This window comes from Microtetraspora malaysiensis (genome assembly GCF_001528665.1).
Classification (GTDB): domain Bacteria; phylum Actinomycetota; class Actinomycetes; order Streptosporangiales; family Streptosporangiaceae; genus Microtetraspora_A; species Microtetraspora_A malaysiensis.
This window is the reverse complement of record NZ_BBYJ01000016.1, coordinates 129840-184161: the sequence shown is the minus strand read 5'-3', so window position 1 is coordinate 184161 and position 54322 is coordinate 129840. Positions and strand designations below refer to the sequence as shown.

Below are 54322 nucleotides of genomic sequence, written 5' to 3'. Positions count from 1 at the left end.
CTACTGCTCCAGTGTGGTCACCACGGTGCTTTCCGGAATCCGGGATGGACGCCGGCAGTGAGCCCTTGCTGGGCGGCGATGGCTTCGAGCAGACCGGTGAGCTGCGCCCGCTGGTCGTCGTCGAGCGCGGCGCAGATCTCGTCCTCGTGCGCGGTGGCCAGCTCACGCATCTTGCTCATCACGAGTGCGCCGTCCTCGGTGAGGTGCAGCGCGTAGTTGCGCCGGTCCTGCGGGTTCCGCCGTCGTTCGACCAGCCCTTTGCGCTCCAGGCCGTCGACCAGTGAGACGACCCGGCTCGGCACGACTCCCAGCTCCTCGGCCAGGGACTGCTGGCTGCGCCCCGGCCGACCGGCGATCATGCGCAGGAGTCCGACATCGGAGGGGAGCACCCCCAGACCGCTGATGCGTTCGGCGAACCGTGTCGCGGCCTGCGCACCCACCTGAGAGAGCAGGAACGCCGCCCCCCTCGGCCGGGAGCGCCGCGCCGGTCCGTCGTCGTGGCCGGCCTGCTGTTCCGTGGACATGGAAGCGATGGTAGTGGCAGAGAATCGTTCTGTGCTATGAATAGTTCACCTCGCAGAACGGAGTGGACATGATCAGCGATATGAGCGGCCCGGCGCACCCCGGTCTGGCCGGCAAGGTGGCGCTGGTGACCGGCGGCTCACGGGGCATCGGAGCGGCGACCTGCCATGCCCTGGCGGCGAACGGAGTCAGGGTCGCGGTGAACGGCCGTGACCGGGCGGCGATCGACGCGGTCGTCGAGAAGATCACGGCAGACGGCGGTACGGCGGTGGCGGCGCCCGGTGATGTCACCGATGAGGCCGTGGTGCGGGACATGCGCGACACGATCGAGCGCGCGCTGGGACCGGTGGAGATCCTCGCGGCGTTCGCCGGCGGCCAGGGCGCCCCCGCGCCCACCGCCCAGCTCGGGTCCGACCGGTGGCGTGCGATCGTCGAGTCCGACCTGACGTCGGTGTTCATAACGGTGGCCGCGTTCCTGCCCACCATGATCGATCGGGGTGGCGGAAGCATCATCACCATGGCGTCCACGGCAGGCCGCCAGCCGAGCGGCGCGAACGCCGCGTACGCCGCGGCGAAAGCGGGCGTGGTGATGTTCACCAAGCACCTGGCGAACGAGGTCGGCGAGCACGGCGTCCGGGTCAACTGCCTGGCCCCGTCCGCCGTGCTCAACGAACGCATGCAGCGGTTCATGTCCGCGGAGCAACTCGAGGAGCTGGCCTCGGCCTACCCGCTCGGCCGCATCGGGCAGCCCGGCGACATCGCCCAAGCCGTGCTGTACCTCGCCTCGGACGCCTCGTCCTGGGTCACCGGGGTCACGCTCGACCTGACCGGTGGGCGGGTGATCGTGTGACAACCGTCGAGCGCACCCGGCGGCAGACCGACGGCGGGCCGCCGCTGGGGATCCTCGCCGTGGTGTTCACGGCGCTGTTCCTCGGCGGGGTCGTCGTCAGCACGGCGATGGCGGGCGGTGCCACCTTCCCGTCGCCTTTCGGCTCGGCGGCCGAGATCCTGGCGTACTTCCAGGATCACCAGGACGCCGTACACGTGAGCGCGTTCCTGCAGTTCGGCGCCGCGGTTCCGTTGACGATCTACACTGCCACCGCCTCCGCCCGCCTGCGCAACCTCGGCATCCGGGCACCTGGCGCCACCATCGCCCTGGCCGGCGGCCTGCTGGCCGCGGCCATGCTGGCCCTGTCCGCGATGTTCAGCTGGGTGCTCTCACGCCCGGAGGTGCTCACCGAGCCCGCGGTGGTTCGGGCCCTGCAGGACCTCGCCTTCGCCTCCGGCGGCGCCGGGCACGTCGTCTTCCTGGGACTGCTCGTGGCGGGCATCGCCGTACCGGGGCTGCTGGCCGGTCTGCTGCCGCGCGCGATGGCGTTCGCCGGCCTGGCCATCGCCGTCGTCGCCGAACTGTCCCACCTGGCGCTGCTGGTCCCCGACACGGCGATCCTGCTGCCCGTGGCCCGGTTCACCGCCCTGGCCTGGCTCATCGCCACCGGCTTCCTGCTGCCCCGCACCAGAACCAACCGAGCCGGCGACCGCCGGAACCGAACGACAGCGTCGATGGCCGAAGAAGGAGCCGTATGAACACCGCACTGACCGAACGACTCATCCGGTTCCAGCACCCTGAGAAGGCCCTGGGATATCTCGGCGGGCTCGACGACGACCGCATCGCCGCGCTGTACGGACTGGACGCGGGCTCCTACCGACGGGTGCGCCAGGAGCACGCCGAGCAGGCACGCCGCGCCGCGACGGAGTTGCTCGACGATCCCGAGTTCGCCGAGAAAGTGGACCGGTTGCCGTTCGCACCTGACCAACGCGTCGTGGCCGTCGGTGAGAGCACCACCGACGACCTGCTGTCATGGTTCGAGATCCTGCGCCACGTCATCGACCTCCGGCGCCCCGCCGACGGCATCACCCTGACGAACATGGCGGTCTCCGGACACACGACCACCCAAGCTCTCACCGTGCTGCCCGGGTTGTCCTTCCACCGCCCGGACTGGGTGCTGTGCATGCTCGGCGGCAACGACGCCCAGCGCCTCGGGTCGGTCGACGGACCGACCCTGGTCAGCGTCGCCGAGACCGAACGGAACCTCCGGGCCCTGCGCGATCTCGCCGCCAAGCGCACCGCGGCGCGATGGGTGTGGATCACTCCGTCCCCGGTGGACGAAGCACGCTTCGCGGCCTATCAGCCGTTCCAGCGAGCCGGGCTCACCTGGACCAATCGTGATGTCGACGCCATCAGGCAGATCGTGAACGCGCAACCGGACCTCACCGTCGACAGCCACCCTGCCCTCGCCCGGCAGACGGGAGAGGAGTTCCTCCTTGACGACGGGATCCACCTTTCCCTCGCCGGCCAGCGGGCCCTGACCTCCGCCGTGGTCGATGCTCTGTCGGACAAGTCGTGAAACTCCTCATCTTCGGCCCCACGGGGGGCAGCGGTGCCCAACTCCTGACCCAGGCGCTCGACGCCGGTCATGACGTCACCGCCGTCGCCCGCGATCCGGGCCGGATCCCGGCGGCGGGCCACGCCCGGCTGGCCCTCATCACCGGAGACGTGCTGGAGCCCCGGACGTGGGAAGCCGCGGTCGGTGGTCACGAGGCCGTCCTGTCCTGCCTGGGCAGCAGGGATCGCAAGCACCCCACCACGGTCTACTCCCAGGGCGCGGCCAACATCATCGACGCCATGAGTCAGGCGGGGCTGCGACGCCTTATGTGCGTATCCTCGGCAGGCCTCGAAATCCCTCCCGAGACTCCGTTGCCCCAGAAGCTCGTCACCAGATTTCTCATCCAGCGTCTCTACCGACACGGCTACACCGACATGGCCGCCATGGAGCGCGTCGTGGCGGCGAGCGCCGTCGACTGGACGGTCATCCGCCCGCCGATGCTCACCGACGGGCCACTCACCGGGCGCTACCGGGCCGCGGTGGGCCGCCACCTGGCGAACCCGAGGACGATCTCGCGTGCGGATCTCGCCCACTACATGCTGAGCCACATCGAGGATCACGACACCTGGCAGAGAACGGTCGAAGTCTCGTCGTGAACCGGACGACCGTATGACGGAGGGTCCTCGATCCCTTCCGTTCCGCTGCCTCGACCCCGGTGAACGTGTGCGGAGCGCACCGGCAAGGTCTGGGTTTCCGGCCTGCCGCAATAACCCGAATTGCGGGATTTTGTGGTGGATTTCGGGGTGAATGCCGGTTAAGTACTCACGCCCGCCGAGACGGGGTCGGTGCTGCGGCCGACCTCGCGGCAGGCGACGGCACGGCGCGAGCCATGTGAAGAATGTGGGAAAGATGAGGAATATGGGGAAATTGGGAAAGATCACCGAAGTGAATGTCACTATTCCATGAACATCTTTCGACATTTGGGATAAGATCCTTCTTTCCGGCGCGGCCTGGTAAACCGGGGACTGAGGTAATGCGTCGCCATAGACGGGCGCCTGTTGTGATTGGTCCCATAAATGGGTTCACCAACCGCGTCACAGTGGCCTCTACCTGCCGGGAGACCAGGAGACATGGGTAGAAACCGGAGTATCCCCGTCGTCGTACTCGGGGTGGCGTGCGCCGTCGGCGCGGTGCTCGCGCTCGCCGACATCAGGACGCCGGTCCGGATGCTCCTCACCCCGCTGTTCCTTTTCCTGGTTCCCGGAGCCGCGGTGGCCGGACTGTTGCGCGACCGCGACCCGCTCTCGGCGCTGACGGTGGGCGCGGCCGCGAGCCTGGCCGTCAACGTCGTACTCGCGGAAGCCATGCTGCTCTTCGACGCCTGGTCCCCCCGGGCCGGGGTGGCGACCGTCGGGGTGCTGAGCTTCTTCCTGCTGGTCATCCGGCTGCTGTACCGAGGCCGGGCGCCGGGCGAAGGGGAGGCCGGCACGAAGTGAAGAGGGGTCCCCGCTCTTGACCGACCGCCCGGAAGGACATCCAGTCAGATGAGTCCCGAGCACAGCGCCACTTCCCCGTTCGCCGCCGTGCGTCCGCTGCCGGCCGGTCGCCGCCTGACCTCTCTGGGCCCCCACCTGGCCATCGCGCCCACCGTGAGCGTGGTCGTCCCCGCCATGAACGAGGCCGAGAACCTCCCGCACGTCTTCGCCACACTGCCCTCCTGGATCCACGAGGTCGTGCTGGTCGACGGCCACTCGGCCGACGACACCGTCGCCGTCGCACGCCGGCTGCGGCCGGGGCTGCGCGTCGTCCACCAGCGTGGGCGGGGCAAGGGGGACGCGCTGGCCGAGGGCTTCGCGGCCTGCACGGGCGAGATCATCGTCATGATCGACGCGGACGGATCGACCGACGGCCGCGAGATCGTCCACTTCGTCAGCGCGCTGGTGAGCGGCGCCGACTTCGCCAAAGGCTCGCGGTACATCCCGGGAGGTGGGAGCGACGACCTCACGTTCACCCGCAGGCTGGGCAACACGCTGCTGCGGACGCTGGTCAACCGCGTCTACGGCACCCGCTACACCGACCTGTGCTACGGCTACAACGCGTTCTGGGCCCGCCACCTGCCGGTGCTCGACCTGGACTGCGCGGGGTTCGAGGTCGAGACGCTGATGAACATCCGCGCGGCGCGGGCCGGGCTGCGGGTCCACGAGGTGCCGAGCCACGAGCGGTGCCGCCTGCACGGCGAGAGCAACCTGAACGCGTTCCGGGACGGCCTGCGCGTCCTGCGCACGATCCTGCGGGAACGGCGGCGGCCGGCCGTACGGCGCCCCGCTCCGGCGCACGCCCCGGCGGCCGACCAGGGGGCGGCGTGACACCCCCTCCGGCGCCGGTGCGGACGTCGGTCGTCATCTGCGCCTACACCGAGGACCGCTGGGACGACATCCGGGCGGCGGTCGAGTCGGTCCGCCGCCAGCGCCGCCCCGCGTACGAGCTGATCCTGGTGGTGGACCACAACCCCGACCTGCACCTGCGGCTCAAGCGGGAGTACCCCGACGCGGTCGTGGTGGAGAACGCCCACGAGCGGGGGCTGTCCGGTGGCAGGAACACCGGGACGGAAGTCGCGGGGGGCGACGTCGTGGCGTTCCTCGACGACGACGCGGTGGCCGATCCGGGCTGGCTGGAGGCGTTCGAAACGGGGTTCGCCGATCCGGCGGTAGCCGGGGTCGGGGGGCTGACCCGGCCCCTGTGGACGGCGGGCGGGCGTCCCCGCTGGTTCCCCGAGGAGTTCGACTGGACGGTCGGCTGCACCTATCGCGGGATGCCGGTCGAGCGGGCCCCGATCCGCAACGTGATGGGCGGCAACGCCGCGTTCCGTCGCGACGTCGTCAGCGAGGTCGGCGGCTTCAGCACGGCCATCGGGCGCAGCGTCCAGGGGCGCAGGAGCCGGCCGCTCGGCTGCGAGGAGACCGAGTTCTGCATCCGGCTGTCGCAGCGGCGGCCGGGGGCGGTGCTGCTGTTCGAGCCGGGCGCGGCCATCGGGCACAAGGTGTCCGCCGAGCGGGCGCGGTTCGGCTACTTCCGGGCCCGCTGTTACGCGGAGGGCCTGTCCAAGGCTCTCGTCACGAGCAGCGTGGGCGCGGGCGACGGGCTCTCCAGCGAACGCGGCTACACCTTCAGGACGCTGCCGCTCGGGGTGCTGCGCGGCCTCGGCGACGCGGTGCGCGGCGACCTCGCCGGCCTCGGCCGCTCGGGCGCCATCGTGATCGGGCTGGCCTGGACGACCTGGGGCTACCTGGTCGGCGGCGCGCGCATCCGGAGCCGCTCGTGACGCGGGTCCCGATCCTGATGTACCACTCGGTGACGGACCGGCCCACGCCGGAGACCCGGCCGCTGGCCGTACGGCCGGGCGACTTCGCCGACCAGCTCGGCTACCTGCGGGAGACCGGCTTCACCCCGCTCACCGTGGCCGATCTGGTGGCGTCGCTGCACCGCACCGGCCCGGAGCTGCCCGACCGCCCCGTGGTGATCACGTTCGACGACGGGTACGCCGACTTCCACGAGGAGGCGCTTCCCGTGCTCGACCGGACGGGCTTCCCGGCCACGCTCTTCCTGACCAGCGGCTGGGTGGCCGACGCCGGCGCCGACGCCGCGGGCCGGCCGCTGGACCGTACGCTCTCGTGGGGCCAGGCCCGCGAGGCGGCCGAGCACGGCGTGGAGATCGCCGGGCACAGCCACAGCCACCCCCAGCTCGACCAGATCGGCGACCACGAGCTGCGCCAGGAACTCCGCCGTAACAAAGGGGTGATCGAGGACCGCCTCGGCCGCCCGGTGACCACCATGGCCTATCCGTACGGCTATTCGAGCGCGCGGGTGCGCCGTGAGGTGCGCCGGGCGGGGTACTGGGCGGCCTGCGCGGTGGGCAACGCCGTCGCGGCCGACCGGCACGACGAGCTGGCCATCCCCCGGCTGACCGTGAGCGGGGGCACCACGATGGCGCGGTTCGCGCTCGCCGTGGAGGGCCGCGGCGTTCCTCTCATCTACCTCAAGGAGCGCACCCTGACCAAGGGATACGCGGTTCTCCGGCGTACCCGGTACGGCCTGCGCAAGATTGCCACTCGCCAGTAACAATCACGGCCCACGAGGTGTCAGCTCCGGCGCATAAGGGGAGAAAACAGGGCGATCGAGGATTGAGGGGGCACAGTGGCCCACGCATGGATGCCCGGCGCCAGCCGAATTCCCGCTCCCGAGGACTCCGGACCCATGATCGGCGGAGTTCCGAGGGCCGTCTGGTTCATCTGGCCGACCGACCCTCTCGCGGTGTCGGCCAAGTCCGCCGCCCAACGCATGATCCAGCTCGGGTGTCCCGCCCACCTGATCTGGAATCCCGTGACCGGCGAGATCGCCCAGTCGCTTCCCCCCACGCGCGCGGCCCGCGGACTGCCGGGCGATCGGGGACGTGAGGGACGGGTGTGCGTGCAGATCCGCGTGCTCGGCTCGGTGGAACATCCCTTCACCGACGGGAAGCTGGACGGTCTGGACGACATCCTGACCTGGCTGGACGCCTGGCGGGTGCCCCGCCGCTGGCCGGCCGGGCCTCCGCTGCCCTCGCCGCACTCGCTGGCGGCCGAACGCAGCCGCCGCCTCTGGGCGCGCGGCGGCCACTTCGGCCACTCGCAGGTGCCGGGGACGGTGGAGGGCGACCCGGGCGGGATCGACGTGAACCGCATCACCGGCGAGAGCGTGCCGCCGTTCGCGCTGCCCCGCCCTCGGGAGGAGTTCCGCGTGCTCGAACGGGTCATCTGAGCGGGCCGGGAGCCCGAAGCGACCGACCCTGCCGAGGTTCGTGGTCACCGCGTTAAAGATCTCGGGTCAGCTCCCGGATGACGGCGCAGCCGCGCCGGACACCCGCGAGCGACGCGGAGCCGTACCCCAGGACGAGGCCGTGGACCTGGATCGGCCCATGGTGGTGCCGGGCGGTGGTGTCGAGCAGCACGCCGCGCTGCCGCGCTTCCTCCACCAGCGGGCCGACCGCGTCCTCGGGCAGCTCGACGAGGACGTGCAGGCCGGCGGTGTCGCCCTTCACCAGCGGTCCGAGCGTCTCGACGACCGCCGCCCGCCGGCGCGCGTACTCCAGGCGCATCCGGCGCAGGTGCCGGTCCAGGTCGCCGCGCCGCAGCAGGGTCGTGACCGCGCGCTGCACCGGGCCGGAGGTGCGGTCGCCGAGCAGCGTCCTGTGTTCGGCGACCCGCGCCAGCGACTCCGGCGCGGCCACCAGCCAGCCGAGCCCCACGTCGGGGCTGAGCGACTTCGACAGGGTGCCGAGCAGCACGACCCGCGCGGGGTCGAGCCCGTACAACGCGGGCAGCGGCGCGACGTCATAGCGGAACTCCGCGTCGTAGTCGTCCTCCACGATGACGGCGCCGGTGCGACGGGCCCAGGCGAGGAGCCGTTCGCGCCGGGTCATGGGCAGCCGGCCGCCGAGTGGGAACTGGTGGGCCGGAGTGGTGTACAGCACGTCCAGGCCGTCCGGCAGCTCGTCCACGATCACGCCCTGGTCGTCCACGGGGCACGGCACGATCTCGGCGCCGCGCGCCCGCAGGACGTTCCTGGCCACGCGGTAGCCGGGCTCCTCCACCCCCGCGCGGACGCCGGGCCGGAGGAGGGACGCGGCGAAGAGGTCGAGCCCGTGCCCGGTGCCACGGGTGACCAGCACGTTCTCCGGCCCGGCGGGTACGGCACGCGCCCGGCGGAGGTGATCGGCGAGCAGCGCGCGCAGGTCGGGGTGCCCACGGGGATCCGGGGTGTGGCCGGGCGGCGCGTCCCCGGCGTGGCGCCAGGCCCGGCGCCACGCGGCGACGTCGTACCCGAGCACCCAGGGCCGCCCCGGGCGCAGGTCCACCAAATCCGGCCCGGCGGGTTCGAACGGGTCTGTCGGATCCCACGGGATCCTCGGCTCCAGCGGCCTCACCAGATCCGGAAATGTTGTGACGTCGGCGACGTAGGTGCCGGAGCCGCGCCTGCCGTCGAGCCAGCCCTCGGCGTAGAGCTGCTGGTACGCGTCGGTCACGACCGTACGGCTGACGCCGAGCAGCGCGGCCAGCGCGCGGCTGGACGGCAGCCGCTCGCCTGCCCGCAACGCTCCGTCCCGCATGGCGTCCCGGAGCTGGTCGGTCACCTGCGCGGCGAGCGCGACGGGCGAGCGCCGGTCCACGACCAGCGGGAGGTCGACGTTGGCCCGCAAAGTGGTTCCCCATTCATCATCGGAAGTGGCCATATGCAGCGGTCCACTCGGCTCCTAACGTAACGGACATGCTTTCCACAACACCCCGGACCGTGCTCAAGCGCGGCAAGGACCGGGCCCGCACCGACCACGCCGACCTGTACGCCGTGCTGGACGCCGGGCTCATCTGCCACCTGGGCGTCCTGGTGGACGGGGCGCCGAGAGTGATCCCCACCGGGTACGGCCGGATCGGCGAGACGCTGTACCTCCACGGCTCCACCGGGGCCGCCTCGCTGCGCGCCGCGTCGGACGCACCGGTCTGCGTGACCGTCACCCACCTGGACGGCGTCGTCCTGGCGCGGTCGGCGTTCCACCACTCGGTGAACTATCGCTCGGCGATGGTCTACGGACTGACCCGGGAGGTCGTGGACGACGACGAGCGGCTCGACGGCCTGCGCGCGATCACCGAGCGGCTCGCCCCCGGCCAGTGGGACGCGGTCCGGCCACCGAGCAGGAAGGAGCTCGCCGCCACCGCCGTGCTCGCCCTCTCCCTGGAGGAGGCGTCCGTCAAGGTACGGCAGGGCCCGCCGAAGGACGACGAGGAGGACTACGCCCTGCCGATCTGGGCGGGGGTGCTGCCGCTGCGAAGCGTCTGGGGCGCACCGGAGCCCGACCCGAGGCTGACCTCCGACATCCCGGTCCCGGAGCACGTTCTCCGCAGGTCATGACCGGTTTGTGACTAAGTTTCACGACTTTTCGTCTTAATTAGTGATCCATCACTAAGCTACGGTCTCGTCATGCGCCGATGAGGAGACCTGATGTACGGGCAGACGGGCGCCTGGAGTGCCCCCGGTTATACCGAGATTCGAGAGCTGGGCACGGGGGGCGGCGGCCGGGTCGTGCTCGCCAAGCACGACGCCGACGGCATACAGGTGGCGATCAAGTACCTGTCCGACGCGCTGCGCTCCGATCTCAACTTCGTCGGCCGATTCCGCCAGGAGGCCCACCTCCTCGCGCTCATGGAGCCCAGCCCGCACGCGGCGCGGTTCTACGAGTACATCGAGGCGCCGCACGGCGCCGCCATCGTGATGGAACTGGTCGACGGCGTCTCGTTACGCACGATCCTCCGCTCGGAGGGGCCGACCGGCCCGGAGGCCGCGCTCACCGTGCTGAAGGGCTCGCTGCTCGGGCTCGCCGCGGCGCACGCCGTCGGGGTGGTCCACCGCGACTACAAGCCGGAGAACGTGCTGGTCACGGCCGACGGCATGAGCAAGCTGGTCGACTTCGGCATCGCCGCGCGGGCCGGCGAGGGGGTCAACGCGGCCGGCACCCCGCCGTACATGGCGCCGGAGCAGTGGTCGGGCAGCCCGGCGAGCCGGGCCACCGACGTGTACGCCGCGACCGTGGTCTTCTTCGAGTGCCTCACCGGCACCCGGCCGTTCCGGGCGCAGAGCCTGCCCGCGCTCGCCCGCCAGCACCAGTCCACGCCCCCGCCGGTCGAGGAGGTGCCGGAGGCCCTGCAGGGGCTCATGGGGCGCGGCATGGCCAAGAACCCGGCCGACCGGCCCGCGTCGGTCGAGGCGTTCCTGCGCGAGCTGGAGACCATCGCCGCCGAGGCGTACGGGCCCACCTGGGAGGAGCGCGGACGGCGGCGCCTGGCCGCCCTCGCCGGCCTGCTGCTCCCCTTCTTCCCGCTGGCCGAGGAGAAGCCCGAGGCCGCCACGGCGCTCGCCGAGACGCACCTCGCCAACAACCGGTTCACCAAGGTCAGCATCAGGATCGGCCTGGTCGCGGTCGCGGTGGCGCTGGTCGCGGGCGGCACGGCCGCGCTCGTCGGGTCGTTCGGCGACGCCAAGCTGCAGGCCCACACGACGGTCGACTCCCCGAGCAGCACGCCCCTGGACCTCGGCATCGACGAGGAGGAAGAGGAACCGGTCGAGGTGACGACCGCGCCCGAGCCGTCGCCGTCGCCGTCGAGGACGCCCACCCCCTCCCCCACGCCCAGCGTCCAGCCGACGGTCAGGTCCTCCCCGTCGGCGGCCCCGTCCGCGAAGCCGTCGCCGAGCAGGAGGCCGACGCCCTCGCGTACACCGACCCGCCCGCGGCCCCGGCCGAGCCAGTCAAGCCCGGAGCCGGGCGACACGGTGAACATCCCCGACCTCCCGGACTGGGGGTCCACGCCGACTCGGCCGCAGAACACCCCCACGACCTCCTCGCCCACGTCCGGGCCGACGGACCCGGGCCCCACGGAGACGCCGCAGGAGACGCCCCGGCTCACCTCCGCGCCCATGCCCAGCGCCTCAATGGGGGCGTTCGCCCTGGGCCTGGTGACGACCGGCCTCGTTCCCGGCACACTGGCCGTGAAGAGGATGACGGGGCGGCACCGGAGGGGATAGATGGATGACGGCGGTTCCGTCGCGGGGCATCGGCTGACCGGACGCGCCCGGTCCGGCGAGATCGGCACCTGGCGCGAGGCGGTCTCCCCCGCCGGAACCCCGTCGGGCGTGCTGCGGTTCGACCCCGCCCTGGTGGCCACGCCCCCGGCCCGCGAGCGGCTGGTCGCCGCCGTGACCGCCGACCGCCACCTCGCCCGGAGCGCCGGGCTGCTCCCGGTCGCCGACCTCGTCACCGCGCGCGGCGACATCTGGCTCATCACGGACGGCGCGCCCGTTCCCACCCTCGCCGACCTGCTCGCCGAGGTGCATCGCGGGGGCGTCCCCTCCCCCGGCTCCGGCGCGGTGGCGGCGATCCTGGCCGACACCGCGCGGACCCTGCTCGACCTGCACGCGGCCGGACTCACCCACGGCGCGCCGCATCCCGGCACGATCGTGATCACGGGGGACGGCACGGCCCTGCTCGCGGAGCGCGGCCTCCTGCAGGCGCTGCGCGGGGAGCCCGCGTCGCCGGAGCGGGACGTCACGGCCTGGATCGAGCTCGCCAGAGGGCTCGCCACGAGTTGGGCGGACGACGGCTCGGCCGTCCTGTTCGAGCGCGCGGCGGCGGCCGCCGCGGCCCACGGGCTCGCCGCCGCCCGCGACGTCCTCCTCGCCGCGGGCGACCCGCTCCCCCAGAGCCACACGACCAGGGAGCCGCTGGCCCGCACGCGCCATCTGTGGTCCTCGGCCGCTCCGGAACCCGCCCCTGCGGCGGACGAGGTCGGTGCCGCCGTCACCCTGCTGGGGATCCCCGGTCCGGCCGCCGCGGACGACGTCGTCATGCGCTTCGGTCCCGGCGTGCCCGCGGACACTGCGGCGGCGCAGATCTGGCGTTCCGGGACGACCACGGAGCTCGCCGACGACGTGGGCCGGGACGCCGGGCCGGCCCGGCGTCCCGGCCGACGGCGGGGCCGCCAGGGCGCGTGGGCGGGATCGGCGCTCCTCGCCGCACTCCTCGCGGTGGTCATCCTGTGGCTGCGCTTCCAGCCGGCCGCGGGCGTGGTGGTCGAGAAGGTGGACGTACGCGGCCCCAAGAAGGCGATCGCCTGCGACGGCATGGCCGCGCTCGTCGGCACGGTGACCACCAACGGCGGCGCGGGCACCATCCGGTACGTCTGGGTGCGCAGCGACGGCGTGCGGATGCCGGAGCGCGAGCGGCACGTGCCCTCAGGGAGCACGTCGGTCGCGCTCCCGTTGCGCTGGGAGGTGACAGGGTCCGGCCGTTTCAAGGGCGTGGCCACGTTGCGCGTCCTGTCGCCGACCGCCTCGGGACAGCCGCTCCAGGACAAGGCGTCCTTCTCCTACCGGTGCTGAAACACGGTGCGGAACCATGGTGGTGAAACCGGCCGGGCGCTGAGACGCCGCCGCCGAGGCGGCCGCGATTTGACCGCACTTTCCCACGAACGCACAGCAACATCAGAGAAAGCCGACGTTTTCCGGCAATCTCATGAACAGATGTGGGATTGCTAATGTGGCCCGCATGACGACGACGCCCGCCGGCTGGTACCCGGACCCGTACGGCTCCCCTCTGTTGCGGTGGTGGGACGGGTCCCAGTGGACCGACGCGACGCATCCCAGGGAGCAGCCGGGCGGCGCCCAGCCGGAGGCCGAGCAGATCGTTCCCGGCGGCGCGCAGGGCGGCTCCGACGGCGGGTTCCCGGCCCAGGGCGGTTCCGACGGCGGGTTCCCGGCCCAGGGCGGCGGCCCGCAGTGGGGCTCTGCGTCCCAGACGGCCCAGCTCCCCCTCCCCGGCTTCGGGGCGCCGCCGCCGAAGCAGTCGTCGCCGTGGCCGTGGCTGCTGGGCGGGCTCGCGATCGTCGTCGTGCTCGCCCTGGTGTCCGCCGCCGGGGTGTTCTTCTTCCGGGTCCAGAGCAGCGACGTGGTCGCCCGGCCCGGCACGGAGACGACGGCGCCCCAGCTCGACCGCACCGTCCCTCCCCAGGAGACGGAGCCGCCCCAGCAGCAGCTCACCGAGCTGCCGCGGCCGTCGGGCGGCCGGATCTCCGACCCCGTCACCGGGCTGTCGTACGCGTTCCCGGGCGATCCGTGGGTGGTGCCGAAGGCGGCGGACATCAACAACCCGAGCAACCAGCAGATGCCGCAGTGGTCGAGCGGCTACCAGGCCCTCTCGCAGCAGAACTTCGACGGCAAGAACGGCGACTGGGTCGCCTCGGTCTTCGCCGCTCCGCTGCCCGCGGTCTTCCCGTACAGCGGCCCGCAGGACCTGAGCAACCTCACCAGCGCGGCGCTGGTCGCGTACGAGCCGGCCTTCTACTCGCCCCCGCACGCGCGCAGGATCGTGAGCAACAAGGCGATCAAGGTGGGCGGCCGCGACGCCTGGCTGACCGAGTTCGAGATGGACTTCACCGCGGAGTCCCGGCGCAACGGCTGGAAGTTCAAGACGGAGAAGGGCGCGTTCGTCCTGGTGGACGCGGGTGCGGGGCAGCAGCCGGCCATGCTCTACATCTCGGTGCCCGACAATCTCGACCAGTCGGTGCTCCAGCAGGTGGTGGACTCTCTCCAAGTAAGTTGAACGCCCTACTACTCTGGGTCTCATGACTGACCTGCTGGTCTGGATCGACTGTGAGATGACCGGGCTCGACCTCGGCCGTGACGCGCTCGTCGAGGTGGCCTGTGTCGTCACCGACGGCGAGCTGAACCAGCTTGACGAGGGCGTGGACGTCCTCATCAAACCCCCACCCGAGGCCCTGGCCCAGATGTCCGAGGTGGTGCGCGAGATGCACACCACCTCGGGTCTGCTGAACGCCCTTCCCACCGGGGTGACGCTGGCGGAGGCGGAGACCCTCGTCCTGGAGTACATCCGGTCCCACATACGCGAGCCCAAGAAGGCTCCGCTGTGCGGCAACTCGATCGCCACGGACCGTTCGTTCATCGCCAGGGACATGCCGCTGGTGGACGACTACCTGCACTACCGCATGATCGACGTCTCCTCGATCAAGGAACTGGCCCGCCGGTGGTACCCGCGGACCTACTTCGCCTCCCCCGAGAAGCAGGGCGGCCACCGCGCGCTGGCGGACATCACCGAGAGCATCCGTGAGCTCCGCTACTACCGCGCGGCCGTCTTCGTGCCGCCGCCGGGCCCCGACACGGCCACGGCACGCGAGATCGCCGAGGCGGTCTCCGCCGGCTGACCGGCGCTCAGATCCTGGCCGGGTCCTCGCGCTCCGCATGGGCGAGCGCGAGGATCTCGTCCACCGGCCACTGATCGTAGGCATGGTCGCCGTACTTCACCGCGACCACGCGGCCGTCGGCCGCGATCAGGAAGTCGGCCGGCAGCCCGAGGCGCCCGCCCTCCGGAGCGAATGACGGCGACGGCCGCCGCCCGCGCAGGACGGGACCGAGATCGCGAAGCACTCCGTACACCACCCGGCCCCAGACGCGCGGGTCGAGCAGGGCGCGGGGCGCGGACTCGACGCCGAACTCGCGGTAGAGCCGCTTGCCCGGGTCGGCGACGACCTCGAACGGCAGTTCCGCGGTGTGCGGCCGCAGCGCCTCCGCCGACGAGTGGAAGACCACCACCTCGCGCACGCCCGCGGCCGCGATCTCGTCGTGCCGCGTCGCCACCGACCGCAGGTGCAGGTTGCAGACGGGACAGCCGGCGAACCGCCGGAACTGAAGGTGGATCAGCCGGTCGGCGTCCGGGATCGGGATCGTCTCCCCGGAGACGGCGGTGAACCGCCGCCGGGTGATCGTCGCGCCTGCCCTGATCCGCCCGGAACCCCCGTTTCGCGCCAACGCCTTCTCCTCTCCGTAGGCGTATGTTGTACGCCTACGACGTTATGAGCGTATGTTGTACGCTGTCAAGCCGTGCCGCGACCTCGCTCCTACTCCGAAACCGACATCGCCGCCGCCGCCCTCGCGGTCATCGACCACGACGGGCTCGCCGCGCTCACGATGCGCGCCGTCGCGGTCCGGCTCGGCCTGGGCACGATGTCGCTGTACCGGTACGTCAGCGACCGCGAGCAGCTGGAGGGGCTCGTCGTCGATCTCGTGCTCTCCGCCGTCGACACGACACCGCCGCCCGACCTTCCGTGGGACGAGCAACTCACGGTGCTGGTCGAACGGGTGCGCGCCGCCGCCGCCGCGCACCCGCAGGCCATCCCGCTGGCCTTGACCCACCGCCACACCTCGGCGAACGTGCTGCGCTGGGCGGAGGCCGTCCTCGGCGTGCTGACCGCCGCCGGATTCACCGAAGACCGCCGGGCGATCGCCCTCCGCTGCCTACTCGGCCATCTGATCGGCTCGATCCAGATGGATCACCTCGGGCCACTGTCCGGCGCGGGCACGGAGGCGATGGCGCGACTGTCCCCCGAGGCCTACCCCCTGCTGGCCGAAACCGCCCGCGAGGCGCGGGAGGTCACCGCCGGGGACGAGTTCCGGCGCGGCTTCCGCATCCTCCTGCTCGGCCTGCGCGCCTCGCTCGACCAGGCAGCCGAAACGGGTCCAGAGGTGACGAATCAGTGAACGCCGCGCGGTGGGACATGACGACTCCGAAATACCGCTACACTTTTCTCGTACGCCGCCGAGTGCGGCAGACATGGTGGGTGTAGCTCAGCTGGCAGAGCGCCAGGTTGTGGTCCTGGATGTCGTGGGTTCAAGTCCCATCACTCACCCGGGAAGACGGCCGGTCCGAAAGGACCGGCCGTCTGCTTTTGTGGCGCGACCACAAGAATGATCCACAAAACATGACCTACGCGCGTTATGCTCGCTCTCGACCGCTACGCCGGACGCGCGGGGGCCTCGGCGATCTTGATTCTGCCCAGGAGGCCGGATGAGAGTCGACGACCGCACCCGTTTGAGCCTGAGCAAACGCGAGGCCGAGGTCATGGACCTCATCGCCGTGGGCCACTCCAACGGTGAGATCGCGCAGCGCCTCTTCCTCAGCGAGAAGACGGTGAAGAACCACGTCAACCGCATCTACGCCAAGCTCGGCGTGGAGTCGCGGAGCGCGGCGATCGGCCGCTGGCGGGACTCGACCGGCGACTGAGGCCGGCCCCGCTCAGCCCGGGGTGAGGACCTCGCGGAGGCGGGCCAGGCCGTACTCCAGCTCGTCCGGCTGTACCGAGAGCGCCGGGCGGAGCCGTACCGACTGCTCGCCGGACGGGAGGACCAGCACCCCGGCCGCACCCTCGTCGCGCAACCGGGCGATCACGCCGGCCCGGTCGGGCACGTCGAACGCGCACATGAGGCCGCGGCCTCTGGCGTTCGCGACGAGGCCCTCGGCCTCCAGGGTCTGCAGCCCGGAGAGCAGCTTCTCGCCCATGATCGCGGCCTTCGGGATCAGCTCGTCGCGCTCGATGATCTCCAGCATCCGGCGCGAGCGCACCATGTCGACCAGCCCGCCGCCCCAGGTCGAGTTGATCCGGCCGCTGACGTTGAAGACGTTGCCGGGGACCAGGTCCACCCTGCGGCCGGCCATCACCCCGCCCACCTGGACCTTCTTGGCGAAGACCACGACGTCGGGCGCCAGGCCGAACTGCTGGTACGCCCAGGGGGTGCCGGTCAGCCCGACGCCGGTCTGGACCTCGTCCACGATGAACAGCGCGTCGTGCTCGTGGCAGAGGTCCTGCATCGCCTGGAGGAACTCGGGACGCATGTGGTTGTCGCCGCCCTCGCCCTGGACCGGCTCGGCGATGAAGCAGGCGATGTCGTGGGGATTGCGGGCGAAGGCGTCGCGCGCCTGGGCCAGGGAGCGCCGCTCCGCGGCCTCCACGTCGCCGAAGTGGATGGCGGGCACGTCGATGCGGGGCCAGGGGAACTTGGGGAAGCGGTCGGTCTTCACCGGGTCGGTGTTGGTGAGGGACAGCGTGTAGCCGCTCCGGCCGTGGAAGGCGCGGGTGAGGTGGAGCACCTTGGTGCCGAGGCCGGGGTGGCGGCCGTGGGCCTCATTCCAGCGGCTCTTCCAGTCGAAGGCGCACTTCAGCGCGTTCTCGACGGCCAGCGCGCCGCCCTCGACGAAGAACAGGTGCGGCAGTTCTGGGTCGCCGAGCACCCGGTGGAAGGTCTCGGCGAACTCGGCGAGGTGGGTGGTGTAGAGGTCGGGGTTGGCGGGCTTGTTCGCGGCCACGCGCGCGAGCAGGGCCATGAACTCGGGGTCGTCGTCGAAGGGGTTCATCCCCAGCGGCGACGAGGCGAAGAACGTGTAGAAGTCGAGGTATCTCCGGCCGTCGCGCGCGTCGACCAGCCAGGAGCCCGAGCTCCTGTCCAGATCGAGCACCAGCCGGAAGCCGTCGACGAGCAGATGCCGGGCGAGGACTTCGTGTACGGCGTTCGGGTCCATATCGCCTCCACATTGAGCCGGGACAACACGATTCCCTCACGACCGGGGTCGAATGTGAAGACTTTCCCGCCGAATGAACCTCCTGGAGAACGTTTTACTACCTCCTTGGCACATCGGCCGGAGAAACACCTGTCTCACAGGGCACGCAGGAAACGCGCGGCGATCGGGACCGCCGCGTTGCGCCCCGTGCCGCCGTGTTTCACGAACACGGCGAACGCGAGGTCGTCCTTGTATCCGATGAACCAGGCGTGGTCCGGGCCGCCCTGCCAGTCCTCGGCGGTGCCGGTCTTGCCGGAGACGCCCTCGGGCAGCTCGGACCCGGCCGCGGTGCCCTCGGTCGTCACCGCGCTCATCAGCGACCGGAGCCCGGCCGTCACCGTGTCGTTCAGCGGCACGCTCGCGGGCGGCGCATGCCCCTCGATCCGCTCCGCCACGTCTGCCGGGAGCAGCCGCGGCGGGTGCCAGGCCCCGCTCTGCACGGCCGCCGCGACGCTCGCCATGCACAGCGTGCTCGCCTCCACCGTGCCCTGGCCGAATGAGGCCTCCGCGAGCGCGTCCGGGTTCTCCGGCCTGTTCAGGCTGCCGCAGGTGCCGCCGACGCCAGTGGCGAGGCTGGTGCCGAAGCCGAGGGCGGCCGCCTGCTCCATCAGCCGGTCGGCGCTCACGAGCTGCACCGCGAGCCGCGCGAACGTCGTGTTGCACGACAGCGCGTACGCCTGCTGGAGCGTGACGCTTCCGTGGTCCTTCTCCTGGTAGTTGTTGATCGTCCGCCCGTTCGGGATCGTGTACGTCGCCGGACAGGGGACCTGGGAGTCGGCGCTCAGCCCGCCGTCGAGCAGTGCGGCGGCGGTGACCGTCTTGAAGGTGGAGCCGGGCGCGTACTTCCCGGTGAACGCCTCCCTGCCGCCCAGCCGGTCGGCCACCGCGGCCACCTCCCCGGTGGACGCCCGCACCGCGACGATCGCGGCCTGCTGGACGGGGTCGAGCGCCCGGGCCGCGGCCGCCTGGGTGAACGCCTCGACCGTGGTCTTGGTCCCCTCCGACGCCGCCGCCTTCTTCTCCAGCAGGACCCGGGGCGGCTGGGCCGGGTTCCGCAGCTCGATGGTCCACCCCACCTCCGTGCCGGAGGGCGGCTGCGGGATCCGCGTGCCGAGCTCCGCGAGGTACGGCTCGGCGTAGCTCTCGTGCGGGAACGCGCGCCCCTCCTTGGTGACGAACCGCGTGGCGGACACCGGCTCGTCGATCCGGACCAGCTCGCCCCCCTCGGCCAGGTCGGGATGCATCACGGCCGGGGTCCACAGCACCTTCCAGCTCAGGTCCCGGACGGCCAGGCGCAGGGTCGAGGCGAAGTCCCAGGCGCCGTCGTATCCGGCCAGCTTCCGCGCCCCGGTGAAGCGCATCTCGGCCGTCTGCTCCCCGGTTTTGGTGACCTTGCCGGGCTTGAGCCGTACGACCTGGGCGGAGAGGGCGTCGTCGAGCTGCCGATGCTGGGCGGCGAAGTCGGCGGGCGGCTCGTCCACGAGTTCGCGCATCGACTCGTAGTCGCCGGTCGCCCAGTCACTCAGATAGGTGCGGGCCGTCTCCTCCGGCGTGCCCTCGACCTGCCCCTCGGCCGGCTCCTCGTCGGGCGCTGACGCGGGCGGCGTCGGTCCGTCGATCACGAGCTGCGTCTGCGGGCCGGTCCCGGCCTCGTCCTTCCCCTGCAGGACGAGCCCGGTGACGCTCGTGACGATGATGGCGACGACCACCCCGACGAGGGCGAGCAGCGCTCGTCTGCGCATACGGTTTCTCCTGGGGGGTCGGAGTGCTCCCCCCGATATACCACGCATAGGGAGCAAAAGGTTGAGAGATCCGGTGCAGGGCCGCTATCCCGTGACATATGGCGAGGTGGAGCTCCTGCGGGACCTCGACCGGCCGGACGGGTGGATGCTCGTCATGAACGGCGTCGCCCAGTCGTACGTGGACCTGGCCGATCCGACCTACCTCGACTTCGACTACGTCCGGCTGATGGCCGAGGTGATCGGCTGCCTCCCCGAGGGGCCGCTCGACGCCGTCCACATCGGAGGCGGGGCCTGCACGCTGCCCCGCTACCTCGCCGCGGCCCGGCCCGGCTCCCGGCACATCGTGATCGAGCCGGACGCCGAACTGGTCCGGCTCGTCCGCGAGCAGCTCCGGCTGAAGTCGGTGCCCCGGCTGAAGGTGCGGGTGCTCGACGGGCGGGCGGCCGCAGCCGGGCTGGACGACGCGTCCGCGGACCTGGTCGTGCTCGACGCCTTCTCCGGCGCGGTCATGCCGGCCGAGCTGGCCACCACCGAATACCTCGCCGAGATGCGGCGGATCCTGCGCCCCGGCGGCACGCTGCTGATCAACGTGGCCGACGGGAAGGGCCTGCCGTTCGCCCGGCGGCTACTCGCCACGGTGCTCGGCGCGTTCCGCCACGTGCTGCTGCTGGCCGAGCCCGGCATCCTCCGGGGACGGCGCTTCGGCAACCTGATCGTGGCGGCGTCCCCGGTGGAGCTGCCGGTCGGGGCGGTCACCCGCCGGGCGGCGGGCGGCCTGACCCAGGCCCGCTGCCTGTACGGCAGGGAGCTGACGAACTTCGTCGCCGGCGCCGCCCCGATCAGGGACGGCGAACCGGTCGTCTCGCCCGTGCCGCCGCCCGGCCTCTTCGACTGACGGTCAGCTCGCCCCGTGGGCGGCCGCGATCTCGTCGATGCGGGCGGCGAGCGTGTAGTCCAGCTCGGTCAGGCCGCCCGCGTCGTGCGTGGTGAGCGCGAGGTGCAGGGTGCGCCACCTGATGTCGATGTCGGGATGGTGGTTCATCTTCTCCGCCTCCTCCGCGATCTCGTTCACGATCGCGATGGCGGTGCGGAAATCGGGGGCGATCACGGTCCTGCGGATCGTGTCGCCGTCGGTCTGCCACGTGGTCGGTTCGCCCATGCGGACAAGGAGATCACGGGAGGCGGCCGCGGCGCTATTTGAGCGCGCCCGCGGTGAGGCCCGACTGGATCTGCCGCTGGAAGACGATGTAGACGATCAGCATCGGGATGATCGCCATGCAGAGCGCCGCGAACAGCCCCGCCCAGTCGGCCTCGTAGCCGGCGTTGGTGGAGATGTTGGCGATGCCCTGGGTGATCAGCCACTTCTCCTCGGCGTTGCCCGGCAGCAGCACGATCGGCAGCAGGTACTGGTTCCACTGGCCCAGGATGTTGAAGATCGTGATGCTGATCAGGCCGGGTTTCGCCATCGGCAGCATGACCTGGAAGAACGTGCGCGTGTGCGAGGCGCCGTCCATCATCGCGGCCTCGGCCACCGAGGTCGGCAGCGTCTTGAAGAACGCGGTCAGGAAGAACACCGAGAACGGCAGCGAGTACGCGACGTAGACGATGACCACGCCGGTGTGCGTGCCGAGCAGGCCGAGGTTCTTCACCGTGAGGAACAGCGGGACCAGCGCGAGGAAGACCGGGAACGACAGGCCGGAGACGAACAGCAGATAGATCGCTTTGCTGCCGGGGAACCGGTACCGGGCCAGCACGTACGCCGCCATCGAGCTGAGCAGCATCGTGAAGAAGGTGGACACGGCCACCACGATCACGGTGTTGACCAGGTACTGGCCGATGTGGGCCTTGGCCCAGGCGCGACCCCAGGCGTCCCAGTGGAAGGTCGCCGGCAGGCCCAGGGGGTGCTCGCCGAAGATCTCCGTGTTGGTCTTGAAGGAGCCGAGGAACGTCCAGATGATCGGGAAGATCACCAGGATCGCCCAGACGACCAGGGCCAGGTGCGACAGCGGGCCGAAGACGCCGACCCGGCCGCCCGTGCGCTGCGGGGGACGTGTCATGTCTAGAACTCGATCCTCTCGCGCCGCGTGACCCGCAGGGTGAGGACGGCGAACGTCAGGGTGAGGAAGAACAGGGCGACGCCCATAGCGGAGGCGTAGCCATACTTGGAGAAGGTGAACGCCTGGCGCCAGATCTCCAGCGGCAGCACCGTGGTCGCGTTGTCGGGGCCACCCCGGTCCACGGAGAGAACCTGGACCAGGGCGAACCCGTCGAACGCGGCGATGCCGAGATAGACCCAGCCGACCTGCAGGGTGTCCCAGAGCAGCGGCAGGGTGATTTTGAAGAAGAGCGTGAACCGTCCCGCGCCGTCCAGCGCCGCCGCCTCGAACACCTCCGGCGGGATGGACGACATGCCGGCCGAGAAGAGCACGACGTAGAAGCCGACGGCCTGCCAGACCATCACGCCCATGATGGTCCACAGCGCCAGGTCGGGGTTGATCAGCCAGCCCACGGGGTCGATCCCCACGGCCCCGAGGACGCTGTTGACCACGCCGGTCTTGTCCGGGCGCAGGATCGCCTGGAACAGCACGCCGACGATGGCGACGGCGAGGACCTGCGGAAAGAAGAACACGATCTTGTAGAAGGCCGACCCGCGCACACCGGTGCGCCGCCCGTTCGCCTGCCCGCCCCCGACGTTGAGGAGGAACGAGAAGAACAGCGCGATGGCGATGGTGGCCAGCGGCATGACGAGCAGCAACAGCCCGTGATGGCGCACCGCCTGCCAGAAGACGTCGTCGGCGAACATCTTCCCGAAGTTCTCGAAGCCGACATAGTCGAAGTCCGGGGAGATGCCCTTCCAGTTGGTGAGCGCGATCTGGAACGCCTGGACGTACGGCGCGATCACGAAGACGACGTAGAGGACCAGCGGCGCAGCGAGGAAGGCCAGGATGAACCCGTACCGCCTCAGCGCCATCGGCGAGGCCGAGGACAGCTTGCCATGCCGCATGGGATCACGCGGTCCGCTTCTGCTTGGTGACCGAGCTGTCGGCCTTCGTCTTGTCCGCGGCCTTCTGCATGTTGGCGCAGAACTGGTCGGCGGTGATGCGGCCGAACATGAGCGCGTTGGTCTGCTTGCGCAGCTCGGTCTCCAATTCCTTGTACCACTGCTCGAAGCTGGACCAGGTCACCACGTTGGCGCCGGCGGCCGACTGGGCGGCCACCACGCTCTCGGTGCCGGGCGACAGCGTGAGGCCCTCGGTGGAGCCGACCACGACGGTGAGGCTCTTGGTCTTCTCGGTGAAGGCCTTGGCCGCCTCCTTGGAGAGCATGACGCGCATGTACTCCAGGCCGCCGTTGACGTTCTTGCCCTTGGCCGGGAGGACGTACGGCTCGCCCGCCACGGCCCGGATCGCCTCGTACGGCATGGTGTCGGACGCGCTGACCGACGGGGTGGCCGACATGGCGTACTCGAAGCCGGCCGGGGTGTCCTTGGCCTGCTCGGGCTCCAGCCAGGAGCCGGAGGGGTAGAGCGCGACCTTGCCCTGGTTCTGCTGGGTCTGCACCTCGGTGTGGATCAGGCCCTCGTAGGACTTGTCCATGTACTTGCCGATCTCGGCCCAGGCCGCCGCCGCCTGCTTGACGGCGTCGTGGGTCCAGGCGCCGTCGACGAGGTTGTCGATGTCGATCAGGACCTGGTTGCCGCCGATCTTCGCCGCGCTGATCAGGATCATCCAGTACTGGTAGTACGAGGCGTTCTTGCCGGCGTACGCGTACGGGGTGATGCCCTTGGCCTTGATCTTGTCGGCGAGGGTCTTGAACTCGTCGAAGGTCTTCGGCGGGGTCCAGCCCTCCTTCTCGAAGAGCTTGGCGTCGTACCAGAGGCCGTACGCGGTGTAGACGTAGTTGAGGAGGTACGGCTTGGCGGGGTCGCCGGCCAGGCCGGACTCGATCGTGCCGGGGACGAGGGTGTCCTTGACCTTCTTGCTCGGGTCGTCGATCGACGGCGCCTCGTAGAGCGGGGTCAGGTCGAGGAGCTGCCCCGCCGCGACGAGGGAGCCGGTGTCCAGGTTGTCGGTGCCGGAGTTGTTCACCACGTCGGGCACGTCGCCGCTGGCGAAGCGCGGCGTGAGGGTCTGCGCGATCGCCTGGATGCCCTGGTGGGTGATCTTCGCCTTCGGGAACTCCTTGACGTACAGCGGTTCGTGCGACTGGGTCGCGTATTCGTCGCCGTAGGCGCCCTTGAAGATCACCACTTCGAGGGGGGCGTCGGCCTTGACGCCGAACGGGTTGGCCTGCGATGTCGCCGCGCCGCCTCCGCCGGCGGAGGCGGCCGGTTCGGCGGTGCTCCCGCCGCCGCCGGAGGTGGCGCAGGCGCTGAGCAGACCGGCCACGGGGCCGGCGGCGAGTGCGGTGAGGCCGATGCGGTGCATCATCTGGCGCCGGGTGATCTCGCGAGGCGTGTTGGTCATCCAACTCTCCTGGGGGGACAGTTAGGAAAGTTTCCTAAACGATTGCTGGAACGTACGGCGAGCCGCGAATCGCGTCAAGAGTCCGCAGTCGGTCTAGACCAATCTGTGATCCACCCGGGATCGCCTTCGGTCGACATTCGGAGGGTATATCCATGTTTAAGCAGCTAAAAGGCTGTATCAAAAGTAGGATCATCCGATCAGAGCTGGTATAGACCGGGCCGGATATGCAGAGATGCACAGTAAGTTGTCCGGCATGTGGGATCTTCGCCGGGAATTGTGTGAGTACGGCCATATGGCGGCTAAGTTGGGCCTGGTCATCGGGACCTCGGGCAACCTGAGCGTCCGGAAGGGCGACCTGGTCGCGGTCACCCCCTCCGGAGTGGCGCTGGACCGGCTCAACCCGGAGGACTGCCCGGTGCTCGACCTGGAGGGCCACCCCGTCGAGGGTGACGCGCGGCCGTCGTCGGAGACGCCGATGCACCTGGCCGTCTACGCCTCGACCGACGCGCAGGCGATTGTGCACACCCACTCGGTCTTCGCGACGGCGGTCGCGACCACCGCGACCGAGCTGCCGCCGATCCATTACAACGCGCTGCTGCTCGGGGGCGCGGTCCGCGTCGCCCCCTACGCCACGTACGGCACGCCCGAGCTGGCCGAGCACGTGCGCACCGCGCTGGCCGGCAAGCAGGCCGCGCTGCTCGCCAACCACGGCGGGGTCACCATCGGACCGACTCTGGAGAAGGCGTTCGAGGCGACCCGCCTGCTCGAATGGCTGTGCGAGGTCTACGTGCGGGCGCTCGGCGTCGGCACCCCCACCGTCCTCACCGACGAGCAGCTCACCGCGGTGGTCGAGCGCGCGTTCAGCCCGGGATGACCGTACGGCGGGCCAGGCCGAGCGGAAGCCCGCCGTTCCCGGCGATCTGGTCGTGGAACTTGCGCAGGTCGCCGGCGTAGTCGTCCCGGATCCGCCGGATCTCCAGCGCCCCGGTGAGGTACGACGGCGCCTGGGTCGGCCAGGCGCAGTAGCGGTTGACCTCGCCCTTGGCGGTGCCCGGCGACAGCGACGCCTTGGTCGCCATGAAGGTCTCGGCCTCCTCGATCGTCATGTCGCCGCAGTGCAGGGCGGTGTCCACGACCATCCGGGCGGCCCGGAAGATCCGGCAGTCCAGGTGCGCCAGCTCGGTCGCCGGGGTGTCGAAGTATCCCTGCTCGTGCAGCATGCCCTCGACGTACAGCGCCCAGCCCTCGGTGAAGTAGGGCGTGCGGAAGATCTTGCGCGCCTTCCTCGGGTTGCCCGCCATCCACCCCAGGTGCCAGTGGTGCCCCGGGTACGCCTCGTGGACGGCGATCGACGGCATCTGCGCCCGGCAGTTGGTGCGCAGGCGCTGCCGTACCTGCTCGGGGGCGAAGTCCTCCGGCGTGAACGGCACGTAGAACACGCCCGACCTCGACGCGCTGAGCGGCGGCGGCGCCAGGTAGCTGGCCACGGCCAGGATGGGCCGCTGGAACTCCGGCGACGGCAGCACCTGGCACTCCTCCCCCTCGGGGAAGGTCACCAGGCCGCGATCGCGGACGAAGTCGCGGGCGCGCAGCGTCTCGGCCTCGTACTCGGCGCGCATGTCCTCCAGCGTCTCGGGGTGGTCGTCCATGAGCGACTCCATCGCCGCCCGCCAGTCCTCGCCCCACTCGCCGGAGCCCACGCGCGGCGCGACCTCGCGCATCCGGGCGTCGATCTCGTCCCACGCGCGGCGGCCCTTCTCGTGCAGCTCGGCCGCGCCGTACCCGAGCATCTCCCGCTCGCGCAGCAGCGTGGAGTAGAGCTCCTCGCCCATGCGCCAGGTGCCGCCCGCGGTGAAGCCCGACAGGAAGACGACGAAGTCGTCGAACGCCGCCGCGGCCGGCTCGGCCGCCGCCGCCAGCCGGGCCCGCAGCACCGGGTCCGCCACCAGCCCGGGGACGGTCTCGGTGAGGAAGCGCCGCGCCGTACGCGCCTGGCCCAGGCCGCGGGCGATCAACAGGTCGGCCGCGAGATCGGGGTCGAGGTTCGCGCGGCAGGCGGCGAGCACCGCGGGCACCTCGGCGAGCCGCGCGACGGCGCTCTCGACCAGCTCGGCCTCCGGCTTCAACCGCTGCTGGAACGGCGTGAACAGAGCGGCGAAGATCCCGTTCACGTAGGGCGCGGGATCACGCCGCCACTCAGGCCAGCGCGCACTCGCCACCGAACCACGCAAATGGGAGATAACCAGCTCGCGGTCGATCTCGTCGTCCGCGGTCTCGCCGGGGGCGCGTTCGGCCGACAGCCGTTCCAGCCAGCGCTCCGCGGCGCGTTCCCGCGCGGTGAAGGCGGCCTCGGTGAAGTCGCCGAGTGTGTGGTCGTACCCGTCGGCGCCGAGCAGCGCGGCCCGGAGCGGGTTCTCCCTGAAGTACCAACCGATGAAGTCATCCAGCAGCGTCATGCTCAAGGACTCTATCCGCGAGACTGGATCACGAATCCCCGCAACGAGGAGCAAACGGTGCCCCTGCAGATGATCGGCGCCCCCGGCGATCCCGACCTGATCCGGCTGCCCTGGGACATCCCGCTGGAGGAGTGGCCCGACCACCACCTGGTGACCCTGCCGCGCGGCATCTCGCGGCACGTCGTCCGGTTCGCCCGCCTGTCGGGGCACGTCTACGCGATCAAGGAGATCAGCGAGCGGTACGCCAGGCGGGAGTACAAGCTGCTGTGGGACCTGGCCCGGCTGGACGCCCCGTCCGTCGAGCCGGTCGCGGTCGTCACCGGGCGCACCGCCGCGGACGGCACCGAGCTGGACTCCGCGCTGATCACCCGGCACCTGCAGTTCTCGCTCCCCTACCGGGCCGTGCTCTCCGGCGCGGTGCGGCCCGACACGCTGACGCGGCTGCTCGACGCCCTCGCCGTGCTGCTCGTCCGGCTCCACCTGGCGGGCTTCTACTGGGGCGACTGCTCGCTGTCCAACACGCTGTTCCGCCGCGACGCCGGAGCCTTCGCCGCGTACCTGGTGGACGCGGAGACCGGCGAGCTGCACCCGATGATCAGCGAAGGCCAGCGGACCCACGACATCGACGTGGCGCACGTCAACATCTACGGCGAGCTGCTCGACCTGGAGGCGGGCGAGCTGCTGCACCCGTCGATCGACCCGCTGGTCTTCGCCGGGCAGATCGTCGAGCGGTACGAGCGGCTGTGGAGCGAGCTGAACTCCGACGAGATCATCGAGGACGTCGACTGGCACATCGTCGAGCAGCGGATCAGGCGGCTCAACTCGCTCGGCTTCGACGTCGCCGAGATGATGGTCCGCAGGAAGGTCGGGACGGGGCGGCTCATCGTGCGGCCCAAGGTCGTGGACGCCGGGCACCACCAGCGCCGCCTGCTGCGGCTGACCGGTCTGGACGCGGAGGAGAACCAGGCCAGGCGGCTGCTGAACGACCTCGACGCGTTCCGGGTGTCGAACGGCCTGCGCCACGAGGACGAGGCGATCGTGGCCCACCGCTGGCTGGCCGAGGTCTTCCAGCCGGTGGTGAGCGGGATCCCGGCCGAGCTGCGGCGCAAGCTGGAACCCGCGCAGCTGTTCCACGAGGTGCTCGACCACCGCTGGTTCATGTCCGAGACGGCCGGGGCGGACGTGGGCCTCGAGGCCGCGGTCCGGTCGTACGCCGAGAACGTCCTGGTGTTCAAGCCGGACGAGAACGCGGTGATCATCGACGCCGGGGCCGACCCGCTGTCCCCCTGAGCTCGGAGGTCAGCCCTCCCGGAGGTGCCGGGCGGCCGCGGCGATGTCGTCCTCGTTGAAGACACGGATGCCGTTCTGTTCGAGAAGCGCGGTGGTCACGCCCTGGCCCGGGGTCGTGCGCCCGGCGAACGTGCCGTCGTAGACGCGCAGCGATCCGCACGAGGGGCTGCCCTCCTTGAGGATCGCCACCCGGGCGCCGGCCGCCCGCGCCGCGTCGAGCGCCCGCCGGGCCCCCTCGACGAACGCCTCGGTCACGTCGTCGCCGTCCGGTGTGAGGATGCGCGCGGTCCCGGCCAGCACGGCGGCGCCGCCCGCGCCGCCCTCGATCTCCGCCGGCGGCCGGGGGATGGGGAGCCCGCCCGCGACTTCCGGACAGAACGGGACAAGCCGCCCCTCGGCGTTCCAGGCGGCGAGCAGTTCGTCCTCGCTCGTCTTGGCGCCGCCGTCGTAGCGCACCTTGCGGCCGAGGAGACAGGCGCTGACCAGGACTCGTTCCATAACTCCTATTCTGTCCCACCCTTAACCCAAAACAAGCCGGGCGATCTTCACATATGCCCGTAAATACAACTCTTCTATGTAGTTAGAGATTTCTCCTCCTTGAGGAACTAATCCTTATATCTCACCTCTTATCGCGATCGATCGTGCGGGCTGCGCGGGCACCGGCTTCTCTAGTGTTGGCCGCGCTGTTTGGACGACACGGCGAGGGAGCTGGGCGTGATCGGGATAGAGGACTGCCTTTCCGAGGCCATGACGATCCCCGGCGCACTTGACGCGATCCTCGTGGATCACACCAGCGGAATGGCGGTCGCCGCCGAGGGCGTGTCCTACCCGGAGGGATCCGCCGCGGGACTGAGCGAGGCGTTCCGCGCCACGCTCGACGGCCTCGCCCTCTCGACGCCCGACGGGACGATACGCATCGAGGACGTGATCGTCACCACCGACCGGGCCTACCACCTGATCAAACCGATGGAGACGATGTTCGACGGCCCGCTGCTCATCTGCCTCCGGCTCGACCCCGACCGCGCGAACCTCGCCCTCGCCCTACGCCGACTTCAGGCCATCTCCCACCGGCTGATCGCCTCGTGACCCATGGCCACCACCACGACCCTCGACTCCGTACTCACCGGACTGGCCCAGGACAGGGCCACCGGCTCCCTCCGCATCGGCCGCGCCGGCACGATCTTCCTCACCCGAGGCCGGGTGTCGTACGCCGAATGCACGGGGACGCCGGGCGTGGAGGAGCTGCTGACCGCCTCCGGACGGATCAGCGCCGGCGCGGTCAGGAAGGCGCGCCAGGCCGCCACCGGGGAGAGCGACCCGCCGAGCGGCGGCGACCGGCTGGTCGACGCCGGCGTGCTCACCAAGGGCGAGCTGGAGTTCTGCGTCCTGGGCGCCACCCTCGACGCCTCGTACTTCCTGCTCGGGCCGGCGCTCGCCACGAGCGGGGCCCGTCCCGGGCCCAAGCCCCGGTTCAAGGACGGGGAGCGGCACTGGCTCGGGACGCACTGGTTCTTCGACGTGCCCGGCCTCTTCCAGGAGTGCCGGCGGAGGAAGGCCCGATTGGACCGCGCATGGCCGTCGAGCGAGCTCGACACACAACCGGTGATCCCGGTCCGGCGCATCCCCGGCAGGCACGTGGTGCTGTCCGCGCTGCAGTGGGAGGTGCTGCTCGGCGCCGACACCACCGCCACACCCGCCGAGCTGGCCCGCCGCCTCGGCCGTCCCGCCTACTCGACCCTGCTCGCCGTACGCGAACTGGGCGCGGCGGGGCTGCTCGCGACCGGGGCCGACCCCGCCGACCAGGCCGCGCCCCCCAAGCCGGCGCTGCCGAAACGAGCCGAGCGGAGCGGGCCACGGGCCGAGCTGCGCCCCGGACCGGGGTCGGACCCGGCACAGCCGTACCTGCCACAGGTCAGCGCCGACCCGACCGACGTGAAGCTGCTCATCAGGCTGCGTGACGCACTGGAGGCGCTGCAGTGATCACCTGGCTCAAGCGGGCCGGAAAGGGCATTTCGATGGATCTACGCGGCGAAATACACGAGGAGATGCTCCTCCTCAGGGAGCGCGCGCCCGAGATCACCGGCACGCTCACCTGCACGGTGGACGGGATGCTCATCGCGACCGACATCTCCGGCCACACCGAACAGACGGCGGCGCTCTCGTCGGCGCTCATCTCGATGGCCCGCAGGATGACCGACCTCGTCCAGGTCGGCGCCCTTGAGGAGACCCTGATCTCCGGCACGCGCGGACACGCCGCGTGCTACGCCGCGGGCCCCAAACTCGTCCTCGCCGTTCTCGCCGGGCCGGGGGCCAACCTCGGCCTGCTCCGGATCGAGGGTCGTAAAACGGCGGCCAAACTCGCCGCCATCGTCGAACGCGCACAGCCGAACTAGCCGAACAGGGGAAACAGACATGACGAACATCGACATCTCGCTCAAGGAGATGATGGGCATCGACGGCGCCCTCGGCGCCTGCGTCGTCGACTACGGCAGCGGCATGGCCCTCGGCACCCTCGGCGGGTCCAAGGACCTCGACCTCCCCGTCGCGGCCGCGGGCAACACCGAGGTCGTCAAGGCCAAACTCCGCACGATGGAGTCGCTCCAGATCAAGGACGCCATCGAGGACATCCTCATCACGCTCGGCTCGCAGTACCACCTCATCCGCCCGGTCACCGGGCGCAGCGGCAAGGGGCTGTTCCTCTACCTGGCCCTCGATCGCAACAGGTCCAACCTGGCGATGGCCCGCCACCAGCTCCGCTCCATCGAGGAGCGCCTGGAGATCTGACCCCTCCCCCGGGAGGCCGCCGGCGCGGGCGGCCCCCCGGGGGAGCACCATCCATCACTACGGCCCCAACCATCCCGCGCGAGGGACGCGGCGGTGTCTGGACTGAGGAGCGAGCGGGAAGCGAGGAACGAGCGACTCCGAGAGACGAGGGAAGACATCGACTGAAGGCGCCCCGAGCCCGCGCGAGCGAAGCGAGCGCAAATAAACAGGGCGTACCGTTGTAATAGTGCAACTAATGAACCGCCACCGACGGGTCCTGGTGCTGCTCATCTGCTGCATCAGCCTGCTGATCGTGTCCCTCGACAACACGATCGTGAACGTGGCGCTCCCCTCCATCGCACGCGCCCTGCACGCCCCCATCTCCGGGCTGCAGTGGACGATCGACGCCTACACGCTGACGCTCGCGAGCCTGCTCATGCTGTCCGGCTCCACCGGCGACCGCATCGGGCGACGGCGGGTCTTCCAGATCGGCCTGCTCGTCTTCACGTCCGCGTCCCTGTTGTGCAGCATCGCCCCGACCCTGGAATGGCTGATCGCGTTCCGCGCCCTCCAGGCGATCGGCGGGTCGATGCTCAACCCCGTCGCCATGTCGATCATCACCAACACCTTCACCGACCCGCGCGAACGCGCCCAGGCGATCGGCGTGTGGGGCGGCGTCGTCGGGATCAGCATGGCCCTCGGCCCCGTCGTCGGCGGCGTGCTCACCGACAGCGTCGGCTGGCGGTCCATCTTCTGGATCAACGTGCCGATCGGGCTGGCCGCCGTCCTGCTCACCTGGCGCTTCGTCCCCGAGTCCAAGTCCGAGAAGCCGCGCCGGATCGACCCTGTCGGCCAGGTGCTCGTCATCGCCCTGCTCGCCTCCCTGACGTACGGGATCATCGAGGGGCCCGGCCTGGGTTGGACGTCCGGCCTCACCATCGGATGCTTCGCCGTCGCCCTCCTCTCCCTCGTCGCGCTGATCTGGTACGAGCCCCGCCGCGACGAGCCGCTCATCGACGTGCGTTTCTTCCGCAGCGCCCCGTTCGCGGGGGCGGCGGCCATCGCGGTGGCCGGCTTCGCCGCGCTCGGCACCTTCCTCTTCGTCAACACGCTCTACCTGCAGGACATCCGCGGCCTGTCCGCCCTGCGCGCCGGGCTCTGCATGCTGCCCGTCGCGCTCGCGACACTGATCTTCGGACCGCTCTCCGGGCGGCTGGTCGGCGCGCGCGGGCCCCGCATATCGCTCATCGCGGGAGGCACCTGCATGGCCGTCGGCGGGGTCCTGCTCGCCCAGATCACCCCCGCCACGCCCATCCCGGCGCTGCTGGCGATCTACCTGGTCTTCGGGCTCGGCTTCGCGGTGGTCAACCCGCCCATCACCAACACCGCCGTCTCCGGGATGCCGCTGTCCCAGGCCGGCGTCGCCGCCGCCGTCGCCTCGACCAGCCGCCAGGTCGGCCAGTCGCTCGGGGTCGCCATCGCCGGATCGGTCGTCGCCTCCGCCACCGGCGTCTCCGGCTTCACCCGGGCCAGCCACGCCACCTGGTGGATCGTCGCCGCGTACGGGCTGCTCGTCCTGATCCTCTCCATCGTCAGCACCAGCGGCTGGGCCATGGCCACCGCCGATCGGACCGCCGCGCGGCTGACGCCGTACGAACCGGCGAGGTCCCGATGAACGCCCTTCCCGACGAAGAGCTCGCCACCCGCGTCTGGCGCGGCATGCGCGGCCTGGTCGTCGACCGGCACGAACGACGCAAGGAGGTGTGCGAGGCCCTCGGCATGAGCTTCGTCCGCGTCAAGGCCCTCCGCCTCGTCGCCGCCGGACCACTGACCTTGCGCCGGCTCGCCGAACAGCTCACCACCGACCCTCCGTACACCACGGTCGTGGTCGCCGACCTGGAGCGCCGAGGACTGGTCGAGCGCGCTCCTCATCCCGGCGACCGCCGGGCCAAGATCGTCTCGATCACCCCCGAAGGCGTACGGGCCGCCGAACTCGCCGAGCGCATCCTCGGCACACCGCCCGCCGCACTGCTCGCCCTGGATCCGGCCGACCTCGACGCCCTCGACCGCGTCATCACCCGTCTCCTCGCCACCTGAACTGGGGCCTCGCCGTTCATGACCGGCGCTGCGCTGCGGCGGATGGCCTGTGCACGACGGAAATGCCGTGGCGGCTTACCGAACCGGGATGTCAGGAAGGGCACCGCGTAAAGGGTGGGGATGGTCAGTAAGGTCGTGGCCGGTGGCGTGCCGATCGCGGCAGAGGATCATGGTGGACACGGCACGCGTCGGCGACGACCCGGGCCTGGACGGGAGCGTGGCCGTTCCTGGTGCGCGCCGCTCCGCTCACCGCCGCCCCGGCTGCCGGCCGTAGGCGCCCCGTCTCGTCCTCGGCCTCCTTCTCGCCGGTCGTGGCGTCGATCCGGCCTTCGACGCTCAAATAGGCGAGTACGCACCTGACGGGAGCGTCGGCATCATCGTCAACAACGCCGGCATCGGTCGCAGCCCGGGCGGCAGTTCACCCTCGCCAACTCCCAACGCCCGCCACCCCGACGTGCTGGCAGCCCAACGCCGCGAACGCGCCCGGATCCGCGGGGAGAAGGGCACCCGCTGGGGAGGACGGCCCCTGGCCACAGCGGCCTGACCGTCTCGGCGCTGCGGTCATAGCGGCAGACAGCCGGACCACCGATCAGCTGACATGCGCGGCGATGGTCCGTGCGCACTCCATCGACTCGGCATGCGTGGTGTCCACCTCCAGGTCATAGACAATGCCCCGGTGGACCACATCCGCCTGGGACTCCGCCATGCCGATGACCCGATCACCTCGTGCGACCTCACGGCCCGCGGCAACCGCACTGTCGCACCGGACGCCGACCCACAGCACCCGCAGTTCGCCCAAAGCCTTCTGCCATCGCTTCTGCGAGTCCGCTCCGCCGAGGAAGACCTCATCAACGATGACCCGGGCACCCGCACGGGCCATCGCGGCGACCCCCTCGATCCATGCCGCTTCCAGCGCCCGGAACTCCGGCCCGACGATCACCTGCCCGTCCGGAGCGAACTCGATCCCGGCATCCGATGTCTGCATGGACGCGGGCATCGCCTCAATCAGCGTGTCTGTCCCCAGGGCCAACCACGGATCCGGCAGGCATGCCTGCAGACACCGAACGATCCCGGACTTCCCCGAGCTGGAACCACCGTTGAGAACGATCACTTCAGTCACACCACGCCACAGTAGAGGCAACCACAGCAACGCTCGAAACGGATTTCCGCGAACGCTGCACCGCCCGCCACAACCCGGTGAACCTTCCCGGTCAGAGCACTGGATCACGCTGAAGCGGCTGCGCGACGGAGGGCGGATCATCAACATCTCCAGCGGCGCGGCCTGGTCCTCGACCGGCACGAACGACGCAAGGAGGTGTGCGAGGCCCTCGGCATGAGCTTCATCCGCGTCAATGCCCTCCGCCTTGCGCCGGCTCGCCCACGGCCTACCGCAGCCGGACGACCCCAGACTGTCAGCAAAATTTGCTGACAGTCTGGGGTGTCTACGCGCCTGCTCGACACGAGGATTCGTGCCGATCCTCGAGGGTGGTTCTCGTTGAGAATCCACCCGGTTCATTTCAGAAGCAGAAGTCCCCGTAGTAGTCGAGGGCGCAGTCGCCGACGACAACTACGCCGCCGCTCCAGGGCCGACCCCAGGACCCGCCCCACGGGTTACCCCAGGGCCGACCCCAGGACCCGCCCCACGGGTTACCCCAGGGGCGACCCCAGGAGCCGCCGCCCGGCCGACCCCAGCCGCCCGGTCGGCCCCAGTCGCTGTGGGTGGTGTTGACTGCGGCGCTGTCGGCCTGCGCGACAGTAGCCGAGCTCTGCATTGTGAACGTCTCCGCCGAAGCGGCGACTGGCGCCATGACGGCGAGCGCGACGCAGGCGGAACTGGCCAGAAGTACGCGGTGGAGCATGCTTGTGGATCCTCTCCTGTCCAAGGGAAGTCACTAACTGTGACCGCTGCCACGCTACCCATCTGTTGATCACGGATCTGGACGGAGACACATCAAGGGACGGCAATTATGTGATCCTGTCGGCGGGTTGCCCCGTGGGAGCGAGGCGATCCGATGGCCCGCCACATCCGACGGAACAGTCTGGCCGAATCATGAGTCTGATTTCCGACCTGCGGCGAGAAGGAGGCCGAGGACGAGACGGGGCGCCTACGGCCGGCAGCCGGGGCGGCGGTGAGCGGAGCGGAGTGCGGGTGGTTGCTCCGGCGCGCGTAAGACCGTGCCATGTACCACCGCGCCCGAAGCCGCGGCAGCGGTAGCACCAGAGATCAGCTATCACGGCGCGCCGGAGCAACTGCCCGCCGCAGCGCAGCGGTCACAATTCAGCGACGGCCTCGGCCGCGTAGAACCTCTGCATCACCGTCCAGGCGTCTTCCGGTGACTGCCCGTCCGCCCGCGATCCGCCGACCTGATCCCCTGCCACGTCTGCTGTGTTCATGGCGCCAGTGTCATCGGCCGGGGCAGGCCAACCCCGGCGGTAATCAGACCTCTAACCGCCGCGGTCCCGATTCAGGGGTCGATTCGACCCCATTCCAAGTAAAGGGCCTGGACCTCAAGGAGAGGTCCAGGCCCAGGTCGTCGCCGACGCGCCGGTACCGATCAGGCGAGGGTGGCAGTGACCGGGAGCTCCTTGATGCCGTTGACGAAGTTGGAGCGGACCCGGCGGATGTCGCCGGCGAGCTTGATGTCGGCGAGGCGCGGCAGCAGCTCCTCGAACATGACCCGGATCTCCAGGCGGGCGAGGGCGTTGCCCAGGCAGAAGTGCGGGCTGCCCTTGCCGAAGGTGATGTGGTCGTTGTTCTGCCGGGTGACGTCGAAGGTGTACGGGGAGTCGAAGACCCGCTCGTCCCGGTTGCCCGAGCCGAACCACATGACGACCTTGTCGCCTTCGGCGATCTTCTGCCCGTGCATCTCGACGTCCCGGGTCGCCGTACGGCGGAAGTGGTAGACCGGGGAGGCCCAGCGCAGGAACTCCTCCACCGCGTTCGGCATGAGGGAGAGGTCCTGCCGGAGCTTCTCCGCCTGCTCGGGGTGGTCGATCAGGGCGCGCATGGTGTGGGAGATGGCGTGCCGGGTGGTCTCGTTGCCGGCGACCACGAGCAGCAGGAAGTAGTTGTCGAAGTCGTTCGGTGAGAGCGGCACCCCGTCGGACGGGGTCCCGTTGACGAGCTTGCTGACGAGGTCGGTGCCGTCGCCGCCGCGGCGCTGCCTGGCCAGCTCCCTGCCGTACTCGAAGACCTCGATGGAGGCGGGGCTGCGGAACGGCAGGTCGCGGTACTTCTCGCTCTCGGCGCTGTGCAGCAGGACGTCGGCGTAGTCGGGGTCGGTGTTGCCGATGATCCGGTTGCCCCAGTCGATGAGCTGCTGGGTGTCGTCCTCGGGCACGTCGAGCATCTTGGCCAGGACGTTGATCGGGAAGTCGGCGGACACCTCCTTCACGAAGTCGAACGTGCCCTTGGCGAGCGCCGCGTCGAGGGTGCGGGCGGTGAGGCCGCGCAGGAAGACCTCGTAGCCGGCGACGGCCCTGGGGGTGAACTCGCGCTGCATGATGCGGCGGAGCACGCCGTGGCGGGGGCCGTCGGTCTCCAGGAGGGAGCGCCGGATGGTGGCCTGGCGTTCGTCCACCTCTTCAAGGTTGACGAACTTCATGGAGGTGAACGTCTCGGCGTCGCGGTCGACGCGGACGATGTCGGCGTGACGGGTGATCGACCAGAAGCCGCTGCCGTGGTCGCCCTCGTCCTGCCAGTGCACCGGGGCCTGCTCGCGCAGCACGTCGAACATGCGCCACGGGGTTTCGCCGTCGAGGAACTTGTCGTTGTCCGCCAGGTCGACGTCTTCCAGGCGCATTGGTCCTCCAGAAGGGGTTTCAGGAACTACGAGTGACTAGAGGTTGCTAAAGGTGGTAGGCGTACTCGCGGAACTCCCAGTCGGTGATGAACTGGGAGAAGCGCTCGACCTCGTTCCGCTTGTAGGCGAGGTAGGCGGTGGTGAACTCCTTGCCGAGGACCTCGCTGAAGGCGGTGTCGGCGCTGAGGGCGTCCAGTGCGACGGGCAGCGACATCGGCAGCATGGGGGCCTTGCTGGTGTCGTAGCCGTAGCCGGAGAGTGGGGCGGGCGGCTCCACGCGGTCGCGGATGCCGAGGTAGATGGCGGCGAGCAGGCCCGCGATGCCGAGGTAGGGGTTGGCGGAGGCGTCGCCGAGCCGGACTTCCAGGCGGGTGCCGGCGCCGCGCTCCGGCGGGACGCGCAGCATGGCGCTGCGGTTGTCGAGGCCCCAGTCGATCAGCCAGGGGGCGAGCGTGTCCGGCCCGAACCGCTTGTACGAGTTGATCGTCGGGTTGAGCAGGGCGGCGAGCGCCGGCGCGTGCGCGAGAATGCCGCCGATGGCGTACCTGGCCCGCTCCGAGAGCCCGTACGCCTCGGAGGGGTCGTCGAAGACGTTGTGGCCGTTCTCGTCCGTGCAGGAGAGGTGGACGTGGAAGCCGGAGCCGCCCTCGTCGTTGAAGGGCTTGGCCATGAAGGTGGCCATCATGCCGTCGCGGCGGGCCAGTTCCTTGATGGCGGATTTGAAGCGGAAGGCCCGGTCGGCGGCGTCGACGGCTTCGGAGTGGTGGAGGTTGATCTCGAACTGGCCGCCGGAGAACTCGTGGTTGCCCATGGTGACGCCGAGTTCCATCCCGCGCAGCGTGCGCAGGGTGCGCAGCACGTGGGAGCCCCGGTCGCCCTTGGCGCCGACGACGTAGACGTTGCCGGGGGCGTCGTCGTAGCGCTTCCAGCCCGCGCCGTCGGGCTCCAGCAGGAAGTACTCCAGCTCGGGGCCGACGACGCCGGTCAGTCCGAGCTCGGCGAGCTTGGCGGCGGCGGCGCGGACGACCTCGCGCGGCGATTCGGGGAAGGGCTCGCCGGTGGCGGGGTTGACCGCGTCGCCGAGACAGTAGGCGACTCCGGGCTCCCAGGCGAGGGGGACGAGTGTGGACAGGTCGGGGCGGATGGAGATGTCGGGGAGGCCCTCGTCGAGCCCGCCGGGCACGGGGACGACGTCGGCCTGCGGCGAGGTGTAGTAGACGGCGCGGCAGAAGGCGACGCCGCTCTCGCACACCTCGGGGAGCCGTTCGACGAGCACGTCTTTGCCGCGGTCGGTGCCGATGAGGTCGGGATAGCCGATACGGACGACGTCGACGCCCTGATCCTGCAGGCGCTGAACGGCCCGTTCCGCGGACTCCGTGCTCACATGGCCTCCTCGATAGTGCCAGCACGTGGGGGGTTCATTTGGGTGCAAACAATACGCCGCAATTGGGGGGACAACAAGGGTCCACTTTTGAAAGATATCTGCGGTCCGCTGATGACAATGCCCAGCTCAGGGCATATCGTATGGATCCAAATGAACTGACCTCACCCCCAAGGAGGCGCCGTGGCCACGCTGCGCGGTTTCTACACGCCCAAGACGGTGAGCGGCCGGTCCTCGCTGGTCCCGAGCCCGCCCTGGTACTACTCGGGCGACCTGCTGACCGTGGAATACCGGACCGACCCCGCCAAGGTGGCCGCGCTGCTCCCCGAGCCGCTCTCGCTCGCCGAGGAGGACCCGGGCGCGGTGGCGGTGATCTGGGCCGACTGGCAGTCGTGCTCCGGAGGCCGCGAGGAGCTGCTGGACCCCGTGCGGTCGCAGTACAAGGAGTGTTTCGTCGTGGTGCGCTGCTCCTACCAGGGGCAGACCTACTCGCGGTGTGTCTACATCTGGGTGGACAAGGACTTCGCCATCGCCCGGGGCGTCCACCAGGGCTACCCGAAGAAGCTGGGCTCCGTCCACATGACCCGCCCGCACCCGTTCGGCCTGGCCGCGCCGCGGATCGGTGAGGGGGGCGTCTTCGGCGCCACGCTCGCCGCCGCCGACCGGCGGCTGGCCCAGGCCGTCGTACGGCTCCGCGAGCCCAGCGAGACCAACGGCTTCGTCAACGGCCACCCGATGGCGCACAACCGCTGGCTGCGGTCGATCGAGCCGGGTAAGGGGCTGGCTCTGGACGAGCTGATCGTCACCGGCGCCGAGAGTTTCGAGGGCGGCCAGGCCTGGACCGGCGACGCGGAGATCGAGCTGTTCGACGCGCCGACCGAGGAGCTCGCCGGCCTCACGGTGGACGAGATGATCGGCGGCTACTACCGCCAGGTCGGGGTCGTCTGGAACGGCGGCACGCTGCTGGAGTCGGGCGCCTCCGGCGCGGAGTAGCGCGAACCGTCAAGGAGGGCCGGGTCACCCCGGCCCTCCTTTTCTGTGCCCGGACCGCTACTCGGCGGAAGCGCCGTGGCCGATCCGGGCGTACGTCGCCGGGTCGGCGGCCTTGATCCGCAGGCCGTAACCGACGCCGACGAGCCCGGCGAGCAGGACGAGGCCGGGGATCAGCCAGTTGAGGATCGAGTCCGGCGGGGTGCCGAGCAGGGCGTTGAAGTTGACGACCGCGAGCACGAGGATGGCCGCCAGGGCCGCGCCGGCCAGCGTGGGGGCGATGACGCGGCTGAAGCCGTTCTCACCGCGCGAGTCGCGGCGGAAGAACCCGAGCACCGACACCGAGGTGACCACGAGCAGCAGGATCACGCCGAGCGCGCCGAGGTTGGTGAACCAGTTGAACAGCGTGCCGGTGGGGTCGCCGCCGAGGACGCCGAAGCCGACCACGACCACGAGCGCGATGGCCGTCTGCACGAGCGAGCCGACGTACGGAGAGCCGTGCCTGGGGTGGGAGTCGCCGAGCCGGGCGGGCAGGACGCGCTCGCGGCCGAGCGCGAAGAAGTACCGCGCCACCGCGTTGTGGAAGGACAGCAGGGCGGCGAACACGGCGGTGACCATGAAGACGTTGGCGAGCGTGGAGAACGCCGAGCCGAGGGTCGCCTCGCCGAGGATGAAGACGAGGTCGGTGCCGTTCTTCGCCGACTCGTCGATGATCTTGTCGACGCCGGTGCCCATGGACATCGCCCACGCGGTGAAGGCGTAGAACACGCCGATCAGGGCGACGGCGATGTAGGTGGCGCGGCTGACGGTGCGGCGCGGGTCGCGGCACTCCTCGCTGTAGATCGCGCCGGACTCGAAGCCCATGAACGACGCCATCACCCAGCAGAAGCCGGCCCCGACGGCGCCGGTGGTGACGGCGCTCCAGGTGAACGGCTCGGCGGTCAGACCGGCGGGGGCGTTCCCGACCTGGGCGATGTCGAAGACCAGGACGGTGAGCCCCTCGCAGACCAGCAGGACGGCGAGGACGCGGGCGTTCAGGTCGATCCGGCGATAGCCGAGGAACGCGATCAGCGCGAGGGCGACCAGCGAGCATACCCACCAGGGCACGTCCACGCCGAGGTGCGCCGAGACCAGCCCCGCGGCGGCCGCGCCGAACAGCCCGTACAGGCCGACCTGCATGGCGTTGTACGCGACGAGCGCGACGAACGAGGCGCCGACGCCGGTCACCCGGCCGAGCCCCTGCGCGATGTAGGAGTAGAACGCGCCCGCGTTGGAGATGTGCCGGCTCATCGCGGCGTACCCGGCGGAGAAGACGGCGAGCACGGCCGCGAGGATCAGGTAGATGAGCGGGACCCCGGTCACCCCGGTGGTGCCGTAGCTCATCGGAAGGCCGCCGGCCGCGACGGTCAGCGGCGAGGAGGCCGCGACGACGAAGAAGACGATGTCGGGCACGCCGATCCGACGTCGGGAGAGGGTGTGCGTCGCGGACTGTTCACCGGCCGAAAGCCGTCCGGTGGCGATTGCCTCATCGGCCATGGCAACCTTCCATATAAAAGGGGTGGATGAGCGGGGATGTCTCTTCAGCGATCTGCCCGCCCACCGGCCCGACCACTGGAATTCATGAGATCGTTTGAGTGCGTACGACCTGCCGTTTGGCGGATCGTACGTGTACAAATGAAACCGGCGCAAGACTTGACATGAAAGGAGTCGGGGTGCCCGCGCACTACTCGCTCTCCGAAACCGAGGAGGCGGTGAAGCGCAGGTTGGGGCCGATTCCGGTCCGCAGGGAGGCGCTCGCCGCGGTCTCCAACCTGTATCGCGCGGCCGCCGCGGTCCGGCAGCACCTGGAGAACTCGGCGCTCCGGTCGGCCGACCTCACCTGGAGCGCGTTCGTCGTGCTGTGGGTGGTGTGGATCTGGGAGGAGATCGAGACGCGGTACGCCGCGGCCGAGGCGGGCATCTCCAAGGGCACCCTCACCGGCATCATCAAGACCCTGGAGTCGCGCGGCCTGGCGGAGCGCCGCCAGCACCCCGACGACGGCCGGCTGGCGCTGCTGCGGCTCACCCCCGAGGGGCTCGCGCTGATGGAGAAGCTGTTCCCCGCGTTCAACGACGAGGAGTCGTTCGTGGTCGGCGCGCTCGACGCCGAGGAGTCCCTGCACCTCGCCGACACGCTGCGGCGGATCGTCACGCATCTGGAGGAGCACGGCGAGGAGCGCAGGGAGAACCTGCGCCGGGAGTCCCCCGCGCCGCCGCGCCGCGGGGGACGCCGCCGGTCAGGCTGAGCGGGCCGCCGCGACCAGGCCGTCGAAGATCCGCTGGTTGACCGGGTCGGTCGCCGCGGTGTCCTCGGGGTGCCACTGGACGGCGAGGAACCATCCCGTACGCGCGGCCGGCTCGGCGGCCTCGATCGTGCCGTCCTCGGCGTGCGCGACGGCCGCCAGGCCCTCCCCCAGCGACGACGCGCACTGGTGGTGGTAGCAGGACGCCTCGACCTTCTCCGCCCCGGTCACCTCGGCCAGCAGCGAGCCGGGCCGTACGCGCACCGGGTGCACGACGTGGCGGTGGTCGGGCTCCATGTGCTGCACCAGCCGCCCGCCGAGGGCGACGTTGACGACCTGGAGGCCCCGGCAGATGGCCAGGGTCGGCATCCCGGTGGACAGCGCGTGCCGGGCCGCCGCGAAGTCGAAGGCGTCCTGCTCGGCGTCCACGTCGTAGACGCTCTCGTGCGCCGCGTCTTCGCCGTACGCCGAGGGGGAGAGGTCGCCCCCGCCGGGGAGCAGCAGGCCGTCCGCGACGGCGAGCCGCGCGGCGGCCTCGTCCGCGCCCACGGGGTGCATGAGGAAGGGCTCGCCACCCGCGCGGTGGACGGCGTCGGCGAGCGCCCGGGCGGTGACGACCGCCGAGTAACGGAGCGCGGACGTTGTGGCGGCGAACCGCGAGGGAATCGCGATGATCGGCCGGCGGTCGGGCATCCCAGCCTCCTTGCAGTCGTTTGACTCCAAACAATAGCGACATATTGACTGGCCGGGAGAGCGCGACCTAAGTTGTTTGGGACCAAACGAACTGGAGGAGCGGATGGCCACTGTCGGGGATGTCACGATCCAGGAGGACCACTGGATTGGAGGCGCATGGGTCTCCTCACCTGCGACGTTCGACGACGTCTCGCCGATCGACGGACAGGTGATCGCGCGCGTCGCACGCGGCGGCGCGAAGGAGGCCGAAGAGGCGGTCCGGGCCGCGACCAAAGCGTTCCCCGCGTGGGCCCGCACGAGCCGTGAGGAGCGGGCGCGGCTGCTGCACGCGATCGCCGACGGAGTCGAGAAGCGGCTGGACCGGCTCGCGATCGTGGAGACGACCGACAACGGCGCCCTGCTGCGGTCGCACCTGCGCGGCGTGATGCCCCGGGTGGCGCACAACTTCCGCTTCTTCGCCGACTGGCTGCTCGGGCTCGGGCACGACGACTTCGAGACCCGCGGGCACCGCAACCACGTCTCCTGGGACCCGGCCGGCGTCTGCGCGCTGATCACCCCGTGGAACGCGCCGCTCATGCTGGCCACCTGGAAGATCGCCCCGGCGCTCGCCGCCGGTGACACGGTCGTCCTGAAGCCGGCCGAGTGGTCCCCGCTCACCGCGTCGCTGCTCGCCGAGATCACGGTCGAGGCCGGGCTGCCCGACGGCGTCTTCAACGTCATCCAGGGGTACGGCGAGGAGGTCGGCGCCCCGCTGGTCGCCCACCCCGACGTACGCCGGATCAGCTTCACCGGCTCGGTGCCCACCGCCCGCCACATCGCCCGCGCCGCGGCGGCCAACCTGACCCCGCTGTCGCTGGAGCTCGGCGGCAAGTCCCCGCTGATCGTCTTCGCCGACGCCGACCTCGACCTCGCCGTGAACCTCGCGGTCGAGCAGTACGACAACGCCGGGCAGGTCTGCCTGGCCGCGACCCGGCTGCTCGTCGAGGAGAGCGTCGCCGCCGAGTTCACCGAGCGTTTCGTCGCCAAGGCGAGCACGCTGCGCCAGGGCGACCCGCGCGACCTCGCCACCGACATCGGCCCGAACATCCACCGCGAGCACGTCGAGCGGATCGACGGGTTCGTCCGGCGGGCCGTCGCCGCCGGGGCCACCCCCGTCATCGGCGGCGGACCCGACACCGACCTCGGCGGGCTGTACTACCGGCCCACGCTGTTCACCGGCGTGGCCCCGGACAGCGAGATCGTCAACGAGGAGGTCTTCGGACCGGTCCTCACGCTCCAGACGTTCCGCACCGAGGACGAGGCCGTCGCGATGGCCAACTCCACGAAGTTCGGCCTGGCCGCCACCCTCGCGACCGGCTCCCGCGAGCGGGCCGACCGCGTCACCGAGCGGCTGGTCGCCGGCACCGTCTGGGTCAACTGCTTCTTCGTCCGCGACCTCCAGGCCCCGTTCGGCGGCGCGCGTCAGTCGGGCGTCGGCCGCGAGGGCGGCGACTGGAGCTTCGACTTCTACTGCGACGTCAAGAACACCGTCACCGCGCCGGGAGGCTGGAATGGGTGAGATCGTCGGCGCTGGCATCCTCGCCCACGCGCCCACCATCATGCTGCCCCTGGAGGTCCGCAAGGAGCTCAACGAGGGCAAGGAGATCAGCATCGTCCCCGGGCTGGAGCGCCTGCGGGAAGAGGTCTTCGAGACCCTCGACTACGACACCGTGATCGTCTTCGACTCGCACTGGGCGACCACCGTGGAGTTCGTGGTCACCGCGCAGGACCGGCGCTCCGGGCTCTTCACCTCGGAGGAGCTCCCGCGCGGCATGTGCCGGATCCCCTACGACTTCCCCGGCGACCCCGAGCTGGCCCGCCTGATCGCGGCCCAGCAGGAGAAGCACTCCACCTGGATCACCGCGATCGACGACCACCATCTGCCGATCTTCTACGCCACGGTCAACCTGTGGAAGTACCTCGGCGTACCGGGCAAGCGGTGGATCTCGATCGGCATGTGCCAGACCGCCGAGACCGAGGACAACCTCCGCCTGGGCCGTGCGGTCGGCGAGGCCGTCGCGGCGAGCGACCGCAAGGTCCTGCTGATCGCCTCCGGCGCGCTCTCGCACACCTTCTGGCCGCTGCGCCAGCTGCGCGCCCACGAGTCCAGCGACCCCGTGCACGTCTTCTCCCCCGAGGCGCGGGCCGCGGACGAGGAGCGCATCGCGTGGATGCTGGCCGGCGAGCACGCCCGCCTGCTCGACACGATGCCCGACTTCTACCGCGTCAAGCCCGAGGCCAGGTTCGGCCACTACCTGATGATGGCCGGGGCGCTCGGCGAGCACGACTTCACCGCGCCCGGCCGGCAGTACAGCGACTACGAGAACGCCACGGGCACCGGCCAGGTGCACGTCTGGTTCGACCGGCCGGAGGGCGGCTTCGCCGCGCCCCGGGCGACCGACAGCTCGGGTGACCCGTATCCCTACCCGTTCACTCTCGAAGGGACCCGTTGATGCCCGAGTACCGCAGGATCCTCCTGGACGGCGCCGCCACCCAGATGCGCCGCGAGGGCGACGAGCTGGTCAGCGCCGACGGCCGCGTGGTGGGCGTCGAGGACGCCGTCCACCTGCCGCCGTCCGTGCCCAGCAAGATCATCGCTGTCCATCTGAACCACCGCAGCCGGGTCGAGGAGTTCATGACGTCGCTGCCCCCGGCGCCGACGTACTTCCACAAGCCGACCTCGGCGCTGAACGGGCACAAGGGCGCGATCGTCCGTCCCGAGCGGTGCGAGTACCTCAACTACGAGGGCGAGGTGGCCATCGTGATCGGCCGCACCGCGCGCAACATCTCGCCGGACGAGGCCGGGGATCACATCGCCGGCTACACGGTGGGCAACGACTACGGCCTGCACGACTTCCGCGACACCGACGCCGGCTCGATGCTGCGGGTGAAGGGCTCCGACACGCTCTGCCCGCTCGGCCCCGGCCTCGTCACCGACTGGGACTTCCGCGGCAAGCGGCTGCGCACGTACGTCAACGGCGAGGTCGCCCAGGACGGCTCCACCGACGAGATGGAGTGGGACATGCACTACCTCGTCGCCGACATCGCCCGCACGATCACGCTCTACCCGGGCGACGTGCTGCTGTCGGGCACCCCGGCCAACTCGCGGCCGGTCCAGCCGGGCGACGTGGTCGAGGTCGAGGTCGAGGGCCTCGGCACGCTGCGCAACCACGTGGTCCAGGGACCCGCCCCCATCCGTGACGACTGCGGCGCCCAGCCGACCGAGTCGGAGGAGGTCCTCTCCACCGCGTTCGGCGGCGACTGGGAGTTCCGCGGCATTCGAGCCCCGAAGCGCTAACCATCACAAGGAGTTCCACCATGAAGGTCGTCGTCGACATGGACGTCTGCAAGGACCACGGGCAGTGCGTCTTCTCCGCCCCCGAGGTCTTCCAGATCAACGAGAACGGCCGGCTGGTCTACGTGGCGGAGTCCGACGAGTCGCTGCGCGACGCCGTCGAGGAGGCCGCCGACGTCTGCCCGCTGCAGGCCATCACGATCGAGGACTGAACGCGATGAGCCGGCGCATCCTGATCGCGGGCGCCTCGATGGGCGGCCTGCGCGCGGCCGAGCGGCTGCGTGCCTCCGGATTCATGGGAGAAATCGTCGCCGTGGGCGACGAGATCCACATGCCGTACAACCGGCCGCCGCTCTCCAAGGAGGCCCTCGCCGCGGAGGTGACCCACGAGGCGGTCGCGTTCCGGCTGCGCCCGGCCGTCGCCGACGTGACCTGGCGGCTCGGCGTCCCGATCGCCTCCGCCGACCTCGACGCGGGAGCCGTACGGCTCGCCGACGGCGCGGAGCTGGCCTACGACGGCCTGGTGGTCGCCACCGGGATGCGGCCGCGGCGGCTGCCCACGCCGGGCCCGGCCCGGGGCAGGCACGTGGTGCGCACCCTCGACGACGCCCGCGCGCTGCGCGGCGACCTGGGCCCCGGCGCCCGGGTGCTGGTGGTCGGGGCCGGGTTCATCGGATGCGAGGTCGCCGCGACGGCGCGGCTCCTCGGCGCCGACGTGACCGTGGTCGCGCCGGAGGCGGTGCCGATGCGCCGCCCGCTCGGCGACGATCTCGGGGCCGCCCTCCAGCGCCGCCACGAGCGGCACGGCGTCCGGTTCCTGCTGGGCCGTACCGTCTCGGCCTTCCTCGGCGCGGACCGGGTCGCCGGGGCCGAGCTGTCCGACGGCACCCGCCTCGACGCCGACGTCGTCGTGGAGGCGGTCGGCTCGGCGTCCAACACCGAGTGGCTCGACGGCAACGGCCTCGACCTGTCCGACGGCGTGCTGTGCGACAACGCGCTGCGCGTCGAGGGGCGGGCCGGCGTGGTCGCGGTGGGCGACGTGGCCCGCTTCCCCAACCCGCGCTACGACGGCGTGGCGCGGCGGGTCGAGCACTGGAGCATCCCGACCGACACGGCCAAGCGCGCCGCGGTCACGCTGCTCGCCGACCTCGCGCTGGGCGCGGCCGACCCGGCGCCGTTCGCGCCGCTGCCCACGTTCTGGAGCGACCAGTACGACCTGCGGATCCAGTCGTTCGGCGCCCCGGCACTCGGCGCGGACGACATCCGGGTCCTCGACGGCGACCTCGACGGCGAGGTCGTGGTCGGCTACCACGACGGCGGCGCGCTCGTCGGCGTCGTGCTGATCGGCCTCCCGTCCGCCGTCGCGCGCTACCGCGCCGAGCTGATGCGCGCCCCAGCGGCCGCCTGACCCCGGGAGAACCGATCGAGCTGGCCAACGGCGTGGACTACGGCCTCGCCGCCAGTGTCTGGACCAGGGACACCGGCCGGGCCATGCGGCTGACCGCCGCGCTCGACCTCGGCGCGGTGTGGGTCAACTGCCACCAGGTGATCCTCCCGGAGATGCCACACGGCGGCTTCAAGCACTCGGGCACCGGAAAGGACCTGTCCCGGTACGGCTTCGACGCCTACACCCGGATCAAGCACGTGATGATCAGCCACGCCTGACCGGCTCGGCGAAGTGCTCGGCGAACCAGTCGCGGGCCAGTTCGGCCACGGCCTCGAGCGCGCCCGGCTCCTCGAACAGGTGGGTCGCGCCCGGCACGATCCGCAGCCGGTTCTCGCAGCGGAGCCGCTGCTGGGCCCCCTGGTTGAGGCCGAGCACCACGTGGTCGTCGCCGCCGACGATCAGGAGCGTCGGCGCGCGCACGGCCGGCAGCCGCTCCCCCGCGAGGTCCGGCCGGCCGCCGCGTGACACGACCGCGGCGATGTCCGCGTCCGGCTCCGCCGCCGCCCACAGCGCGGCGGCGGCGCCGGTGCTCGCCCCGAAGTACCCGAGCGGAAGGCCCCCGGCCTCCGGCCGGCCCCGCAGCCAGCGGGTCACCGCCAGCAGCCGGTCGGCCAGCAGGCGGATGTCGAACACGTTGGCCCGGTCGATCTCCTCGTCCGGGGTGAGCAGGTCGAACAGCAGTGTGCCCAGGCCCTCCCGGTTGAGCGCCGCCGCCACGTAGCGGTTGCGCGGGCTGTGCCGGCTGCTGCCGCTGCCGTGGACGAACACGACGATCCCGCGCGCCCCCTCCGGCACGGTCAACCGGCCCGCGAGCGGGACGCCCGCCGCGTCCGCCTCGACCTCGCCGCTGAACCCCGTCGGCCGCATGGCCCGGTGCAGCAGCTCCACCACCTGCTCGTCGCTCGTCTGCGGGAAGTCGTGGTACCAGGCCCCGATCGCGTACAGGTCGCGCGGCGTCTGCAGGCACACCACCTCGTCGGCGTCCTCGCGCAGCGCGTCCATCGTGTCGGGCGAGCCCACCGGCACCGCCAGCACCACCCGTTTCGCCCCCTGGGCCCGGGCGACCCGGCACGCCGCGCGCGCCGTCCCTCCCGTGGCCACGCCGTCGTCCACGACGATCACCGTGCGCCCGGCCGACTCGACCCGCGGCCGTCCCCCTCGGAACCGGGCCGCGCGGCGGGTCAGCTCCTCGCGTTCGGCCTCCTCCACCTTGGCCATCTGCTCTTTCGTGACACCGGCCAGCCGTACGATGTCGGGGTTCAGGACGCGCACGCCGCCCTCCCCGATCGCCCCGAAGCCGAGCTCCGGCTGGTACGGCACACCGAGCTTGCGCACCACGATCACGTCGAGCGGAGCGCCCAGCGCCCTGGCCACCTCGTACGCCACCACGACGCCGCCCCGGGGCAGCCCGACCACGACCGCGTCCGCGCCCCCGAGCCGGTCCCGGAGCCGCTCGCCCAGGCGGGTTCCGGCGTCACGCCGGTCAGCGAACACGACCACTCACCTCCCTTGTGTGAGGGTCTTCCTCACGTTCGCCCTGCCCCCACATCGCGAACCGATGCCGCCGAGCGGCCGACTCCGAAACAGGCCGGCCTCCGCCCGCGCCCCACCAGGCGAAACGCGAGTCCTTCGGTTTTGTCGGAGGTGATCTCTACTCTCGCCGCCATGACGAATGCCGTGCAGGCGTATTCCTACGCCGGACCTTCCACGCTCAGCGAGGGTCACCTGGGGTTGTCGACGTCCGGTGGCCGCACCACGCGCGGCCTGCTCGATCATCCGCGGTTCTTCAGCGGCGTGGTCACCCAGGCGGCCGCGGCGGCGGCCGGCCTGCTCGCCGTCGCCGACGTGGCGCTGACCCGCTACCACCAGCCGCGTCCCGGCTGGAGCCGCGACCCCGTGGTGACCTGCGACGGAGACCGGCTCAGGTTCGAGTCGTTCTCCGCGTGCGGCGGCGTCTACGCGCGGCTCGACATGCTCGGTCCCGCGCTCGACGGCGAGGTGGTGGACCGGGGCACCACCAACGTCGACGTCAACCTCCCGCTGCGTGAGGCGCTGGCCCGGGTGGGCGCCCGCGACCCCCTGCACCTCGGCGTCGGCCAGGACGAGCTGACCGTCACCACGCTCGACGGCGCCGTCGTGGAGAAGAAGGTGCCCCTGCCCGAGCGCTGGCTGCGCGGCTTCGCCGAGGTGCAGGTGATCGCCTCGGGGTTCGACCTGCGCGCCGAGGTGTCCGGCCCGCACGCGGTGCGGTTCCTGCGCGGCCTGCCCAAGAGGAACACGACCGTGTGGGCGGCCCCGGCGGGGCGTGAGCTGCGGCTCACGTCCGCGCCCGCGCCCGGCGCCGTGTGCCTGGCCGGCCCGCACCGGCTCGCCACGATGCTGCCGCTGCTGCGCTTCGCCCGCTCCCTACGGGCGTACGGCCCGGCCGCCACGACCGCGTCCCGGGCGTGGAGCGGCGACGCGGTGGCGGCGAGCGCCTGGGAGCTGGAGCTGCCCGGCATGCGCTACACGCTGGCGATCTCACCGGAGGCGTGGCGCGGCTTCTCCGGCGAGGGCGCCGTGCTCGCCGATCTGGCCACGGACGAGGCGGCCGACGACGCCGACGTGATCGGCATGCTGCTCAACTTCGAGCCCGCCGTCGAGGTGGGGCTGCTCGCCGAGCGCTCCGGCCTCCCGCCCGCCCGCGTCAAGGCCGCCCTCACCCAGCTCGGCGTCGCCGGGCGGGTGGGATACGACCTGGCCGAGGCCGCGCACTTCCACCGCGAGCTGCCCTACGACCGCGACCACGTGCGCGGGCTCAACCCCCGGCTGGTCTCCGCCCGCGCCCTCGTCGAGGCGGGTGCCGTACGGGTGACGGGTGACACCGCCGAGGTGACCTCGAACGGATCCGTCCGCCAGGTGCGGCTCGGCGAGGACTCCTGCACCTGCGACTGGTGGTACGACCACCGGGGCTCGCGCGGCCCGTGCAAGCACGTCCTCGCCGCCCGGATCGTCGCCGCCCGCGACAAGCGGGGGCCGGACCTCGGCGTTGACCTGGATGGCACGGACCTGGACGCGGACCTCACCGGGGGTCACCACGGGGCCGCCACGTAGTCCTTGAGGAAGACCCCGTGGACCGGATGCCCGGACTCGCCGCGCACGATCGGGTCGTAGACGCGCGCCGCCCCGTCGATCACGTCGAGCGGAGTTCTCCGGTCCAGCGACTCACGCTTCGGTAGGGGGTTCTCGTCGGTGATCCACCCGGTGTCCACGCTGCACATATGGATCCCCTCCTTGGCGAGGTCGGCGGCGCTGGTGCGGGTGAGCATGTTGAGCCCTGCCTTGGCCATGTTGGTGTGGGGATGCCGTCCGGTCTTGTCCGCGACCGTGAACTGCCCCTCGACCGCCGACACGTTGACGACGTACCGGCGGGGCGCGGGCGCGGCGCGCAGCAGCGGCAGCAGGCGGTCGATCAGCAGGAACGGCGCCACCGCGTTGACGAGCTGCACCTCCAGCAGCTCGGCGGCGTCGATCTCGCCGATCCGCGCCGACCACGAGTTACGCGGCGAGAGATCGGGCAGCAGGCCCGACACGTCCGGAAGCCGCGGGCCCTCCCGAGGTGAGACCGCGCCGCCGGAAGCCGCGTCACCGGAACGCGTGTCGCCTTCGGAAACCGCGCCGCCGTCGGGGACCGGTGCGAACCCGGGCGGCGACCACGCGCCCGGCGGAAGCCCGGGGCGTTCCCCCTCCAGCAGGGCCGCGTATGCCGAGGGGAGGCGGCGCAGCGTCTGGGCGGCGTTGTTGATCAGGATGTCCAGGGGCTCGCCGCCCGCCGTGAGGCGGTCGGTGAGGGCGATGACCTGGCGAGGGTCGCGCAGGTCCATCCCCACGATCCGCAGGCGACCCGGCCAGTCCCCGGCCTCGGCGAACCGGCGGGCGGCGTCCCTGGGGAAGCGGGTGGTCACCGTGACGTGGGCGCCGTCGTGGAGCAGCTTCAGCGCGACGTGGTGGCCGATCTTGACCCGCCCGCCGGTGACCAGCGCCCACCGCCCCGTCAGGTCCGTCCGGGCCGTCCTGCGCGCCTTGTTGTACGCCGCGCAGGAGGGGCAGAGCCGGTGGTAGAAGCCGTCCACCCGGTCGAAGCGGCTCTGGCAGACGTAGCACTGCCGAGTCGTGCGCAGCCGGCCCGGGGCCCCTGGCTCTTCGCGGACCGGAGCGTCGGTCACGCGGTCCCGCGCGCCCATCGCGGTGGCGGCGAGCACGGCGGCGTCGGCCTGCGCGGCGGAACGCCTGCGCGCCCGCCTGCGTGCGCGCTTGCCGTCCCGCACCAGCGTGTGGGCGGCGAGCTCGACCCTGATCCGATCGGGGTGGTCGAGCGGCAGCGCGCGCATCTCACCGAGCAGGCGAAGCAGCGCGGAGACCGCTTCCTGGTCCACGTTCCTCCCTCACGAGGCCCGGCCGGATTCGTACCGGCGTCCTCCTCCATGTGATGAGGCGCGACGGCCACTGCGCTATGGACCCTGCGCGGTGTAGATCAGCAACCTACCGGACGGATCATCACATCGGAAGCCATGATCGAACAGATGTTTGATTAGACTGAGGGGGTGTTCTTCCAGAGTTCGCTGCTGGACTGCGGCGACGAGATCCGGCCGGGCCCGCTCGGGTCGTCGGTGAGGCGGACGGTCCTGGACCACGGGGCGTGGATCGACGTCCGGCCGGGGTGGATCTCCGGCGCGGACGCGCTGTTCGAGCGGCTGCTGCACGCGGTGCCGTGGCACGCCGAGAGGCGGCACATGTACGACCGGGTCGTGGACGTGCCCCGGCTGCTCTGCTTCTACGACGAGGGCAGCCCCCTCCCCGACCCCGCGCTGGACGAGGCGAAGAGGGCGCTGGACGCCCACTACGCCACCGAGCTGGGCGAGCCGTTCCACACCGCCGGGTTGTGCCTGTACCGCGACGGCAGGGACAGCGTGGCCTGGCACGGCGACACCATCGGGCGCGGGAGCACCGAGGATACGATGGTGGCGATCGTCTCGATCGGGACGCCGCGCTCCCTGCTGCTGCGCCCGCGCGGCGGCGGGCCGACGCTGCGCCACGAGCTGGGCCACGGGGACCTCATCGTCATGGGCGGGAGCTGCCAGCGCACGTGGGAGCACGCGATCCCGAAGACCGCGCGGCCGGTCGGACCCAGGATCAGCGTCCAGTTCCGCCCGCGCGGGGTCCGCTGACCGAGACTCAGGACGCCCGGCCCGCCTGCGCCGGGTCCGCCGGGCAGGCCGTCGAGGCGGGCGGAGTGAGGTCGGTCAGGTAGGTCACGGCCGCCGCCATGGCGCACCTGTTGTGCATCGGCCAGGCGGCGTGCCCGTCGCCGTCCCAGCGGACCAGCGTGCTTCCGGGGAGCCGCCGGTGGACGGACTCGGCCCAGCCGCGCGGCGTGGCGACGTCGTGCGCGCCGGAGAGGATCAGCGGCGTGACCGTGGCGGGCACCCGCCAGGCGTGCGGGGTCCAGCGGGCGGGCCGCGGCAGCCCCGCGCAGCCGGACACGATGTCCCACATCTCGGAGGCGCCGCGCAGGCTCGGCCCCCGCCGCGTCGCCGCGCCGGCCAGTCCGACCAACGCCTCCGGGCGTACGCGCGGCATGTCCTGGCAGATGATGGCGCGGTAGCGCGCGTACTCGTCCCGCACCTGGTAGCGGGACAGCGAGGTGAGCGTGGCGGCGTCTCCCTTGTCCGTGGCGTCCCGGATGCCCGCGGCGAGCATGCCGTCGACGAGGGGCGTGTTCAGCCCGTCGTTGACGGCGAGCCGGAGCTCCTCGGCGGTCACCGCCCGGCCGCCCGCGCGCACCTCGCCCCGCTCCGCCCGCGCGTACATGCGGCGGAGCTCGGCGGTCACGTCCTTCCCGCGCAGGACGCACGCCTCGGTCGCCGCGCACCTGGCGGCGAAGCGAGCCAGGCCGTCCTGGACGGCGGCGGCCCCGTCGAGGACGAGCCGCGCGGCCGGCAGGGAGCGGTCCACGACGCCGTCGAGGACGAGGGCGCGGACCCGGCTCGGATAGCGCTCGGCGTAGGCCTGGGCGAGCATCGTGCCGTATGAGACGCCGAGGAAGCTGATCGTGGGCTCGCCGAGCGCCGCCCGGACCGCGTCGAGATCCCTGGCGACGGTGTCGGTGTCGAGGTGGGCGGCCAGCGGGCCGGTCCGCTGAAGGCACGACGCGGCGAACGCGGAGTTCGCCGCGACCAGGCCGCGCACCTCGGCCCGCGTACGAGGGAAGCGCGACACCTCGGGATCAACCGGATCGGCGCACGCGACCGGCGTGCTGCCCGGCACGCCCCGCGGGTCCACGCCAACGACGTCGAACCGGTCGAGCAGGGCGGGCGGGAGCCAGACCTCCGCCCAGTCCTTGCGCGCGGCTATGTCCGCGGCGCCCGCGCCGGGACCGCCGGGGTTGAACATCAGCACGCCGACGCGGCGGGCCTGGTCACGGGCCGGCCGTACCGCGATCCGCACCTGGGCGGAGCCGGACGCGGCCGGGTGATCCCAGTCGACGGGGACGGTGACGGTGCCGCAGCGGGCACTCTCGTCCGGCGGGTCACAGGGGACCCAGGAGACCGCCCGAGCACCGGCCGGTGACGAGGCTGCCGGTGATGGGGCCGCTGCGGCGGGGAACGCGGGCAGGCAGAGCAGCGCGGCGAGAGCGGCGAGCGACGCCCGGCCGCCCCGGGCGCGGAACGCGGAAGATCGTGCGATGGCACGAGGGATTCTCATGCCGCTGGGTTCCGGGCGGCCCGCGCCGGTTCAGTGTGACATGAGTCACTCGAAATCCGCGCGTTTTGCGGTGAACCCGCGGGTCCGGAACAGTACCCATGACGATGGACACGACGGATCTGGAGCTGTTGCGGCTGGTCAGCCGGGGTGACGAGCACGCCTTCGAGGCGTTGTACGCCCGGCACGCGCGGGCGCTCCTGGCGTACGCCGAAGGGCTCCTGGGCGAGCGCGGCCCGGCCGAGGAGGCGCTCCAGGAGACGTTCATCGCCGTGTGGCGCGGCGCCGCGTCGTTCGAGGAGCGGTCGCTGGTACGCACCTGGCTGTTCGGCATCTGCCGCCGCCAGGCGCTCAAGCGGATGCGCGGCCACCTGCCCGCGCCGCGCCCCCTCGACGACGCGCTCGACCTGCCGTCGTCCGAACCGGGGCCGCAGGCCGTGGCGCTGGCACGCGCCGACGCCGCCGCGGTCGCCGCGGCGCTGGGGACGCTGGCGCCGCTCCACCGCGAGGTCTTCGACCTCGCGTTCGCCGCCGAGATGTCGCACGCGGAGATCGCCGAGGTGCTGGGCATCCCGGTCGGCACAGTGAAGAGCCGCCTGTTCAACGCCCGGGCCGCGCTGGCCCGGGCCCTGCCTGTCGTGGTCGAGGAGGCCGGCCGATGAACCATCCCACCGAGCTGCTGCCGGACTACGCCGCCGGCGTCCTTCCCGACCCGGCCGCCGTGGCCGCCCATGTGGAGGCGTGCGCCGAGTGCGCGGCCGAGACCGAGTCGTGGCGCAGCGTCCGTACGGCCGTCACGGAGCGGGCCGCCGCGGTGGCCGCGCCCGCACCGGCGATCTTCGCCGCCATCCGCGCGCGGATCGGGTCGGCCGGGCCGGCCGCCCGCACCCGCCTGGTCCCCCGGTACGGCGGCACGCTGGGAGAGCGGCCGTGGCGGCG

General features: G+C 71.3%; 57 protein-coding genes, 1 tRNA gene and 1 pseudogene. 38 read left to right on the top strand and 21 right to left on the bottom strand.

The window, feature by feature from the left end; all coding sequences use genetic code 11:
• Positions 1–17 precede the first annotated feature (17 nt).
• Positions 18–524 (bottom strand): MarR family winged helix-turn-helix transcriptional regulator, encoded by a 507-nt coding sequence (locus AWQ71_RS21465; RefSeq protein WP_067135925.1) that lies wholly within the window; start codon positions 522–524, stop codon positions 18–20.
• Positions 525–592: 68 nt separating this feature from the next.
• On the opposite strand from AWQ71_RS21465, the gene AWQ71_RS21460 reads away from it, so the two are divergent.
• The 9 genes from AWQ71_RS21460 (at position 593) to AWQ71_RS21420 (ending at position 7706) form a co-directional block, all read left to right on the top strand.
• The gene (locus tag AWQ71_RS21460) at positions 593–1372 is read left to right on the top strand and encodes an SDR family NAD(P)-dependent oxidoreductase (RefSeq protein WP_067135924.1); all 780 of its coding nucleotides are present in this window, start codon (positions 593–595) and stop codon (positions 1370–1372) included.
• Positions 1369–2109: a hypothetical protein gene (locus AWQ71_RS21455; RefSeq protein WP_067135923.1), complete on the top strand. Its 741-nt coding sequence runs from the start codon at positions 1369–1371 to the stop codon at positions 2107–2109. The genes AWQ71_RS21460 and AWQ71_RS21455 overlap by 4 nt, the downstream gene beginning before the upstream one ends.
• Positions 2106–2930, top strand: a complete 825-nt coding sequence (locus AWQ71_RS21450; RefSeq protein ID WP_067135922.1) for an SGNH/GDSL hydrolase family protein — start codon at positions 2106–2108, stop codon at positions 2928–2930. Before AWQ71_RS21455 ends, AWQ71_RS21450 begins: the two co-directional genes overlap by 4 nt.
• Positions 2927–3565 carry an NAD(P)-dependent oxidoreductase gene (locus AWQ71_RS21445; protein WP_067135920.1) on the top strand — a complete coding sequence of 213 codons (639 nt, stop codon included), beginning with the start codon at positions 2927–2929 and terminating at the stop codon, positions 3563–3565. Before AWQ71_RS21450 ends, AWQ71_RS21445 begins: the two co-directional genes overlap by 4 nt.
• 474 nt (positions 3566–4039) lie before the next feature.
• Positions 4040–4405 carry a hypothetical protein gene (locus AWQ71_RS21440; RefSeq protein WP_067135918.1) on the top strand — a complete coding sequence of 122 codons (366 nt, stop codon included), beginning with the start codon at positions 4040–4042 and terminating at the stop codon, positions 4403–4405.
• A gap of 48 nt (positions 4406–4453) precedes the next feature.
• A complete protein-coding gene (locus AWQ71_RS21435; RefSeq protein WP_084259119.1) occupies positions 4454–5275 on the top strand; it encodes a glycosyltransferase family 2 protein in 822 nt (273 codons plus the stop codon).
• The gene (locus AWQ71_RS21430; RefSeq protein ID WP_245658398.1) at positions 5272–6231 is read left to right on the top strand and encodes a glycosyltransferase family 2 protein; all 960 of its coding nucleotides are present in this window, start codon (positions 5272–5274) and stop codon (positions 6229–6231) included. The genes AWQ71_RS21435 and AWQ71_RS21430 overlap by 4 nt, the downstream gene beginning before the upstream one ends.
• Entirely contained in the window at positions 6228–7028 is an 801-nt protein-coding gene (locus AWQ71_RS21425) for a polysaccharide deacetylase family protein (RefSeq protein ID WP_218001894.1), read from the top strand. Before AWQ71_RS21430 ends, AWQ71_RS21425 begins: the two co-directional genes overlap by 4 nt.
• A 135-nt stretch (positions 7029–7163) precedes the next feature.
• On the top strand, positions 7164–7706 hold the full coding sequence (locus AWQ71_RS21420; RefSeq protein ID WP_174550742.1) for a hypothetical protein: 543 nt from the start codon (positions 7164–7166) through the stop codon (positions 7704–7706).
• 52 nt (positions 7707–7758) lie between these two features.
• Here AWQ71_RS21420 and pdxR read toward each other — a convergent pair whose 3' ends face one another.
• The gene (pdxR, locus tag AWQ71_RS21415) at positions 7759–9177 is read right to left on the bottom strand and encodes a MocR-like pyridoxine biosynthesis transcription factor PdxR (protein WP_067135911.1); all 1419 of its coding nucleotides are present in this window, start codon (positions 9175–9177) and stop codon (positions 7759–7761) included.
• Positions 9178–9212: 35 nt separating this feature from the next.
• Between pdxR and AWQ71_RS21410 the strand changes: the two genes are divergently transcribed.
• From AWQ71_RS21410 to orn, 5 genes are all read left to right on the top strand, one after another.
• On the top strand, positions 9213–9851 hold the full coding sequence (locus AWQ71_RS21410) for a pyridoxamine 5'-phosphate oxidase family protein (RefSeq protein WP_067135908.1): 639 nt from the start codon (positions 9213–9215) through the stop codon (positions 9849–9851).
• A gap of 90 nt (positions 9852–9941) precedes the next feature.
• Positions 9942–11519, top strand: coding sequence for a serine/threonine-protein kinase (locus AWQ71_RS21405; RefSeq protein ID WP_067135906.1), 1578 nt, complete (start codon positions 9942–9944; stop codon positions 11517–11519).
• Positions 11520–12872, top strand: a complete 1353-nt coding sequence (locus tag AWQ71_RS21400) for a protein kinase family protein (protein ID WP_067135904.1) — start codon at positions 11520–11522, stop codon at positions 12870–12872.
• Positions 12873–13038: 166 nt separating this feature from the next.
• The gene (locus tag AWQ71_RS41785) at positions 13039–14091 is read left to right on the top strand and encodes a DUF2510 domain-containing protein (protein WP_067135902.1); all 1053 of its coding nucleotides are present in this window, start codon (positions 13039–13041) and stop codon (positions 14089–14091) included.
• 22 nt (positions 14092–14113) lie between these two features.
• The gene (gene orn / locus AWQ71_RS21390) at positions 14114–14710 is read left to right on the top strand and encodes an oligoribonuclease (RefSeq protein WP_067135899.1); all 597 of its coding nucleotides are present in this window, start codon (positions 14114–14116) and stop codon (positions 14708–14710) included.
• A 7-nt stretch (positions 14711–14717) separates the two neighbouring features.
• Here orn and AWQ71_RS21385 read toward each other — a convergent pair whose 3' ends face one another.
• Positions 14718–15314: a peroxiredoxin-like family protein gene (locus tag AWQ71_RS21385; protein WP_245658397.1), complete on the bottom strand. Its 597-nt coding sequence runs from the start codon at positions 15312–15314 to the stop codon at positions 14718–14720.
• A gap of 72 nt (positions 15315–15386) precedes the next feature.
• Here AWQ71_RS21385 and AWQ71_RS21380 point away from each other — a divergent pair, with 72 nt between their 5' ends.
• From AWQ71_RS21380 to AWQ71_RS21370, 3 genes are all read left to right on the top strand, one after another.
• Positions 15387–16043: a TetR/AcrR family transcriptional regulator gene (locus AWQ71_RS21380; protein ID WP_067135897.1), complete on the top strand. Its 657-nt coding sequence runs from the start codon at positions 15387–15389 to the stop codon at positions 16041–16043.
• A 76-nt stretch (positions 16044–16119) separates the two neighbouring features.
• Positions 16120–16192, top strand: a tRNA-His gene (locus AWQ71_RS21375).
• Positions 16193–16350: 158 nt separating this feature from the next.
• Entirely contained in the window at positions 16351–16566 is a 216-nt protein-coding gene (locus AWQ71_RS21370; protein WP_067135895.1) for a helix-turn-helix domain-containing protein, read from the top strand.
• Between the two features lie 12 nt (positions 16567–16578).
• Here AWQ71_RS21370 and lat read toward each other — a convergent pair whose 3' ends face one another.
• The gene (gene lat, locus AWQ71_RS21365; RefSeq protein ID WP_067135893.1) at positions 16579–17859 is read right to left on the bottom strand and encodes an L-lysine 6-transaminase; all 1281 of its coding nucleotides are present in this window, start codon (positions 17857–17859) and stop codon (positions 16579–16581) included.
• Between the two features lie 134 nt (positions 17860–17993).
• On the bottom strand, positions 17994–19640 hold the full coding sequence (locus tag AWQ71_RS21360; protein WP_169806598.1) for a penicillin-binding transpeptidase domain-containing protein: 1647 nt from the start codon (positions 19638–19640) through the stop codon (positions 17994–17996).
• Positions 19641–19701: 61 nt separating this feature from the next.
• Here AWQ71_RS21360 and AWQ71_RS21355 point away from each other — a divergent pair, with 61 nt between their 5' ends.
• On the top strand, positions 19702–20535 hold the full coding sequence (locus AWQ71_RS21355) for a spermidine synthase (RefSeq protein WP_067135891.1): 834 nt from the start codon (positions 19702–19704) through the stop codon (positions 20533–20535).
• 3 nt (positions 20536–20538) lie between these two features.
• Here AWQ71_RS21355 and AWQ71_RS21350 read toward each other — a convergent pair whose 3' ends face one another.
• Genes AWQ71_RS21350 through ngcE form a run of 4 tightly spaced genes read right to left on the bottom strand, consistent with a single transcriptional unit; the run spans position 20539 to position 24106 of the window.
• A complete protein-coding gene (locus AWQ71_RS21350; protein ID WP_067135888.1) occupies positions 20539–20799 on the bottom strand; it encodes a 4a-hydroxytetrahydrobiopterin dehydratase in 261 nt (86 codons plus the stop codon).
• 34 nt (positions 20800–20833) lie between these two features.
• Positions 20834–21697: a carbohydrate ABC transporter permease gene (locus AWQ71_RS21345; protein ID WP_067135886.1), complete on the bottom strand. Its 864-nt coding sequence runs from the start codon at positions 21695–21697 to the stop codon at positions 20834–20836.
• 2 nt (positions 21698–21699) lie between these two features.
• Positions 21700–22644: a carbohydrate ABC transporter permease gene (locus AWQ71_RS21340; RefSeq protein ID WP_245658396.1), complete on the bottom strand. Its 945-nt coding sequence runs from the start codon at positions 22642–22644 to the stop codon at positions 21700–21702.
• Positions 22645–22648: 4 nt separating this feature from the next.
• Positions 22649–24106, bottom strand: coding sequence for an N-acetylglucosamine/diacetylchitobiose ABC transporter substrate-binding protein (ngcE, locus tag AWQ71_RS21335; RefSeq protein ID WP_067135884.1), 1458 nt, complete (start codon positions 24104–24106; stop codon positions 22649–22651).
• Positions 24107–24338: 232 nt separating this feature from the next.
• Between ngcE and AWQ71_RS21330 the strand changes: the two genes are divergently transcribed.
• Positions 24339–24980 carry a class II aldolase/adducin family protein gene (locus AWQ71_RS21330; RefSeq protein ID WP_067135882.1) on the top strand — a complete coding sequence of 214 codons (642 nt, stop codon included), beginning with the start codon at positions 24339–24341 and terminating at the stop codon, positions 24978–24980.
• Here AWQ71_RS21330 and AWQ71_RS21325 read toward each other — a convergent pair.
• A complete protein-coding gene (locus tag AWQ71_RS21325) occupies positions 24967–26562 on the bottom strand; it encodes a DUF885 domain-containing protein (RefSeq protein WP_067135880.1) in 1596 nt (531 codons plus the stop codon). The genes AWQ71_RS21330 and AWQ71_RS21325 overlap by 14 nt on opposite strands.
• A 57-nt stretch (positions 26563–26619) precedes the next feature.
• Here AWQ71_RS21325 and AWQ71_RS21320 point away from each other — a divergent pair, with 57 nt between their 5' ends.
• A complete protein-coding gene (locus AWQ71_RS21320) occupies positions 26620–27852 on the top strand; it encodes a DUF4032 domain-containing protein (protein WP_218001893.1) in 1233 nt (410 codons plus the stop codon).
• A gap of 9 nt (positions 27853–27861) precedes the next feature.
• Here AWQ71_RS21320 and AWQ71_RS21315 read toward each other — a convergent pair whose 3' ends face one another.
• Positions 27862–28350, bottom strand: a complete 489-nt coding sequence (locus tag AWQ71_RS21315) for a 2-thiouracil desulfurase family protein (RefSeq protein WP_067135878.1) — start codon at positions 28348–28350, stop codon at positions 27862–27864.
• A gap of 216 nt (positions 28351–28566) precedes the next feature.
• Here AWQ71_RS21315 and AWQ71_RS21310 point away from each other — a divergent pair, with 216 nt between their 5' ends.
• From AWQ71_RS21310 to AWQ71_RS21285, 6 genes are all read left to right on the top strand, one after another.
• A complete protein-coding gene (locus AWQ71_RS21310; RefSeq protein ID WP_067135876.1) occupies positions 28567–28938 on the top strand; it encodes a hypothetical protein in 372 nt (123 codons plus the stop codon).
• Between the two features lie 3 nt (positions 28939–28941).
• Positions 28942–29832: a MarR family transcriptional regulator gene (locus AWQ71_RS21305; RefSeq protein ID WP_067135874.1), complete on the top strand. Its 891-nt coding sequence runs from the start codon at positions 28942–28944 to the stop codon at positions 29830–29832.
• Positions 29829–30245, top strand: a complete 417-nt coding sequence (locus tag AWQ71_RS21300; protein ID WP_245658394.1) for a roadblock/LC7 domain-containing protein — start codon at positions 29829–29831, stop codon at positions 30243–30245. Before AWQ71_RS21305 ends, AWQ71_RS21300 begins: the two co-directional genes overlap by 4 nt.
• Before the next feature lie 19 nt (positions 30246–30264).
• On the top strand, positions 30265–30636 hold the full coding sequence (locus AWQ71_RS21295) for a hypothetical protein (protein WP_067135872.1): 372 nt from the start codon (positions 30265–30267) through the stop codon (positions 30634–30636).
• 235 nt (positions 30637–30871) lie between these two features.
• Positions 30872–32290, top strand: coding sequence for a DHA2 family efflux MFS transporter permease subunit (locus AWQ71_RS21290; protein ID WP_067135870.1), 1419 nt, complete (start codon positions 30872–30874; stop codon positions 32288–32290).
• Positions 32287–32712, top strand: coding sequence for a MarR family winged helix-turn-helix transcriptional regulator (locus AWQ71_RS21285; protein WP_067135868.1), 426 nt, complete (start codon positions 32287–32289; stop codon positions 32710–32712). Before AWQ71_RS21290 ends, AWQ71_RS21285 begins: the two co-directional genes overlap by 4 nt.
• Positions 32713–33301: 589 nt before the next feature.
• On the opposite strand, the gene cpt is transcribed toward AWQ71_RS21285, so the two are convergent.
• The 5 genes from cpt to AWQ71_RS21270 form a co-directional block, all read right to left on the bottom strand.
• Positions 33302–33832 carry a chloramphenicol phosphotransferase CPT gene (cpt, locus tag AWQ71_RS21280; protein WP_084259116.1) on the bottom strand — a complete coding sequence of 177 codons (531 nt, stop codon included), beginning with the start codon at positions 33830–33832 and terminating at the stop codon, positions 33302–33304.
• A gap of 397 nt (positions 33833–34229) precedes the next feature.
• Positions 34230–34571 (bottom strand): hypothetical protein, encoded by a 342-nt coding sequence (locus AWQ71_RS41775; RefSeq protein WP_174550741.1) that lies wholly within the window; start codon positions 34569–34571, stop codon positions 34230–34232.
• 412 nt (positions 34572–34983) lie between these two features.
• Complete coding sequence (locus AWQ71_RS44440) at positions 34984–35106, bottom strand: hypothetical protein (protein ID WP_281196212.1); 123 nt, start codon at positions 35104–35106, stop codon at positions 34984–34986.
• Between the two features lie 161 nt (positions 35107–35267).
• A complete protein-coding gene (locus AWQ71_RS21275; protein WP_067135864.1) occupies positions 35268–36515 on the bottom strand; it encodes a cytochrome P450 in 1248 nt (415 codons plus the stop codon).
• 46 nt (positions 36516–36561) lie between these two features.
• Positions 36562–37899 (bottom strand): glutamine synthetase family protein, encoded by a 1338-nt coding sequence (locus tag AWQ71_RS21270; RefSeq protein ID WP_067135862.1) that lies wholly within the window; start codon positions 37897–37899, stop codon positions 36562–36564.
• A 180-nt stretch (positions 37900–38079) separates the two neighbouring features.
• On the opposite strand from AWQ71_RS21270, the gene AWQ71_RS21265 reads away from it, so the two are divergent.
• On the top strand, positions 38080–38889 hold the full coding sequence (locus AWQ71_RS21265; protein WP_067135860.1) for an acetoacetate decarboxylase family protein: 810 nt from the start codon (positions 38080–38082) through the stop codon (positions 38887–38889).
• Between the two features lie 57 nt (positions 38890–38946).
• Here AWQ71_RS21265 and AWQ71_RS21260 read toward each other — a convergent pair whose 3' ends face one another.
• Positions 38947–40422 (bottom strand): APC family permease, encoded by a 1476-nt coding sequence (locus AWQ71_RS21260; RefSeq protein WP_067135858.1) that lies wholly within the window; start codon positions 40420–40422, stop codon positions 38947–38949.
• A gap of 176 nt (positions 40423–40598) precedes the next feature.
• On the opposite strand from AWQ71_RS21260, the gene AWQ71_RS21255 reads away from it, so the two are divergent.
• A complete protein-coding gene (locus AWQ71_RS21255; protein WP_066950095.1) occupies positions 40599–41171 on the top strand; it encodes a MarR family winged helix-turn-helix transcriptional regulator in 573 nt (190 codons plus the stop codon).
• Here AWQ71_RS21255 and AWQ71_RS21250 read toward each other — a convergent pair.
• Complete coding sequence (locus AWQ71_RS21250) at positions 41163–41861, bottom strand: gamma-glutamyl-gamma-aminobutyrate hydrolase family protein (protein WP_067135854.1); 699 nt, start codon at positions 41859–41861, stop codon at positions 41163–41165. The two genes, AWQ71_RS21255 and AWQ71_RS21250, sit on opposite strands and share 9 nt — an antisense overlap.
• A gap of 103 nt (positions 41862–41964) precedes the next feature.
• Here AWQ71_RS21250 and AWQ71_RS21245 point away from each other — a divergent pair, with 103 nt between their 5' ends.
• From AWQ71_RS21245 to AWQ71_RS21220, 6 genes and pseudogenes are all read left to right on the top strand, one after another.
• Positions 41965–43419, top strand: coding sequence for an aldehyde dehydrogenase (locus AWQ71_RS21245; protein ID WP_067135853.1), 1455 nt, complete (start codon positions 41965–41967; stop codon positions 43417–43419).
• Positions 43412–44353 carry a 3,4-dihydroxyphenylacetate 2,3-dioxygenase gene (locus AWQ71_RS21240; RefSeq protein ID WP_067135850.1) on the top strand — a complete coding sequence of 314 codons (942 nt, stop codon included), beginning with the start codon at positions 43412–43414 and terminating at the stop codon, positions 44351–44353. Before AWQ71_RS21245 ends, AWQ71_RS21240 begins: the two co-directional genes overlap by 8 nt.
• Positions 44353–45198, top strand: coding sequence for a fumarylacetoacetate hydrolase family protein (locus AWQ71_RS21235; protein ID WP_067135849.1), 846 nt, complete (start codon positions 44353–44355; stop codon positions 45196–45198). Before AWQ71_RS21240 ends, AWQ71_RS21235 begins: the two co-directional genes overlap by 1 nt.
• 20 nt (positions 45199–45218) lie before the next feature.
• Positions 45219–45407: a ferredoxin gene (locus AWQ71_RS21230; protein WP_067135847.1), complete on the top strand. Its 189-nt coding sequence runs from the start codon at positions 45219–45221 to the stop codon at positions 45405–45407.
• Between the two features lie 5 nt (positions 45408–45412).
• The gene (locus AWQ71_RS21225; protein ID WP_067135845.1) at positions 45413–46603 is read left to right on the top strand and encodes an NAD(P)/FAD-dependent oxidoreductase; all 1191 of its coding nucleotides are present in this window, start codon (positions 45413–45415) and stop codon (positions 46601–46603) included.
• Positions 46604–46611: 8 nt separating this feature from the next.
• Positions 46612–46860 (top strand): annotated as a pseudogene (locus AWQ71_RS21220) (aldehyde dehydrogenase family protein); the annotation flags it as partial.
• Here AWQ71_RS21220 and AWQ71_RS21215 read toward each other — a convergent pair.
• A complete protein-coding gene (locus AWQ71_RS21215; protein WP_084259127.1) occupies positions 46847–48136 on the bottom strand; it encodes a phosphoribosyltransferase family protein in 1290 nt (429 codons plus the stop codon). The pseudogene AWQ71_RS21220 and the gene AWQ71_RS21215 overlap by 14 nt on opposite strands.
• Before the next feature lie 171 nt (positions 48137–48307).
• Between AWQ71_RS21215 and AWQ71_RS21210 the strand changes: the two genes are divergently transcribed.
• Positions 48308–49735 carry an SWIM zinc finger family protein gene (locus AWQ71_RS21210; RefSeq protein WP_084259115.1) on the top strand — a complete coding sequence of 476 codons (1428 nt, stop codon included), beginning with the start codon at positions 48308–48310 and terminating at the stop codon, positions 49733–49735.
• Here AWQ71_RS21210 and AWQ71_RS21205 read toward each other — a convergent pair.
• Positions 49714–51057, bottom strand: coding sequence for an SDR family NAD(P)-dependent oxidoreductase (locus tag AWQ71_RS21205; RefSeq protein ID WP_067135839.1), 1344 nt, complete (start codon positions 51055–51057; stop codon positions 49714–49716). The two genes, AWQ71_RS21210 and AWQ71_RS21205, sit on opposite strands and share 22 nt — an antisense overlap.
• Before the next feature lie 168 nt (positions 51058–51225).
• On the opposite strand from AWQ71_RS21205, the gene AWQ71_RS21200 reads away from it, so the two are divergent.
• Positions 51226–51849, top strand: a complete 624-nt coding sequence (locus AWQ71_RS21200; protein WP_067135837.1) for an alpha-ketoglutarate-dependent dioxygenase AlkB — start codon at positions 51226–51228, stop codon at positions 51847–51849.
• Between the two features lie 7 nt (positions 51850–51856).
• Here AWQ71_RS21200 and AWQ71_RS21195 read toward each other — a convergent pair whose 3' ends face one another.
• Complete coding sequence (locus AWQ71_RS21195) at positions 51857–53386, bottom strand: alpha/beta hydrolase (protein WP_084259114.1); 1530 nt, start codon at positions 53384–53386, stop codon at positions 51857–51859.
• 104 nt (positions 53387–53490) lie between these two features.
• Between AWQ71_RS21195 and AWQ71_RS21190 the strand changes: the two genes are divergently transcribed.
• Together AWQ71_RS21190 and AWQ71_RS42705 are read left to right on the top strand one after the other, a co-directional pair.
• A complete protein-coding gene (locus tag AWQ71_RS21190; RefSeq protein ID WP_218001892.1) occupies positions 53491–54045 on the top strand; it encodes an RNA polymerase sigma factor in 555 nt (184 codons plus the stop codon).
• The coding region (locus tag AWQ71_RS42705) for a cupin domain-containing protein (protein ID WP_218001891.1) at positions 54042–54322 on the top strand (281 nt) is incomplete at its 3' end. The genes AWQ71_RS21190 and AWQ71_RS42705, both read left to right, overlap by 4 nt.

What these genes read in the sequence shown, in the direction of transcription:
- AWQ71_RS44440 (WP_281196212.1), bottom strand. Translation starts at nt 35,106, where the DNA reads ATGAACACAGCAGACGTGGCAGGGGATCAGGTCGGCGGATCGCGGGCG.
- AWQ71_RS21420 (WP_174550742.1), top strand. Translation starts at nt 7,164, where the DNA reads ATGATCGGCGGAGTTCCGAGGGCCGTCTGGTTCATCTGGCCGACCGAC.
- AWQ71_RS21260 (WP_067135858.1), bottom strand. Translation starts at nt 40,422, where the DNA reads ATGGCCGATGAGGCAATCGCCACCGGACGGCTTTCGGCCGGTGAACAG.
- AWQ71_RS21460 (WP_067135924.1), top strand. Translation starts at nt 593, where the DNA reads ATGATCAGCGATATGAGCGGCCCGGCGCACCCCGGTCTGGCCGGCAAG.
- orn (WP_067135899.1), top strand. Translation starts at nt 14,114, where the DNA reads ATGACTGACCTGCTGGTCTGGATCGACTGTGAGATGACCGGGCTCGAC.
- AWQ71_RS21195 (WP_084259114.1), bottom strand. Translation starts at nt 53,386, where the DNA reads ATGAGAATCCCTCGTGCCATCGCACGATCTTCCGCGTTCCGCGCCCGG.
- pdxR (WP_067135911.1), bottom strand. Translation starts at nt 9,177, where the DNA reads ATGGCCACTTCCGATGATGAATGGGGAACCACTTTGCGGGCCAACGTC.
- AWQ71_RS21315 (WP_067135878.1), bottom strand. Translation starts at nt 28,350, where the DNA reads ATGGAACGAGTCCTGGTCAGCGCCTGTCTCCTCGGCCGCAAGGTGCGC.
- AWQ71_RS21295 (WP_067135872.1), top strand. Translation starts at nt 30,265, where the DNA reads ATGACGAACATCGACATCTCGCTCAAGGAGATGATGGGCATCGACGGC.
- AWQ71_RS21450 (WP_067135922.1), top strand. Translation starts at nt 2,106, where the DNA reads ATGAACACCGCACTGACCGAACGACTCATCCGGTTCCAGCACCCTGAG.
- AWQ71_RS21360 (WP_169806598.1), bottom strand. Translation starts at nt 19,640, where the DNA reads ATGCGCAGACGAGCGCTGCTCGCCCTCGTCGGGGTGGTCGTCGCCATC.
- AWQ71_RS41775 (WP_174550741.1), bottom strand. Translation starts at nt 34,571, where the DNA reads ATGCTCCACCGCGTACTTCTGGCCAGTTCCGCCTGCGTCGCGCTCGCC.
- AWQ71_RS21350 (WP_067135888.1), bottom strand. Translation starts at nt 20,799, where the DNA reads ATGGGCGAACCGACCACGTGGCAGACCGACGGCGACACGATCCGCAGG.
- AWQ71_RS21305 (WP_067135874.1), top strand. Translation starts at nt 28,942, where the DNA reads ATGGCCACCACCACGACCCTCGACTCCGTACTCACCGGACTGGCCCAG.
- AWQ71_RS21250 (WP_067135854.1), bottom strand. Translation starts at nt 41,861, where the DNA reads ATGCCCGACCGCCGGCCGATCATCGCGATTCCCTCGCGGTTCGCCGCC.
- AWQ71_RS21290 (WP_067135870.1), top strand. Translation starts at nt 30,872, where the DNA reads ATGAACCGCCACCGACGGGTCCTGGTGCTGCTCATCTGCTGCATCAGC.
- ngcE (WP_067135884.1), bottom strand. Translation starts at nt 24,106, where the DNA reads ATGACCAACACGCCTCGCGAGATCACCCGGCGCCAGATGATGCACCGC.
- AWQ71_RS21285 (WP_067135868.1), top strand. Translation starts at nt 32,287, where the DNA reads ATGAACGCCCTTCCCGACGAAGAGCTCGCCACCCGCGTCTGGCGCGGC.
- AWQ71_RS41785 (WP_067135902.1), top strand. Translation starts at nt 13,039, where the DNA reads ATGACGACGACGCCCGCCGGCTGGTACCCGGACCCGTACGGCTCCCCT.
- AWQ71_RS21345 (WP_067135886.1), bottom strand. Translation starts at nt 21,697, where the DNA reads ATGACACGTCCCCCGCAGCGCACGGGCGGCCGGGTCGGCGTCTTCGGC.
- AWQ71_RS21240 (WP_067135850.1), top strand. Translation starts at nt 43,412, where the DNA reads ATGGGTGAGATCGTCGGCGCTGGCATCCTCGCCCACGCGCCCACCATC.
- AWQ71_RS21235 (WP_067135849.1), top strand. Translation starts at nt 44,353, where the DNA reads ATGCCCGAGTACCGCAGGATCCTCCTGGACGGCGCCGCCACCCAGATG.
- AWQ71_RS21370 (WP_067135895.1), top strand. Translation starts at nt 16,351, where the DNA reads ATGAGAGTCGACGACCGCACCCGTTTGAGCCTGAGCAAACGCGAGGCC.
- AWQ71_RS21340 (WP_245658396.1), bottom strand. Translation starts at nt 22,644, where the DNA reads ATGCGGCATGGCAAGCTGTCCTCGGCCTCGCCGATGGCGCTGAGGCGG.
- AWQ71_RS21190 (WP_218001892.1), top strand. Translation starts at nt 53,491, where the DNA reads ATGGACACGACGGATCTGGAGCTGTTGCGGCTGGTCAGCCGGGGTGAC.
- lat (WP_067135893.1), bottom strand. Translation starts at nt 17,859, where the DNA reads ATGGACCCGAACGCCGTACACGAAGTCCTCGCCCGGCATCTGCTCGTC.
- AWQ71_RS21405 (WP_067135906.1), top strand. Translation starts at nt 9,942, where the DNA reads ATGTACGGGCAGACGGGCGCCTGGAGTGCCCCCGGTTATACCGAGATT.
- AWQ71_RS21410 (WP_067135908.1), top strand. Translation starts at nt 9,213, where the DNA reads ATGCTTTCCACAACACCCCGGACCGTGCTCAAGCGCGGCAAGGACCGG.
- AWQ71_RS21440 (WP_067135918.1), top strand. Translation starts at nt 4,040, where the DNA reads ATGGGTAGAAACCGGAGTATCCCCGTCGTCGTACTCGGGGTGGCGTGC.
- AWQ71_RS21465 (WP_067135925.1), bottom strand. Translation starts at nt 524, where the DNA reads ATGTCCACGGAACAGCAGGCCGGCCACGACGACGGACCGGCGCGGCGC.
- AWQ71_RS21275 (WP_067135864.1), bottom strand. Translation starts at nt 36,515, where the DNA reads ATGCGCCTGGAAGACGTCGACCTGGCGGACAACGACAAGTTCCTCGAC.
- AWQ71_RS21330 (WP_067135882.1), top strand. Translation starts at nt 24,339, where the DNA reads ATGCACAGTAAGTTGTCCGGCATGTGGGATCTTCGCCGGGAATTGTGT.
- AWQ71_RS21325 (WP_067135880.1), bottom strand. Translation starts at nt 26,562, where the DNA reads ATGACGCTGCTGGATGACTTCATCGGTTGGTACTTCAGGGAGAACCCG.
- AWQ71_RS21210 (WP_084259115.1), top strand. Translation starts at nt 48,308, where the DNA reads ATGACGAATGCCGTGCAGGCGTATTCCTACGCCGGACCTTCCACGCTC.
- AWQ71_RS21245 (WP_067135853.1), top strand. Translation starts at nt 41,965, where the DNA reads ATGGCCACTGTCGGGGATGTCACGATCCAGGAGGACCACTGGATTGGA.
- AWQ71_RS21400 (WP_067135904.1), top strand. Translation starts at nt 11,520, where the DNA reads ATGGATGACGGCGGTTCCGTCGCGGGGCATCGGCTGACCGGACGCGCC.
- AWQ71_RS21225 (WP_067135845.1), top strand. Translation starts at nt 45,413, where the DNA reads ATGAGCCGGCGCATCCTGATCGCGGGCGCCTCGATGGGCGGCCTGCGC.
- AWQ71_RS21230 (WP_067135847.1), top strand. Translation starts at nt 45,219, where the DNA reads ATGAAGGTCGTCGTCGACATGGACGTCTGCAAGGACCACGGGCAGTGC.
- AWQ71_RS21435 (WP_084259119.1), top strand. Translation starts at nt 4,454, where the DNA reads ATGAGTCCCGAGCACAGCGCCACTTCCCCGTTCGCCGCCGTGCGTCCG.